Consider the following 57,671-nt stretch of genomic DNA (forward strand, 5'->3'; position numbering starts at 1 on the left):
AATTACCTCCCCAGGTATTGAAAGAATGTCTTAAAAGGTATACTTTATACCACACTGAATGAGAGACAAAAAACAACTGTGAAAGTGCATAAAAAAGCTTGCGAGCCTTTACAAACAACTCAAATATGCCTATAATGAAGGAGAAATATAGTGTCTCAAAAAGTATACTTTATAAGACACTTATCATTTTGTTATTACAATACTGATATTATTAAGCATATTAAACTGCCAAAAAAATAGAGATGATAACCCCATCAGGGTTATTACCTCTATTTTTCGTTTAGCTCAATATTATATTGCTCTTGTATAATGCTTCAGCATTGCTTTTTCGCCTTCGTTTAAGAATGGTGAAATTTTAGTATATACTTGGGCATGATAAGCATTTAAGAAATTCCGTTCCGAATCTGATAATTGATCCGCCAATACGGCATCTAAGTCAATCGGTGCCATTGTGATTGTTTCAAATGCTAAGAAGGTTCCATATTCATTCGTCTCTGAAATTTTGGTAATCAATTCATTTTCGATGCGGATGCCATGACTGCCTTCAATGTAAACACCGGGTTCATTCGTGACAATCATGCCTGGTTCAAAAACAGCGCTGATTGTATTAGGTCTTGCGCGCCAGCGAATATCATGCGGTCCCTCATGCACATTAAGGATATGTCCAACTCCATGGCCCGTACCGCAGCGATAATCAATCCCCATCTCCCAAAGTGGTCCGCGGGCGAGAATATCAAGATTGATACCAATGCAGCCATGCAAAAATTTTGCCATTGATAACCGCAGCATGCCTTTCAGCACTGCCGTATAATGACGTTTGATTTCATCACTTACCGGGCCAAGAACAAAAGTACGGGTAATGTCTGTTGTACCGTCAAGATACGTACCGCCGGAATCAACCAAAAGCATGCCTTCTGGTTTTAACTCTACATCACTGTCAGCCGTAGCACTGTAATGCATTAATGCCGCATGCTCTTTATAGCCTGCAATGGTTGTGAAGCTCAGCTCAAGAAAATCCTTTTGTTCCCGGCGCAGGGCTTCCAGCTTATCAGCCGCTGATATTTCAGTGATGGTTTCATGCTGTACAGCTTCCTTCAGCCAGATCATGAATTTACTTACTGCGACACCATCCTTGATATGCGCATTGCGGGTATTGGTTAGTTCAGTTTCATTTTTAATGGCTTTCATCAATGTAGTTGGATTGTCAAGATCAATAATTTCATGACACAGCTGTACCAGTCTTGAATTTACACGTTTGCCATTCAGCATAATTTTTCCGCTGATCGTTTCAATTTTAGAATAAACCTCAAAATATGGCAGCAGCTTGACATGATTTTCCTTAAAGAATGCTTTTGCTGCCTCATCAAATTTAGTTTCATCAACAAACAGCATAACCTCATCCATGGAGATCAAAGCATAGGATAAAACCACCGGTGAATAACTCACATCATCACCGCGCATATTAAACAGCCATGCCAGATCATCAAGAGTAGTCAGCAAATGCCATTCAGCCTGATGCTGCTTCATACTTTCACGCACATCAGCAAGCTTGTCAGTCATTGCTTTTCCGCTAAGCTCATCACTGAGTAAAAAAGCTTTTGCGCTTGGCAGTGCCGGCCGATCCGGCCATATCTGATCAAAAACATCTAAATCAGTTTTAATGACAACCTCAGGCATTATCTGCTGCCATTCTTTCATCGCTTCATAGCTGACGCAGCGGCCATCAAAAGCCAGAACATCGTTTGCCTGCAGGTGCTGCTTCAAATATTCACTGACCGTTGGCACTCCCGGTTCCATCATTTTCATCAGTTGAATACTGGTGCCGGCCAATTGTTCCTCAGCCTGTATAAAATAGCGGCCGTCAGTCCATAAACAAGCTTCAGACAGTGTCACAACCATAACTCCCGCAGAGCCGCTGAAGCCAGACAGCCAAGCCCGGCCCTTGAAATAATCACCTACATACTCAGAATCGTGAAAATCTGAGGTAGGTATATAATAAGCGCTTATCTTCTCGGCTTGCATCAGCGAGCGAAGTTCATTTAATTTATCCAATGTGTTCATAAAGTACCTCTCATTCTAAAAGCTATTTTACACCACATTGATTAATTATGAAAGACTATTCGATCTCACTGACCAGCGCAAAGCGATATCCCTGCCGCTGGGCTTCGGTAATGAAGTCCTCCATGGCCAGATAATTTCCCTTATTCGAAGGGTGAAGCAGATAAATCGCGCCATTATGGAGATGCTCCACCAAGGTGTTATACGCTTCTTCTTTGCTTATATCCGGGCCGTAATCATAATAGGCATGGCTCCAGAAATAGGAACGGTAGCCTAGATCTGAAACGATTTTCATTGCCCGCTCACTGGTAGCTCCCTTTGGAAAACGGAACACTTTTACTGGTTTCGTGCCGGTTACCTGCTGAATAGCCTTCTCACAATCCAGCACCTCCAGAACAAACTGATCGATCTGCGCCTCATTCGCCAGTGTCGGCATATCATAATGATGGCGGGTATGATTGCCAATCAGATGGCCCTGATCAACTAATGAGCGCATGAATTCTTCATTATCTATCACGTAATTTCTCGTTAAAAAGAAGGTAGCTTTAATATTGTGGGCATTTAAAACATCGGCAATCTCATGGATGTAAGTAATGTCATTGCCGCCCTCATCAAAGGTCAGATAGATGACCTTGTCATCAGGTCCCAGATAATATGCCGCATATTTATCAAGAATCTCCTGCGCAATCGCACCCTCCATCCGCTGATGATTCTCTGATTTATTGAACCACCATTCAAAGGCTGTATTATCATAGACATCATAGGCATAATGCAGCTTTACCAAGGCGGGATCAGCTTCTACGATGATTTTTCTGCTTACTGAGGATGTATTGCCGCTGGCATCGACTGCTTTATAAATCAATTCATATTCCCCGCATGTCAGCATATCTACATTGCCTTCAATCTGCAGCAGCGACTGCCCGTCATCACAAGAGGCATCGATTATTTCAACACCTGGATCATTAAAGGTCTCCCGTTCAAACACATGCATTTCACTGTTGCCAAGCAGGGTGATCTGCGGCGGTGTTGTATCCTGTACCGTTACCTTCCGGGTTTTAGTTGTTCCTTTGATCTCATAGACAATCGTATATACACCTGTTTTAGTTGGATCTACATCGCCGCTGACCGTTACCTGATCACTGACATCATGAAACATGCTGCGGGCTTTAAAGCCTGGCTCTTCATAAGCTTCGTTCAATTCAAGGGTTATATTGCCGCCCTTCAGATTTACAGTCGGATGAAAGACACCGCCTAAGGTAAGCAGATAACCGCCGCTTAGGATAATGACTAGGACCACTGCCGCAAGAAAAGCAAATACTCCGATTTTACATTTTCTAGACATAAAAAACCTCCCCTACCAATGTATGAGGAGGTTTGCGACTTTAGGCCTCTTTCTTCTTTAATTCTTCAAGGATTTCCATCAAAAGCTGATCAGTAGAAGAAATTTTAGGAGCAGCTGGTTCCTGCGGCTTTTCAGCTTCGCGTTTCTTCGTCAGAATATTAATGGTTTTCACTAAAACAAATACTGAGAACGCGGTAATCAAAAAGCTGAAAATAGCCTGAATGAAATTACCAATCGTAATTTGTGTTTCACCAATCACCCAAACAATATCTGTAAATGTTGCCTTTCCCATCGGGATGGCAATCAGCGGCGTAATCACATCATTAACTAAAGATGTCACGATGCTGTTGAAGGCACCGCCGACAATCACGCCGACTGCCATATCCAGCACATTGCCGCGCATTGCAAACTGTTTAAATTCCTCTATAAATTTTTTCATTTTAATTCCTCCGGATCATATTTTTCAATAATTTTTTCAGCACATCGTAAGCCGTCAATCGCTGCTGATACAATGCCGCCCGCAAATCCTGCTCCTTCACCGCATGGATAAAGACCTTCTGTATTTAAGCTGACACAGCTGTCTTTATCTCTTAAAATCCTCAGCGGGGCTGAAGATCGGGTTTCAACCCCGGTCATAATCGCGTCATCCATCGCAAAGCCCTTCAGCTTGCGGTCAAATGCACAGATTCCCTCCGCTAATGATTCACAGATAAAGGCTGGCAGCAGGGTATGAAAATCAATCCCCTTTACACCGCATGGATAGCTGGGCTGAACGCTGCCGATTTTTTGGGTTGGCTGATGCTTGAGAAAATCTTCCACCCTCTGTATCGGTGCCTGATAATTGCTGCCGCCGGCAATGAAAGCATCCTTTTCAAGCTGCTCCTGAAATTTAATACCGGCATCAAGGGAATGCCCAAAATCATCAGGACTGACTTGAACAAGCAAAGCGCTGTTGGCATTAACACCGTCGCGGGCATGGTAAGACATCCCATTGGTCACTACATGTTCAGCCAGTGAAGTTGATGCGACAACATTGCCGCCGGGACACATACAAAACGTATAAACGCCGCGTCCTTTACTGGTGGTCATGGCCAGCCGGTATTCTGCCGCTTTCAGCCGCGGATGATTCGCATACTGCTTGTATTGCGCCTGATTGATCAGCGCCTGCGGATGCTCAATACGCACCCCGACAGCAAATGCCTTGGCTTCCATCGCAATTTGTTTATCAATCAGCATCTGATATGTATCTCGAGCTGAATGACCGCATGCCAATAGTACCGTCTCACAGTCAATCAGCTCATCGCCGCAGCGAACCGCCTTCACAGCTCCCTTTGATACGATGATTTCATCGACCGTTGTATTAAACCGCACCTCACCGCCCATTGAGCGGATTTCCTCACGCATTTGTTTAACGATGCCTCGCAGCAAATCCGTTCCAATGTGCGGATGTGCCTGATACAAAATTTCTTTCGGCGCGCCAAAACGCACAAATTCTTCAAGTACCTTATGTGAGCGCAGATCCTTAGATCTGGAAGTCAGCTTACCATCAGAAAAAGTACCGGCACCGCCTTCGCCAAACTGCACATTGCTGGCTTCGTTTAAAATGCCTGACTGCCAAAACTTTTCAACCGAGCGTACACGCTCATCAACCGCCTCACCGCGCTCCAGAATCAACGGTTTAAAACCGGCCTGCGCCAGCAGCAGTCCCGCAAAAATGCCGGCCGGGCCAAAGCCGATGATCACCGGCCGCTGCTTAAGATACAGATAGCCGTGGGCAGGAAGCTGATAAGCGTTTTTTACGCATAGCTGGATATCAGGATTCTTATGTTTAAGATAACGCTGTTCATCCTTTATTTCCACATCGGCCGTATAGCTGAAGATAAAATCATTCCCCCGCTGTCTTGCATCAATGCTCTCTTTATAGATCGTATAAGTAAAATCATCAGAATCACAATTCAGTTTTTTCCTGATAACTTCTCTCAATGCTTCGATTGGCTGATCAATCGTTAATTTTAATTGCGTTATTCTCAGCATTGAATCAACTCCCATCTGCATTTATAACGCTATGATTATATCAAAAACCATGCTTCATATAAAGCAAAAGAAAGCATTTCTGCTTTCTAGTTGCCTAATGACTCCAATTGTGCAAGATTCTCATACATCAAAGTCAGATAATCCTTATTATTTTGAATCGCATCACCGCTGATTGATGATATATTATTCAGATTTATACGCGTCAGCCCTAACTCTGCAACCAGCTCATTATACAATGCCTCAACATCCTCAGGCAGATTCTCTTCATGCGCGATGTATTTAACACCGTCATTCTTAATTCTGGCTTTAATCGCTGCCAGCTGTGATGCTGTAGGCAACGCCCCATAACGAGATAAAATTACCGGATACACCCTAAAGCCGTAAGATTTCTGCCATGTACCAAAATTAGGTGTCATCGTCACAAAAGCAATATCCCTTTTTTCATCCTTTAAATTCTGAAAAGAAGCATCAAGCTGCGCAAACTCAACTTCCAGCTTACTGTAATTATCTTCAAAAACCGCCGCATTTTCCGGATAAGTAGAAACAAAAGTATCACGGATCGTCATTGCCATACTCATCATCGCATTAGAGTCCATCCAAATAGCTAAATCCTTATCATACGTGTCAATATATTTAAATTCTTCACCCTCATAATAAGGTGATTCCACCGTAATTTCCTGTGTATCCACAACCATTGAAGTAGTGCGGGCAAACTTATAAATAGCGCTTGCCTTTGCCAAGTCTACCTTAGTAATCGACGATTTATTAAAATCATCCTGATAAACGCTGAAATAAGGCTCAAGACCGCTGATGTAAAACAGCAGATCCGCGTCATTGAGATCATCTAAAAAGGTATCCGAGACTTGTGCCCGCTGAATCAGTTCATTTTTTGACAGATTGCAGGTTTCTATGTAACTGCCGCCAATTTTACTGATTAAATAATAAACAGGATAATTCGTCGCACAAGCAACCGGTGTTTCTACCTTGCATCCTGATAATGTCGCTAAAAACAAACAACAAATTAGAAATATCTTTTTCATAGCATACCTCACTTATGATTATTATACCATGAAACTGATTTTGTGAAACAGTTGGTTAAATATTTTAATGCTGATTAAAGATTTGATGCAGCCATTCACGCTCACTGATTAACTTGCCGCCTTTTTGAAATACAGAAATATAATTACGGTATAATTCTAAAGACTGATGCAGCTTAATCTCTCTTTCCTTGGGATACAGATAGCGGTACAGCATAAAATCATGATAATCCTTCTTTTTATCTAAACCGCAAAGCAGCAGCTGTATAAACAGAAAACTGAAAGCCATAAGGGCGCCGATATTGCGCATCTCAGCCACTGCCAACAGCAATACCGCCATAGATACGATCAGCGTCATTGTTCTGCCTTTTCGATAGGAGCCATAGGACTGCATGATACAATCCAATAAACGGCCGCCGTCAAGCGGATAGACAGGCAACAGGTTAAACAGCATCACAGACGCGTTTAAATGTGTCAGATAATTCTGATAAGCGCTTGAAATCAGTCCTGCCCTATGCATCAAAGCAAAGCATGCCGGATAAAAAAGATGCATGCCGATGCCGCAGAGGATAATGATCACTTCTTCTAATGTAGAACCATGGTCAATATGTTCGATTTCTGCTCCGCAGCCAAATGGATAAATCGTCAGTTTCGAAATCTGATAGCCCAGTTTTTTAGCTGCCGCTATATGTCCTGCTTCATGAATCAGCAGCATGACAAAAAGCATCAGCCAAGTCTTGAGATTATCCGCCAGCATCGACAAGATAAAAAAGACATACCACCAGATAGAAACTTTGAAACTCATTGGATAGCCATGGCTTGCAGATAATCAATGGCTGCACCATTATAAAGAAAATCCATTTTTACTGATTCATTAAAGCTGCCTAAAGCGGCCCCCTGATTCACTCTCTCACCAGCTATAACATCAATGCTTTCAAGATTGCCATAAGTAGCCAGCACACCGTTATCATGCTGAACTAAAATATTCTTTTCATCATCATTAATACTTAAAACAACACCATTTAAAATACTGCTGCAGGTTGTAGAACCATTGACATAATAATTATCCGCCAGCTTTTGATAGCCAGCGGCACTGACTGATGTATCTTTCAGATTAAACCAGCTTTCAAATGGAAACCATGCGGTTAGATTTTTAACACTCAAACGAATTGCCTCCGGAATCTTGACAAATTGTTTAACCTCATTGATTCTGTAACCCAGTGTGAGTGCAACCAAAAGCATGATAATCATTGTCAGCTTAAAAAAGAAGCCGAAGCCCTTTGAATGGTCTTCATCAAAACGGCTTCCATAACGTGAATGCATACGACTTCGACTGCGATTTTCTCGAATCATAACTTCCCTCCTACCTCATATATATGAAAGCAGAACGGCAAACATGAAAAAAACATGCTGATTTAAGCATGTTCTTCTTGTTCTTCACTATAAACCTCAAAAACTGAACGAATACTCAAAGCAACCGGCACCGCCAGCGTAATACCCCAGACACCCGCTATAATTCCTCCGGCAAAAACCGCAAATAATGAAATCAACGGACCCAGCGCCGAACGTTTCTGATGAACAAGCGGCCCGATCACATAACCATCAACCGCGGATAATACCACGATGCCAAGGCACAGGCAGATAAAACGAATCGGTGAGAGCGTCAAACCGGTAAGAATGCCAATACAGTTCGCTACCGTTGAACCGAAATAAGGAATTATCAAGCCGATGGAAGTCAGCAAGGCGACAATCAGCCAGTCATTATGTCCAACCAAGAAATACAGCAGGCCATATTCAAAGAATTTAATAATCATCAAAATGACCAAGCTTTTTAAATATACCGTAAGGTTTAAATCAATTTCGGTTATGTATTTCTCTGAACGCGGCATCAGCATCAGCGCACCTTTGCGGATACAGTTTTTAATGCGGTCAAAATCAAACAGCATATAGATACCGATAATCAATGAGAATGCGACGGTTGAGAAAACACTGAGCAGTGAATTAAAGACCGAAGGCAATGCATTTGTTATCTGCGGCAGCCAAGACTGCCATTGTTTAATGAAATTAGTAACATAATCCCCCACTGTATTTACAATCGAAAGCTCCTCGGTTTCAATGTTTGTCGTAATGAAATCAATGATCCATTGTACGGCATAGATCAGTGAGTTGCCGAATTCAAGAATCTTATCATAAAGCAATGGAATCAGCACCAGCATCAGCAGGATAATCACTACAATAAAGCCAAGCAGCACAAGCACTACAGCCAGACTGCCTTTTACTTTATGCTCTTTGAGAAAATCAATCAGAGGATGGAGTACATAGGCTACCACAAAACCGATTAAAAAGGGCTTGAGAATCGAGATCAGCGTTGTGACCCAGGTTCCCCAGACACGGTCCGTTTCCTGAAGCAGATACAAAATCAAAAGCAGAAGCATGATTTTCACAAGTAATTTCACATTGACTTTTTCATCTACTTTATCAATAAGCCGCCGTAACATTGAACCACCTCCTTTTGGAGATATTTTATCACTTTTGCCACCGCTTGACTATCTTTTTTAAGCGGCAGTGATAATTAATTAAACAGTTTTCTTAAGATATTCTTTTCACGATATTTAGGCAAGGCTACATTTTCTCCAAATAATCTTGCCCGTATATTTTCAAAACATTCACTGGTAAGACTTTTTTCATCCAGTACATGCGGATTGCCCCGATTATTGCCTCTGGCAATGTTTTCATCTTCATAAACAATCCCCAATAATTCTACTGAAAGCCAAGATAAGGCATCTTCCATGCGGACACTGATTCCCTTTTCAATAAAACGGGGATTAACACGATTCATAATTACCTGAATCGTTTCAATATTTTCCTTCATCAACAGTCCGATGATTCGATCCGCATCCTGAATGGCCGTTATATCCAATGTGGTTACGAGAATTACCCGATCTGCGCAATGCAGTGAATGCATAAAGCCGCTTTCAATGCCGGCCGGTGAGTCCAAAAGCACATAATCAAAACTGCGTTTGAGTTCTTCAACGACCAGTTTAAGATCATTGCCATTAAAATCCTTTACATTGATGGATTTGCAGGCCGGCAGCAGATACAGATTTTCTTCCCGCTTATCACGCAGAATGGCTTTATTTAAAGAGCATTTTCCATTCATAGCATCATAAAGATCATAAAACACCCGATTTTCAAGCCCCATCATAACATCCAGATTTTTTAGTCCCAGATCAACATCAATCAAGCAGACCCGATAGCCGGCTCTTGCTAAAACCATTCCCAATGATATACAGACTGTACTTTTCCCTACACCGCCCTTGCCGGATGTAATCGCGATACTAGTTCCCATAAAAACCCTCCTTAAGTTTACTAATTAATACTTGATGGTTTTTATAATACAGGCGAGAAGCAGTGAAAAATGTCAGATTTTGGAAGCTGCTATCAAAAATTCTGATTTTTGCATCATTGCTTGAGGAGCAGCAGCATTCACAATCCTCATGCATCAGATCAATGCAGCCCTCTAATTCACCCACCACATAAAGATTATGATGGGCGGTAATGTAAGTGTCATTAGGAATATCGCCTAAAATTAAGATATCCTCCTCAAAGTCATAGGACTGCCCGGCATAGAGCGGCTGATCCCATATTTTCATTGAGCTCAGCATATTTCTTTCACCGATGCCCTGCACCACCACATGCTGCTTCCATACGGTGTCAAAAAAGCGGATCAGTTCTTCACCGCTCAATTCGCGGTTAAACAAAAAAAAGGCTTTAAACGGCGTATCGCTTTTTGCAGCACACAGTTTAAGCTTTTTTTCACATTCATCAATAAAAGCATCAAAATCCTCAATCGAGGCGATGCAAGTGTATTGTTGGTTTAATGCTTTGATAGTAAGTCCAGCCATGATATCGATTCCTCTTTCCGTATACGTTTTTCACGCAGCAGAATATAATCCTCGATAGTACGGCTTGCGAATATGATGACGACAACCAGAACGCCATTGATCAGCAAGGTCAAAAATAATCGATTCGTCAGCCATAAGGCAATTCTCATCTGCGTTACTTGACTCATTAACATATACAAGTATACGATAAGTTCTTTAACGAAAATTGTCGAAATAGCGAGAAGCAGGCATTCTAATACCGATTCCATCATATGATTCGACCAGATTCGCACGATAAAGCTCAGCAGTACGAAAATTAAGGCATAAATCAGATATTCCCGTGTAACAAAGAAATCATAAAACATACCAAACATCAGAAACATCAGCAGTGAGTCAGTTTTATCCATGTGGCGGCTGGCCAGCACAAGCGCTGACAACCCCAGACATGGCACAAAGGTCATCGCATAAGGGTCAAATGAATTGGGAAACAGAATCATGATCAAACCGTCCAACAAGAAGCAGGCTAGAATAAAAAGACTATGAAAAAGCATCTCAGTCACCTGCCTTATTGATAACCGCTACATAATTGAACGCGTTGAAGTCAACAGCTGGTGTCACATAAACAATTTTACCAATCTCATTTTGAAGCTCTACGATTTCATTGACCTTGCCGACCAATACTCCCTTAGGAAAAACACCGCCGCTGCCGGAAGTAACTACATCCATATCGACACCGATTTCATCAGTTTCACTGAACAATCTGACAACATAGGAATTCTTCTCAAGGTTATATTCTTCTAGGATGGCTTCAACTGCTTTGTTTTCGTCAATGCTTATTTTAACTGATACTTTACTTAATTGATCCTGCGAAGTCAGCAAACGCACCTTGCTGGTCAATTGACCAACATCGATAACCTTGCCGATCAAGCCATTGCCGCTGATCACAGCCATATCTTTAAGAATGCCGTCCGTGGCTCCCACATCAACAGTAATAACATTATTCCATGTTTCTGGATTGCGGTTGATGACATTCGCATAAACTTTTTCAAAGTTCTGATAAACGTTAAGCTGTGTTTCCAGCTCATTCAATGCCCGCGTTTTTTCATCAAGCATGGCTGAATACTGTTCCTGCATTGATAATTCATAGCGCAGCCGATCATTTTCTTCTTTGACGCTCCATAAGGAGTTAAAATCCTTATACCAGTTGCTGATGGTTTCAATCGGTGCATCAATCAAACTGTATTTAAGCATGATTAAAGGATCGTATACAAGATCTAATACAATATTAGACCTGCCGCTAGTAGCTATCGCAAATGCCAGACACACGGTAATCAGGGCCAGCATGATTTTTTGAAATCTTGTAAATCTAGACATAACATCACCTTTGATTATTATAACACAGAGGTTCTGTTTTCAATATCATTTTATGATTTTATTCAATTTGCGGCAGCAAACCTTGTTCCCGAAAGCTTAAATAAGCATTGTTGCCAACAATCAAATGATCAAGCAATGGGATACCGACCGTCCTCCCTGCCTCGCTGATTGCCTGCGTAGCCGTAATATCATTGGGGCTTGGCGTTACATCGCCGCTGGGATGATTATGTACGCAAATGATTTTACTGGCATTCAATTTAACCGCTTCTTTATAGATTTCCCGGGGATGGACGATTGTACGGTCAAGCGAGCCGATAAAAATTGTCTTATCCTTGAGAATCTGATTTTTAGTACCAAGAAAAACCACGATGAAATGCTCCTGATCCATGAAACCGATCTTTTTATTTAGCCAGTCGGTAAGACAGGCAGGATTGTCAATCCTAAATGTAGGGGCAACAGATTCACAGGAAATTCTTTTAGATAATTCAAAGCATGCCAAAAGGCCAATCGCTTTCGCTTTTTTAATACCGCGGATCTGAATCAGCTCTTCGTAAGTCAATTGCGTAAGCATTGCCAGATTTTGCTGCATCGATAATACTTGATCAGCAAGTTCTAAAACTGACTGCCCCTTGACACCGCTGCGCAGAATGATGGCCAGTAAATCCCGATTGCTGCACTGTTCAATACCATAGCGAAGCACCTTCTCCCGGGGCCGCTCCCGCTCATTAATTTCCTTTACCTTGATTTTGCATCAACTCCATAACTTTTTCAAAATCCTGATTTTTTACTGCTTCTTTGAAGGCACTGTCCTTTGATTCAATCTCTTTGTATATGTATGCGTAACCGGCACCGGCCAAAATTGTCTGATCCGCTTTAGTCTTTACGCCATCTTCTGACAATGAACAAACAACAATGGTTAGTGAATCCTGCTGATAGCTGTATGGTTTAAGATTCATCGCCGTCAGTGATTCCATGACTTTATTGGCGTTGTCCTGATTCTGATAAATACCGATTTGATTCATCGACAGCCGGGTAATGGTACTTTGGGGAGTGATCATCATAAAGCCTATCACATAGATTGCGGAAAACAGACAGCTTAGCAACAGGGCGAAAAAAATAACTGAGCGTTTTTTATTCATAGCTTCACCTCAATAAAGCATATGAAATTACAAAATCAGGTAGACCTAATCACCCCATTGAATGTTGATGCCTGGGATGGATATTTTACCACGTGATGATGTGATAATTTTAATTATTGCAGCAACACCGGCAGCTACCGCGACATAACCAAGCAAAGCCGTAGCAGTGACGAGACCTCCCTTCAACTGCTTCATTTCTTTTTCATTTAAAGGGATCATCGATTCACCTCCTCTACTTCTATATACGCAAAACAAATTGAAGTGATTAAAAAAAGATGCAGCTTACTGCACCTTGACCTTAAAACGCTGAAGTAGTTCATGTTCCGATAATATAATAAAAGGATGATCGCTGAGTTCCATGGATCGCTGATAAGGCTTCTCCATACCACCCAATACAAGGATATCTGTATCCGTGCTCATTTTCTCATCAAGTACAGCATTAACCGCCGAAAGCTGAAGCACTAAATTTTTACTGTCAATCAAGCTTAGGGGACCGGCAATTACAATATGACAATTGGCAAGTGTTTCAAAATTCTTACAGCTCTGCAGCAAACGCTTCTTTTCTTTCAATTCATTCAGCTTGCGAAGCTCATCATAAACACCTTTCGTTGACATACAATCAGCCAGCGCGCGATGGGCACCGTTTGAAGTGACACGGAAATATTGAACCAGATCCTGAAGTCGGTGATGAGGCAGCTGCGGCAGCAGATGCCGGCTTAATTTCAATGTATCAACACTTGTATTATTCAATTCAATAATACCGAATTCACTGCATTTTTTTCTGAGAAAGGATAAATCAAAATTAATATTATGACCTAAGATTTTATCATCCTCTACAAAATCCAAAAACTGCGGCAGTATCATTTCGATTGATTCACACATTTCTACCATTTCATCATCAATACCTGTTAGGTTGGTAATAAATCTTGAAATAGGCCGCAGCGGATTGATCAATTCACTGAAAGTATTAACTATCTCATGATTTTTTACCTTAATTGCCGCGATTTCTATAATCGCATCATTGGCCGCATTTAAGCCTGTTGTTTCAATATCGACAACCGTATAATCAGATGGGAATTCTAAAATTGACTTACGCATGCCTACCACCTCCTTTTTCTGCTGTTTATCATTATACTATAAGTACACATAAATCTCATCAAATATATAAAAAATCGGGATATATTCTCTGTTCCCAGATGATATCCCGATATTTATTTAAATGGTGACCTGTCAGGGAATCGAACCCTGGACCCACTGATTAAGAGTCAGTTGCTCTGCCAGCTGAGCTAACAAGTCATCTTGCTTGATTATGATACGATAAATAATAATATTTGTCAACAACATTTTATAAAAAAAGATTTAATTTTCTTCTTTATCTGTATCAACATTTTTGAAGTCCGGATCATTCTTATTCAGATAAATGGAAACTACTGGTCAGATAAGCCGATCTTCATTTTACATTGAGCAGAAATAGACAAGCAGTATTCCTATAAATCAGTTAAAATGTAAGTATAGGAGGACTAATTATGGATTTAGAAAATATAATACGAAATAGGCGCAGCATCCGCCGCTATTTATCTGATGATATTGATGCTGAAACTATCGGCCGGCTGATTGAGTGCGGCAGGCTTTGTCAGTCAGCGAAAAATCGGCAGCCATGGAAAATCATGGTGCTTAAGGGAGAAACTAAAAATCAAATCGCGGATATCATGCTAACCTGCTATAAGCCATCATTTAATGATCGTTCGAACAGCGCCGCTGCTTCAGCTGCAGTTATTAAAAATGCCCCGCTTTTATTTTTGATTTTTCAGGAAGTTGATGAAGCATGGCAGACCAGCGATTTAGTATCAATCGGTGCTATGATTGAGCATATTTGTCTTGAGGCTGTCCATCTTGGTTTAGGTTCGCTTTGGATCAGAGATACGGTATATACAGAAGCTAAAATAGCTCAGGCTGTCGGTTATCCGGATTTAAGACTGATATCCGCTATTGCGATCGGCAAACCAGCAGAAACACCAGCACCAAGACCACGCAAGACAACAGCGCAGATTCTTCTTAAAGAAAAAACTACATTCTTAACCACTCAGCGATGTCAGCTCGCTCATGCCATGCCTGCTGATTTTGAAAATTTGATGCCGTTTTACACGGATTCACTGCTTAGAACTTTTTTGGGCGGCAGTCTCAGTGATAATCAGGCGCAGCAAAACATACGAGCTATAATTGCTGACACTCAAGGAATTCATCTTACGGTAAAACTAAATGACGGCACTTTAATAGGTTTAATTGAAATTACACCTCACCACAATATGATAGATAAAGAGATTTCTTATATTTTTTTAAAAGAATATTGGAGTCAGGGCTATGCTTTTGAATGTCTGCAGGCTGTACTCGAATATTGCCGTACTCAATTAAAACTGACACATATTCTTATTGAAACACAAAGCAAGAACATCGCTTCACGCAAATTGGCAGAAAAGCTAAACGGTGAATTAAAGCAGAAATTAATAAGATTTAACGAAGAACAATGTATTTATGTCATTAACCTGTAAGCTACAGCTTTCCATTCATTGTGATTTTCACTAGCAAATTTTCGAAGTTTATTGACAAAAATCAAAAATCAGATAAAATAGAGAGCGGAGAGTTGGCCGAGCGGTTTAAGGCACCATCTTGGAAAGGTGGCGTAGTGCAAGCTACCGCGAGTTCGAATCTCGTGCTCTCCGCCAGATAAAAGATAAGCGCCTGATTATGGGCGCTTTTAATATATCATTAAATAATATGGTGTAAATTTGGTGTATGACAAATGCTTAAATGTATATGCTCTGTAACAATATATGAAGTAAGCGCCCGTTGTTCAGGCGCTTTTCTTATCCATATAAAATTACCAATTAAACATTTTCTCCATAATGAACAGCGGCATAGAGTTCCATCATTCTTGCCAATTCAGCAATTACTTGTTTAGAATTTATGATATCTTTAGTAAACACGCCCAATAAAATGGGTTCCTCTGTATACAAGATTCCCATATCATGTTCGACATTACCATACAAACCATATTTATGAGCAATTTCAATATCATCAATCAGCTGTTTAAAATAGGCATCGGGTTCTGCCTCTTTCATATCCCGAATGATTTTTGCATAATCATCTGCGTTTTGATAAAGCGAACGTATAACATTCAGCATTAATTCTGCAGTAATCAAATTCTCTGAATAAAAAGCAGCAGGATATCGTTTAGGATAAAAAGCGGCATAGTCCATGCGGAATAAATCTTTAGTAAACCGATTGTAATTTCTAAGCAGAATATTGGTCGCTGTATTATCTGAATTCATGATACTTTGCTGAAGCAGATAGTCAACGCTGAGTGCTGAATTAACCGCGTTGTCAAGGGCAGTTCGACCGCCGCCGGCTTCTATATCCTCTTCAATAAACTGCAGCACTGTCGTATAGCTGAGCTTGTCCGCATGAATCATATCGGTGTAAAGCATAGCCAGCGGTACTTTTATCGTACTTGCGCCAGTGAACAATTCACTGCCGTTATATAGATAGGCCGCACCGCTTACCGTATTCTGATAGAAAAAGCCAATACTATCGCTATCCAGATCATGATGATCCAGATATTGCTCCACAAGCTCATCCGGGGTATTATTCTGCAGATCATACATCATAAATTCATCATCCCTTATCAACGCATAGGTCTTGCACAGCGTACTGCTGTTTTGATATTCATCTTCTGCTTCAACACAAACCTCGATATGATTTTCGTCGGCTGATTCAGCCTTGGTTTCCACCGTAAAGTTACTGATATCAGTCACAATAGCGAGCTTATTCAAGTCATACTGTCCTTCAACCAGATAGGGCTTTTCGACAAAAGTAATCACTGGCGCTGTCTGATCCATCGCAAAGATCTGAATCAGATTATTTTCACTGCTGCAGCCGCTCAGTAAAGCGGCCAGCAGCAGCAGTAAAGCTTTTTTCATTTTATCACCTTCAATTGTTAAGTGTTCAAAGCCTTTAACCAAACCTCAAACAGCTCACGCTCTTTGATTGTGCGGTTCGCATTGCTGGTTGACGGCAGATAGATGATTTCACAGTCAACCTGAGCTTTAAAATGGCGGTCAAAAAGCTCGGCGGCTTTTTTTCCATTACAGATGATTCTGCAAATGGCCGGTGCTTTTTCCAAAAGGCCTAAAATATCACTGCAGATCGGATTTTTAATCTTGCTGTCAAGACTTCCCTCACGTTCACAGCCTTGGATGACATCCCACAAAGCAAAATCATAATCAAGGATCATTTGCTTTTTGGCATCATAATCAGGAAACTGGCGGCCGCTGTATACACTCATTATTTTCCAGAAACGATTCAGATGAAAGCCATAGTATTCCTGCTTCTCTAATGATACCACCGATGGCATAGAACCTAGTATTAATGTTTTAGAATGATCGCTGTAAATCGGTTCAAAGCCTTTAAGCATAGACTTCTTCACCAATTAAATCATGGACGCGGGCTTCTGTGATTTTAACCTGCACAAAGCTGCCAAATTCAATCACGCGATCTGATTTGAAAATGATCCAGCCGTCGATTTCATCCGGTGCACTGTTTTTTCCTCGGCCGCGGTAATTACCCACTAAGCCATCCTGTGCTTCAACAAGTACCTCCATCACTTCACCGATATGCTGCTGATTATTAGCTAAAGAGATTGCCTCTTGGGTTTCCATCAGTGCTGCAAGTCGGGCTTCTTTGATTTCCTCATCCACTGTTTCATCCATATCATAAGCAACGGTATCCTCTTCCGGTGAATAGGTAAAAGCCCCCATCCGATCCCAGCGTACCGCTTTAGTAAATGCCATTAAATCGTTAAATTCAGCTTCACCCTCATGAGGAAAACCGACAATATTAGTTGTCCTTAATGTTGGGCTTGGGAAAAGCTCACGAATCCGTTCTATCAGTTTTAAAGCATCTTCTACACTGCCCCGGCGATTCATCAGCTTTAGCATTTTGTCATTGCCATGCTGCATCGGGATATCAAAATAAGGCAGAACCTTAGGCAGCTTCGTCATGCCAACCAGCAATTCATCGGTAATTTCATCCGGATACATATATAAAATGCGAATCCAATGAAAACCTTCAATTTCATGAAGCTGCTGAAGCAATGTCAAAAGACTTAACTTGCCATAACGATCCAATCCATATTTAGTTGTATCCTGTGCAATCAGCACCAATTCTTTTACTCCGTTTGCTGCCAGCTGTTTCGCTTCTGCCACAATATCTTCCATCTTAAAGCTGACATTGCCGCCGCGAATCAGCGGAATAGCACAATAGGTACAATTATTGCTGCAGCCTTCAGCAATCTTCAGATAAGCTGTCCAAGGCTTGCTGGATACCAAACGCTCACTTTTCCCATAGGAAACCAGCTGCTCAATTTCCAAGACTTCCGATAAAATCTCATTCAATTTCGGATATTCTGAAATTGATACAACCCGATCAATTTCAGGAATCTCATCGATTAAATCTTGCTTATAGCGCTGAGCCAAACAGCCAAGCACAATCAGTTTCTTACAATGACCATTTTTATACTCTGCCATTTCCAAAATTGTATTGATGCCTTCCTCTTTTGCCGGATTAATAAATCCGCATGTATTAATTAATATGGCTTCTGCTTCCTTAGGATCGGCAACAAATTCGTGACCGCCCTGTCTCAGCATCCCCATGATTCGCTCACTATCGACTAAATTCTTACTGCATCCAAGTGATATAAATCCGATTTTCATGCTTTAACACCTCACACTTTCCTTAACTTCTGTACTAATATATCATGAAACATTTTTAATTGAAAGAGAAAGGATATGTTTTTCCATGAAAGTCAGATATTACCGGTTTATAGCGATTTTTTAAGCATTTTAATCAGCACAAACAAGAACGCGGATAAGCAAAGTACCAAGAGAGGTTCATTGACAGACTTGTCAGATGCCGCGGTGCCAGTTTCCGGATAGGTTTTCATTATTTCACCGGGCTGATTAATGAATATCATCTCGGGATCATCATAAAGCTCCACTGTTTTTAACACATCATCAATAATGAAGCCAGCCGGTGCTTTCGTTTCTTTAAGATAATAAGTTCCTGCTTTAATTCCTGAAAATTCCGCATAGCCCAAATCATCGGTAACCGCCTTCGCATAGCTTTCAAACTGTGCATCATATAGGGTAAATTCCGCGCCTTTCAGCGGCATATCATGATCATCAGTCTTGAATAGCTTTAATGTATGACGCTCTAAGCGGTTGACTACTGCCTCTCCTTCGTTGATTACGATGACATCATTTCCCTTTTCACCAACTTGGAAATTAAAACTGCGTGTATCGACCAAATAGCCTTCGGCGGTCTTGATTTCTTTAACGGTATAACTTCCCGGCGCTAAGTTTCCCTGCCAAATACCGGCTCCGCTGGCATCGGTAGTAAAGGTATCTAGCCGTTTTCCGCCAGCCTCTACAATTTCAAATTCGGCGGATAATTCACGCTGTGGATGATTCAAATCAAGCTCAAATGCTTTGTATAAAATCAATTTTACCGCATGCTTCTTAGAGGCTGGGGAAGGTGTATCAGGCAGCGATTCAGCCTTGTTTATCAGCGGCTGCGCAAACAAATTCAGCATTCCCTCATCATCAATTTTAACTTCAAATTCATAAGTGTGATATGCCTTAATATAGCCTGCCGGTGCTGATAATTCTTTCAGATAATATTTGCCCGGCGGCAGCTGCGACTCAATGATTCCCTTACCGTTGCTGATCTTTATCCTTTCAATCAGCGTGTGCTCAGGAATCTCTGTCACAAAGTCTTTTCCCAGTATTTCTTCATGCGGCGGTAAGGTGAATTCATCATCAAGTCCACCCTCATTATCATGGCTGTAGATTGTTATTGGCAGCAAACAGAAGCTTGGCAGGCTGCTTTCATCAAATTCATCCATTGTTTTTAATTCACCATTATCATAAATAAATAATTGATTACGAAGAATTGCCGCGCTGGAAGCTTCGGCTTCAATAACCGCGAGATTAGGACTGTTATCAAAGCTATTCAGATGAATAATCATCGCTTCAGCCGCATTCTCTGAAGCTTTGAATTGAATACCTTTCAGATTCGGCAGATTTGCCAAGGCATTTTCACCAAAATATTGATAGCTGTCAGGGATTGACAAGCTTTCAATGCTGGCATTACCAAGACTTAATATTCCATCAATAGCAACACCATCAATCATTTCCGGCAATAGGATTGAGGATGCACCGCTGTCCACCCTGATGATAACATTTAATTCGCTGCCCATCAGCGTCAGACTAGTCAGCTGAATCAAGGCAGGGTCAATGGCTTCATTAAAAACTAAACTTTCAGACGCTGGTTCATAGGCAAAATCATCAAGTACATCATCGCTAGCATCATGCAGGCGTAAAGCAAAGCCTAGACAGCGGCCATCAAGCGGATCGAAAGAAGCCGTTATACCAAAACCAATTTTGACTTGATCATAGGCTGGTAAATCATATACCTCCAATGTTTTCAATGGGTTATCCGCAAATACATCAGCTGCCTCAAAGGTTACGCTCATCGGCTGTAAAATCACCAATTCCAGCTGATTGTCCGCAAAGGCATGGCTGCCGATCATTTGCACATTACCGGGAATCAAAACTGACTCTAAATCACAGCCGCGGAATGCATCAGCGGCAATTTGAATGACCGCCTGCGCGTTAATTTCATTAGGGATCTCTATTCGCTTAGCATCACCGATATATGCATCAATTGTAATTCCCTGCTCATTTTCCGTATAGATCAAATCAGCCGCACTGATTGCACTCATATCGTAAAGCGATGCTCTTTTAACCGGTTTACTTACTGATAATGATTCACCGGCAAATAAACCAAATTCAACATCATTGGCGGGTATCCGTCCTGATGATGTCTGGAATAGCTTCTCAAAGCTGTATATTGCCCGCTGACGTTCATTTTCTACCGTAAAAAACTGCGGAAAAACCCGTTTAAGATAATGATTGGCATCAAGGGTTACCTCATAGCATGTCTGATCTGTCAGATAACCTTCTGCACTTGCGGTTTCACAAACCTGATAAGTACCTAAAGGCAGATCATGGGTAGAAGCATTTCCATATATATCACTTACAATGGTTTCAACCCACTCTCCCTTGGCATAAACCAACTGATTATTTACGATGACATCGTCTGCTGCACTGATTTCAAAGACTGCCCCATAAGGAAGTCTGGCAGTTACCCATACCGGTTTAAACTGCTGATTTTCATTTTGAAAGCCAATCAGCTGACTGCCGGTTTTTTCAATCACAATTCTGCCTTTTTGAGGCTTATCTGCCATATCGATAAACAGATGAATGTTTTTAGGTACCGCTACCTGCACGATATTACCGATTGAATCCAATACCGGCTGTCCGTTTTCATCAAGCTTAGGTACCATGATGTAGCCTGGATCATCAGCATCAACAGCATGTTTTACCCCCTCGACCACAAAAGATAATGGCTGGTTGTGCAGCTGATAGCCCTGCGGCGATTTGATTTCACACAGCATGTATTTACCAACCGCTAACGGCTGCGGCAGCTGTATAGAGCCATCAGATGTTTTATATTCCGTCAATATCTGCATGCCGGTAAGTGTCTGGTAACGCTGATAAATCCAATGTCCGCATGTCTCATCAAGCCATACTTGCTGATTGGAACCAGAAAGCAGCTGATCCTTTCTTTTGATAAGCCCAATATGCCATTTCTGCTCTTCATCATCCCACCAAGAGCGGATCTGATCATCGCTGAAAAGCTCATCGTAATTCCACTGCCAAATTTTAAATACCGTATCATCGCTGACAATCAGACTGCCGGTTTCCGCATCCCGTTTGCTTAAGGTGATTTTCTGCATCGACGGCTGGTTTTCTAAAAGCTGCCGCTTAGCTACTATGGCATACTTATTAATCGGATCTGCTGCCTGTTCGCCGCTGACCTTCGCTACTTCAAACTGAAAGCTAAGCGGTTTATAACCTTCCGGTGTATTCAGTTCAATAACCGTATATTTTCCATACGGCAGCGGCAGCGGCTTGGTAATGGTTTCATCCTTCTGCATCGCACCATGGGTAGCCGCATAGACGATTGATTCCGGACGCTGTGTTGATGCTTCACCATTCACATCACTCTTGATAACCATATAGACATCACATAATGCCAATTCATGATCCTTTGCAATCTGTAAGGCTGTGCCTTTATTATTTTTATATGTGCCATCCAGCTGCTTCGCCATAAAGAAGGCATCATCAAGATCCGCCGTCAAATTATTGACTGCCTTACTGTTCAGATAAATACCAAAATAGATGTCAGCCGCCGGTTTTTTAGCCGCCGGCATACCGGCACTCTCATTTCCCACTTCACCCTCATAAAACTTCGTAATCATCAAATGCCCTTTTTGTACAGAATTCCGGTAAATCAGCGACTGCTGCGGGTCATCACTGCTGAGTTCATGAATATCGACTGCTTCAAACGGACTCGTATCACCAAGCTCGTTTTTATCATAGGTATAAATCTGCAAGGAGTGTTCCTGACCAGTATAACGGATATCCACAGTGACACGCTGAGCTTCATCCGCATATTGATAATACCAATAACCCTCAGGCAGGCTTATTTCCTTCAGCGTGTAGCGCCCCAGCTCAAGCTCAGCGGATTCACCAACCCCAAACGCATCACAGCGGATTGTATCGACAAGATCACCGCGCTCATAAAGAATCGTGCCATCCAGCAAGGTAATATCCATATCTGCTCTTAACTCAAATACCGCATTGGCAAAACTCGCGTCTCCCTGCGGCAGCAGCTTATCATTATGATTCAGATACAAATCATCAGCATCCGCTTTATGCAAAATAAGCTTAGCTTTCTGACGGGTATTGACCGCTGTTATTTTGCGTTGATCCGCATTGGCATCAATGGTGAAGCTAATTCTTTTGCCGTCATTGTAATATCCAATATAACTCCCTGTTTGACCAAATGCCTGCTTTTCGCTTAAATAAAACTTACCGCCGTTAAAGCCCTCATAATCATCAGCAGGCGCGTAAGATTCATAACCGCCATTCGCTAAATCACGATCATAGGATTGATCCATTACGCGTTGTTCAAACAAGCTGCCAATCAGACTTAAATCCAGCTGTCCCTGCTGATCGGTAACCATTTCAAGAAGCATCTCATTGGTTTTAAAAATCGTTTCCTGCTGATGGGTGATTCTTTCATCAGAACAGTTTGTCTCTCCCTCAGCATTTACACTGCAAGTCATTGTCCGCCGTTCAAAAGGCACCTTGATGCTTTGACTGCTGAAAAGCTGATAAAGGCTGCCTGGCAGCGGCATAATTTTATGTTCAGCATCCACCTTGACAAATTCCGGATATGTAATCGGTGACTGCCAATCTGCCGCAGACCCCTCACTGCCAATTAAAAATTCGATTCGGCCGCTGTTTTGCTTGCTGACATAAGGCTGAACCAGCTTTTGGCACGACAGATCATTTTTAGGTTTCAATAAATACGCATGACCGATAACCTGCGGATCTACCCTTGTATAACCTAACGCTGTCGTTTTAAAGCTGCTCAGTGCGGTAAAGCGAATACCGTTTTTTCCCACTCTTTCAGTCTTAATACCGGCAGGTATGGTCAGCCAATCGGTATAATACTTTTCAAATACACCGTTAAGATCATCCAACACGATACTGTCGCCGGGTTTCAATGTAAATGAAGGCTTCTCACCCAGCTGCAGATTGATTTTAACTGCATCCTCTCTCTCATCATCCGCATAATTGTCCGGATTCAGCTGAATGCTCTTCACTTCCCACTGCGGTGTTTGTTGATGCGCGTTAAGATTTGCTTCAATTTCATCACGAATGGTTTGATAATTGTCAAAGCCACGGATCAGCTCAGCATGCCAGCCATATAATTCCCAAATCATAAGCTGGGTAACAGCAACATAATCCATGTAATTAGCGTCATGAGCATGCTGCTGATTGCCGTAATACCAGATTAAACCCATCGCATCCGCAAGTTCATTTTCATAAGGCTCTACTGAATAGCTGTCAGCCGGCGCATCACCAACACTGCCGCACGCGCCGGTAGTTGGATCAATGCAGTATACGCTGCCTTGAGCAGTGTTCAGATAAGCTATCCCCCGTAAGTGATTGCCTCCCATATCGACGCGTTGTTCACCATTATCCAAGGTAAACTCATACTGCATCTGCGCCTTTCCATAAATCGGCCCGCTCGGCACATCCTCTACACCGAACAGATTTTGATCAATGACACCGATGATACCGCCCTGCTCCATCGATTGAAGCGGCATCAGCTGCGTCAAGCACATAAACATAACCATTAAAGCTTTAACTACTTTTTTCATGATTCTCCCTCTCATTCCTCCACCGCAAATACCAAGACCCGCTCATTACTGTCTAACGTTAAGCAGGTACTCAGCAATAAAACTTGTTTTCCTTCAGCAGCCGAAAATGACTGACCGCTCAGCGAACCCAGATAACGCAGATAGGCTTTAAAATGATCCGCATTGACAAAATCTATCGTCCATGGATCAAACAAGTCATTAGCGGATGCGATACTGGTCTGCATGACCGCCTTTACCAACCAGCTTTTATCAAGAAAAGTGATTGAAATTTCATCTATCGGCTGATTGATCAAATCAACCAGCGGACTGAAACGCAGATTGGTTCCGATCACATGATGTCCATAAACAATCAGCAGCGGATCATTTAACCGATTGTCCGCATCTAAAAACACACAGCCATATGCGTCAGGCTCACCCTTTGCGTCATGGCTTAAATAAAATTCATTATCCACCCCCCAAACAACCGGCTCATGGATTGCCAAGGCAGGAATCGACAATACGGATAAAATCATTTCATCCCTGACCAGCGGCTCTGCTGCCTCCTTTCCCATTTCTTTTACAGGTGCCTGCTGATGCATTGATGACTGCCAGTAAGCAATATGACGGCTGCCCTTCATCGCTGATTGATCTAAACGGTAAACCATTAAACAGCCTAAAACAATTAGTATTAACAAGAAGCTGACGCTGCGCATACTGATCCCCCCACTTACTATATAAGCAGCAATAATTAAAAAGCCTAAAAAAAAAATACTTTATTTTTCAAAAGTATTTTTTCGATAACAGCATCGTCCTTCTTTAATTGTTGCTAAAACTTCAATATCACGGATTTCCATCGGATCAACCTGTCTTGGATCTTGGCTTAAAATTACAAAATCCGCCAATTTGCCCATTTCAATCGAACCGCGTTCATTTTCTTCAAAATACTGATAAGCAGCATTAATTGTTACTGCCTTTAATGCTTCTTCGATACTGATTGCTTCATCACTGCCAAGCCGGCGCCCGCTTTTCGTCACTCGATTCACCGCACACCACAATGTTTCCAGCATATCGGGCTGAATCACTGGTGTATCCTGATGGAATGTATAAACAACATTCTCAAGGATTGCTGAATGCACCGGTGAAATCTCAGAAGCTCTCGCAATACCGAAATTCTCACAATGGATATCGCCCCAATGATAAACGTGAGCAACAAAGAAACTCGCGATCATTTGCATCACACTCATAGCATGCAGCTGATCCCGGTTTACCAATTGCGCATGAATCATGACTGGCCGCAGCATACTTTGTTTATCCCCTAAAACACTCTGATATGCATCAATCAGCTGCTGAGCCGCCGCATCGCCATTACAGTGAACTAACAGCTGCACCCCCTCAGCCTGACTCTTTTTCACATACTCTCTCACCTGCTCATCATCATATACCGGATAGCCGCAATAATTATCACTGTGCAAATAAGGCTTAAGCATCCAAGCCGTTCTGCCCTGCGGCGAGCCATCGAGGAACAGCTTATAGCCCGCGATCCGCAATCGCTTCTGCGCATGCCGATACCGCTTCTCATCACTTAGAATATGAGCGCATTGCTTCACATCCACATAAGCTGCCACATCAACGATCAGCTGATTCTCCTCTGCCGCCCTTTTCAGCAGCCGCCATTCCTTCTCTCTGGCAATTCCCTCCTGAACAAAAGTAATACCATTTTTCAAATAAATATCCTGAGCCATCTTCAGCTGTTTCAGCAGTGCTTCAATAGCAGGCTGAGGAATCCCTGCACTTGCGTTAATAAATGCATTCTCCTCCATATAACCATTCAATTCACCGGCATCATCCCGGCCAAAACGGCCGCCTTTAGGATCAACAGTCTTTGCATCTAAACCTAAAGCCTTCAATCCGACACTATTTGTAACCCCCATATGGCCGCTGGCATGAGTCAGCATGATAGGATTCTCAAGAGAAGGAAGATCAAGATCAAAACGACTCGGATGCCGTTTCTCACGCAGATAATTATGATCATAATTAAAACCGATGATCCACTCCTCTGCTTTCAGCTTTCTTGTCTGTTTAAAATTTATAAGCAGCGCTGCGATCTCTTCAAAGCTTGCCGCATTAGATAAATCCACATAACCCAGCGCACTGGCCAAAGCCGTAATATGTGAATGGGCATCAATAAAAGCCGGCATCAGCGTACAGCCATGCAAATCAATCCATTCTGCCTCTTCATTATCAAATGCTTCAAAACCGATGATCCTGCCATGCTCACAAACAACCATCTCGGCGCATTGCCCGCTCATCGTTATGATCACACCATTAGTATATATTTTTTTCATTGTGCCATCTCCTCAGCATTATTATAAGCATCTATGCCAACCCTACTCACAAAGCTTGATTCTGATAATAAATCCCTGCGAAAGCATCAAGACTTACCGGTTTATAAAAATAATAACCCTGAACCATACTGCAGCCATTCACTTTCAAAAAATCAACCTGCTCCCGCTCCTCAATACCCTCCGCAACCGTTTTGATATTCAGCTCTTCAGCCATATGCAGGATATTTTTCACAATAATCTGACCGCGTTCAAGCCCAGCACTCTTTTTGAAAAACACAAGATCAAGCTTTACCTCATCAATCTGTAAATCCTTTAAAAGATTCAATGATGAATAACCGCTGCCAAAATCATCCAGTGAACAGATAAAACCAGCCGCCTTTAAATTCAATACATCCTTGGCAAATACATCATCATTATCAAGCACGATACTCTCAGTAAATTCTAAGATCAGCAGCTGATCCGGAATCTGATACTCAGCCTTCACACCTGCATAAAAAGCCAGAAAATCATCACATAACAAACTTAAACGTGATACATTAATTGAAATCATCAATGGCGGATTACCCGCATCCAGCCATTGTCTGAGCCAGCTGCAGACAGCTGTAAACATATACCGGTCAAGCTTGACAATAAAACCATTCTTCTCAAATAAAGGGATAAACAAATCCGGATTTGTCAATGAACCCAACGCTGCCTCCCATCTCACCAATGCCTCCGCAGAAATTATTTTCTCCTGATGCTGAATGTCCACCTTAGGCTGCAGATATACCTTAAATTGATGTTCCTTAAGGGCTGTATGCATATGGGCTTCCATCGCATTCTCAATCAATACCCGCTGATGGTCATCTTCTGAATAAAACGCATAATTCTCTCGGCCGCTCATACCTGATTTATGAGCCATATTGGCTCGATTAATCAAGGTTTGTAAAGGCAGCTGACTGCCATCATTTGCAGGCATATAAAAGCCAGCCGTCAGGCGCATGAAATTGCCATGCCTTTCCATATGTTCAAGTTTATCAAACTGCCCGCAGAGATGGGCAAACCATAAGCTTACCGCAGTCTTATCCAGATCACACAGCAAACCGGCAAAATCATCAGCCCCAACACGGCAATATAAGCTGCATTGCGGATCCTTTGCGAAAAGATCGGATAATTTTTGAAGCAGTGCATCACCGGCATCATATCCATAGATATCATTATAATATTTGAATTTAGTGATATCGATATACCAGACAGTATAGTTATGATGTGATTCTTGAAGCAGCTTTTCACCGGTTTCAATGAATTTTGTCAGATTCGCGCAGCCCAGCAACGGGTCCGTATAAGCCAAATACTTCAAATGATTCACATTTTGGCGGTTGATTCGATAAAGCTGATAACCAAAGAAGATAAAAATCAAAAGCGCTAATAAGACAATTCCGCAGATACCATATAGAATCCGATAATTATTTTCTGTCAGATTTACTGATGGGACAAAGCTTACCAGCATCCAGTCATTGATACCAATCGGTGTATACATTAAAAGCATCTCGCCCGCATCGTCATTATAACTGTACAAGCCTGTGCCAAATGCCTTCAAATCAGCCATAAAAGCATCATATCCCTGATTCTTATACTTAATCTTCTCATCAATAGTAACCATTTCCTGATCAAGATAGTCAGTATTTGAGCGTATCAGATAGCGGCCGTCAGAGCGTATCAGATGTGAATATCCTGCCTCAAAGAATGACGCATCATCAATGATATCACGCAGAATCACACCATAATTAGTTGCTGTCAGCGCACCGATTACAGCCTCCTCCTGCATAATCGGTACCGCATAAATATAAATGATATGATCACTAAACCGATCTGCCATTGTATTTGAAACACCGCCAGTTCCCATAAGCGCCTCAGCAATCACCAGCTCATCAGCAAAATCATCATAATACACTGTACCGTCTACATCAGCAAGATACCCTGAGCCATCAGGCTGTATCAAGCCAAGGCGAATAAAACTATTGCGGCTGTTGACATCCTTGATCAGCGACATCAGCAGATCGACATTCGCTTCATCCATGGCACTGATAAATGTTGCCAAGGCATCTAATATTTCAAGATCACCTTTAATTTTCAAATTAACCGCATTCTTTGTCTGAAGCTGTGAAGATTGCATCGAGGCTATGCCCTGCTGCCGGCTCTCATTCAGCGTATCAGCAATCAGCCATGCGGAAAGCATAATAAAAAGCATACAGACGGCTAGTGCAGAAGTAATAAGAACTGAAACAGATTTTTTGTTTTTCGTCATAAAGATACCCTATAGTTTTTATTTATCATAGCATAGTTTTAATACTTAGGATAGTCCAGCCGTACTTATTAGCCAATAAATCCAGCCGCTGCTTCATAAATAAAAGATCCTGTTTATTTTACTTGCCCACAAGCTAAGAAAAGGCTTACAATAAAAACAATAGGAGGTATATTTTATGATCTATAAATGTGGGATATGCGGATATCTTTATGATGAGGAAACAGAAGGTAAACGCTGGGATCAGCTTGATGAAGAATGGGTCTGTCCTTTCTGTACAGCAAGTAAAAGTATTTTTTCATGTGCTGATGAACCATCAGTGCCAGCTAATAATGATAATGCGTCAGCCCGGTTAAGAAGGAATGATGAAATTGAAACCGCGATGGATTTAATACATGAAATGGCGGCTGAGGGAAAAAGCAGAATTGATGCTATGAGGACGCAAAAACCAATTATTAATTTTGATGATGTTTTAATTATGGGCGGTCAGCTTGCCAATCCGCCGCTTTTAGATGATGAAGAGGTTTGTACACAAACAATCATCGGCAGTCATGCATTAAAACCGATGGTGCTTGATCATGCGGTGTATATTTCACATATGTCCTTTGGCGCCCTTTCCAAAGAAGCAAAAACAGCTTTAGCTATTGGCAGTTCAGCAGTGAAAACAGCAGAATGCGGCGGTGAAGGCGGTGTGCTTAAGGAAGAAAAAGCACATGCTTATCAATACATCTTTGAATACATTCCTAATAAATACAGCCTTACTGATGAAAATCTGCAGACCAGCGGCGCGATTGAAATAAAAATCGGTCAGGGCTGCAAGCCGGGCATGGGCGGTCATTTGCCGGCGGATAAGGTTACTGAAGAAATCGCGGCAGTACGCGGCAAACCAATGGGCATGGACATCCATTCCCCTTCCCGTTTCAGTGAAATCAATACAAAAGAGGATTTGAAGCATTTAGTTGATGAACTGCGTCAGCGCTCTTTAGGCAGACCGATCGGCATTAAAATCGCGGCAGGTCACATCGAAGAAGATCTTGAATGGATCAAAGCAGCCAATCCTGACTTTATTACCATTGACGGACGCGGCGGTGCTACCGGCGCTTCACCCAAATATCTGAAAGATAATACTTCTGTACCAACCCTCTTTGCATTAGCCAGAGCCCGTGCCTATATGGATGCACACGATATGCCTCAAGAGCTGATAATCACCGGCGGCTTTAGAACCAGCGGCGATATTGTCAAGGCCTTGGCGATGGGAGCTGATGCGGTAGCAATTGCGACAGCGGCAATGATGGCCTTAGGCTGTCAGCAATACCGAATCTGTCATAACGGCAAATGTCCGATGGGAATTGCCACCCAAGACGAACAGCTGCGGAAACGATTGGATGTTGACAAGAGTGCTAAACAAGTAGAAAACTTCCTTACCGCTTTGCGTGAAGAATTAAAATCCTTTGCCCGTATCTGCGGTCATCGCAGCATTCATGAATTTTCAATTAAAGATTTAGCTACAACCAATTCAGAAATATCAGCACATACAAAAATCAAACACGTATAAAATTAAAAAGCTTATGCCACATTCTCATAACATGGTATAAGCTTATTTTATTATTCCTCAGCAAGATCCTTAGTCTGTTTGCCGCTGATCGCTTCAATATCAATTTGAAGCATGGTGAGTCCATTCCAGAAGGCATCGATTTCCTTCTGACCTTCCGCAATTAAATCGGGTGCGTATTTTTCACAAAGCATGGAGATAGCATGGCGCTTTGCCGTTTCATCATCGATTGTTGAAGCACGGCCAAACACAATCACACTCTTATAAAATGTTGTAAACAGCTCTGGCTTCAAATCATCTTGACCAATTACACAGAAGGATACCTTGTCACATTGTCTGATTGCATCAAGCTTATGGCCGGTTTTTGCACAGTGAATATAAATTTTATTTCCTTCAAGACAATAATTAAGCGGCACCGCATACGGATATCCCTCATCCCCAAGCACAGCTAAAACGCCGGTAGTTGCTTGGCTCAGAATTTCTCGGCAGCTTTCTTCACTTAATGCCTGTGCCTTGCGCCGTAAGGCTCTAAATTCAGTCGGACAGCGCAGCGGCTCTGCATAAATCACATTAAACTCCTCGAAAATCACCGGCATATCCCAGCTGAATTCATATCCGCGCCGCTTGCCGTCAGCCGTAAAGTAACGCTCATGATTCTGCCGCCATGTTTCAAGACATGTATCTTCACCTTCAAGACTGCATAAAGCAAAATCAATTTCAGAAAAAGGCAGTGTCTGCAGGCGAGTTGTCTCAATAACACAGGCAGGATTGCCCAGCCAGTCAGTGACAATACTCAAACTGCCGACTTCAGGCAAATTATCCGCCAGCTCATAGTAACTGCTTGAGGTGGCTTTTTTCTTGCCCATCAGCACTAATTCAAGCAATTCATCGGCACTTCTTTGATTTAGGTCAAAATGAAATGCCTCTAAATATCGAGTGTCCGCAGGCCGTTTGCTGTCCGCTAAAAACTGCTGCCAGTAGCGTTCAATCCGCGCTTCCCTATTCAGCGTATTTTCAAACCAATCGACACTCATCGCCATTAATTCATTAAAGGCGCTGTGATCACCGGTTAAAATATTAAAGCAATGGTCAGCTCCTGATATTAGCTTCGATGTTGATAGTTCATGATGACTGACAGCCGCAATTTTTGACGCGCATTCAGGATCGACAACATCATCACGAGTACCGGCAATTGCCAGCACGCTTGCATCACTTTTCGCAAACACCGACAGCACATCACAATTCCGCGCGTCGTTCATCCATTCAAGACTCAGCCGCAAGGGGGCTCTGAATCCCAGCTCCAACATCGCATATCCTTGTTTCTGCGCAAGCGCATAATCGGCCTCATCATAGAGCTGCTGAATTTCACATGAGCCTGCCCAAGTAACAATTGATTTAAACCGCGGATTTTGACCAGCCGCCAGCATTGCCATTGTACCGCCCTGACTCCAGCCTAAAATACCGATAGCATGCTTGCTGATGGTTGGACAAGTATCAAGATAAGCCAGCACATCATTAATATCCCGCTGTGCTGATGTAAAGGTATATTCAATATAATCAACACGGCTCTCACCGGTTCCGATAAAATCAAAACGCAAAGAAGCAATACCTTTCGCCGCCAGCCGGTTTGCCAAGTAAACATACCCATTGCCCGCCTCATCTTTATCACTGCCGGTACCGTGACAGAGAATCACAACCGGACAATCATGCTGCTGCGGAAGTGTCAAAACAGCTGGAATCTGATACTGATGAGTAGAACTTTCAATTTTTATTTTATTGATTGTAAATGACATAACCACTCCTAATCCATAATCGCATGGATAAATGCAAATAACTTATCATAATTATCTGCAGTTTCAAAAAGCATCGAGCCGTGAATCGCATCCGGAACAATCTCACAGATAACTCTTTCCTCACCGCACAGCTCATTAGCTTTTAAAGCAAAGTCAATGGATTGCTGCATCGGCACGATTTCATCACCGCTGCCATGCTGAATATAAATTCTCGGCATATCTGATTTAATATAATAAATCGGGCTGGCTTTACGGGTTAGTTCATTATCAACACAGCAATTTTCACCAAGCAGAATAGAGCCTGCTGAATCCAAAGAAGCATGATACGGGAACGCATTTTCTTCACTTTCCGGCATCGCGTTGACATAGCATTCATGCTGATCCTTAATTTCCTTGCGCAAATACTTATTAATCAAACTATTCGTTTGCAGCTGATGATCCAAAGTTGCAAATTCAGTAATTGGATACCAGGCGATAGCCCCATCAATTTTGAATTGCACATCCACATTTTCATCATCCGGATTATCGAAATAGGCTTCATTATTAAACAAAGCTGCCATTAAAGTTAAATAACCGCCGGCACTGCCGCCCCATACCATCATTTTTTCCGTATCCAGCTGATATTCAGCACCATGTTTTTTTATAAAACGAATCGCTTGCTTGATATCTCTGATTGGTTCCGGAAATTTTACTTCCTGAGTCATGCGGTAATTCAAGCTCACGGCCGCAAAACCGCGCTTAATTGTTTCCTTAATTGCGTGTGCCATTTCACAGTCACGCTTATCCAGCGCCATAAAACCACCGCCATGAATAATAAAAATAAACGGTACCTTTTCCTGCTCAGTATCAGGCAGCCAAATATCAAGCTTCTGTAATTCTGAAGCATTGCCATAGGCAATATCAAATGAACCTCTTTTACCTTCAATCTCTAATTTGCCATCGGCTGCCGCCCACATTCTTTTTGTCATATGCTTTCCTCCTATTGTTTAATTATTGAACGCTGGTTAGCGCTGCTTATTTAAAATATTTCTCTTCAAAATCTGCGGCGGACATCGGCTTACCGAAATAATAGCCTTGAATCAGTTCAATGCCGCTGTATTTAACAACATTATATTCCTCAGCCGACTCAACGCCTTCCAGACATACCGTCTTGCCAACCTCATGACACAGCTGAGTAATTGTACGAATAAATGTTGCATTAAACATATCCGTCGTAATTTCCTTCACAAAACCGCGGTCGATTTTCACAACATTGACCGGCATATTCTTTAATGAAAACAGCGATGAATAACCAGTGCCAAAATCATCCATTGCCAGCTGAATGCCAATACGCTTTAATTCGCTGATTGCTTCCTGTATTGAACCATCTTCCTGAGCTAAATAAGTCTCCGTCAACTCCATGATCACATTATCCGGACTGAGCTTCAGCTTCTTTAGCGTTTCTTTCATAAAAGGAAGAATATCTCCCTCAATCAGCTGCCGATAAGACAAATTAATACTGACTTTAAAATCCGGCTGATAGGCACACCACTTTTTACACTGCTGCGCTGCCTGATAAGCAATCCAATTACCAAACTGCACAATCAAACCGCTTTGTTCCAACAAGGGGATAAACTCCACTGGTGATATATTGCCATATTTAGGACAGCTCCATCTAGCTAATGCCTCCGCGCCATGCAGCTTCTGATCCTTAGAATTTACCTGCGGCTGATAAGCAACAGAAAAACCGACAAAACCTCGGTCAACACTTTCTCTAAGCATTTCCATCAGTTCCAGCTTTCGCTCCTTCTGTTTTAATATATCACTTGAAAAAAGGGTGAGACGATTTTTACCAATATGCTTTGAATGCTCCAGTGAATAATTGGCATACTTTAATAAATTCTGATAATTCTCTGCATCCTGCGGATAAAGCGCATAACCTGCCGATAATGTACAATAATATTTTCTGCCGTCATATTCCTGCTGACGATTGAAAACCGTCTGAATCTGCTGATAAAAAGATAAAACCTCATTCAGTCTTGGATTAAATAATACGACACCAAACTCATCGCCGTCCAATCGATACAGCTTAGCCTGCTCAGGCAATAATGAATTCAGCTTGGAAGCGGTCAGACGCAAAATTTCATCACCAAAAGAACGATTATATAAATCATTGATATTTTTAAATGAATCAATATTTAATACCATGATACCCAATTGTTTTACCTGATCCTTATTCATCAAGCTTTTCTTAACTAAGTCTTCAAACGCAAATTTATTATCCAAACCCGTCATCGGATCAATCTGGCGCTGTTTGCCAAGGTTTGAAATGATTCCCGCAAATAGATTTGGGCTGCCCTGTTCATCGCGAATCATATTGCCGCGGCAGCGCAGCCAGATCCACTCACCGCGAACATTTTTTGCCCGATACTCAATATTATGCGATTCAGCACGGCCATCGGCTATTTCTTGATTGCTTGCCAAAAAATCCTCAATATCTTCAGGATAAATCAGCTCAGACCAGAAAGCTGCAGCATTCTCTACAATCTGACCTGGCAGCCCAAATTCCTGTACCATTGTTTCCGGATATCTGAATACGCCGGTTTTCATATTGCCGACAAACAGATAATCATCACTGCTGGCAGCCAACGCCTCATACAAATGTTCCTTATCGTATTCAAAATCAACGACGGTTGTGGCACCGGCATGCTTTAAATATTGATTTTTAGACTTCATGATATGATAAGCCCGCTGCTGTTGATACAGCCGTTCATCCGCTCTGGCAATGATATCCTCAGCACTGTAATGATCACTGGGATAAACCTCATACAAACCAAAGCTAAATGTAAATTCATAAGGTAATTGACCATTATCCTTATCAAAAGCCATCGTTTTTTGAATTTGCTGGACACGTTTCTCAGCACTTTGATAATTCTCACCATAGAACACAGCCATAAACTGATCGCTTTTCAGAGAAAAGAACAGCTCTTGTTCATGAAGCTGACGGCGAAAATAATCAGCAAAGGCACTAAGCAGACGATCACCCGCCGACCAGCCATATTGTTCATTAATCAGCTTCATATCATTAATATCACACATGACCACCGTCACACTTTTATTTTCATTTTTACCTAAGCGAATCAGCTGCATAAAAGAGCCGTCATTCGCGTTCAGATTAAAGGCAGCTGAATTAGTTTCACTAATTGACATTAAATCCGTAATATCGATTGAATTTTCAATAAAATACTGCTTCCCCTGCCATTCAAAAAGCTGATCATAATTTTTATACAAACGATGATTGATTGTATTTACTTCATTCCATACGCAGTCTTTCATTTGCCGGTTCGTCAGTAATTCACGCCGGTTACAAAAAGCACAGCGTTCGTTCATATCCTTTTGAAGCACCTTATAACATGGCTTTCCCTCAGGATCTACAAGCTGAAACCGCTGTTTCATCGTTTCGTTCATGTAAACGATCCGATCTGTATCAGCTTCTGTTATAAATACATCTGTGTCCAATTGATTCAAGACCACAGAATGAAATTCACTGCTCATGTCTTTTTCTGATTTCATAGCTGGCTCACCCTTACTCACTCTATCACTTTTAATTGTAAACTTTTAACAGCATTGAAACAAGCGATATTTTAAATCATTTGTATTTATTCATTGAAAAACGATCGCGTGTAAACACATAATGCTCATGATTTGAAAGGGTTGGCTGAAAATGATAGCCAAGCCGATCAAAGCTTTGTGCAGCTTCTGGCTCTTCAGCTTTTATTTCGGCCAGATAACGCACCATTTCACCCCGAGCTTTTTTCACATAGACGCCCTTCTCTTTATATCCATCATCACATTGTTCCATGAAATAGCATTTGATCATACGAACTTGGCTCTTTTTGTATCTTCTGATTATTTTACTGTATTGAACACTTGATAAATCAAGAATGCACGATGATTCATCAAGACCTTCATAGAGCTTATTTCCCCAAAACGCATACAAGCTGTCCCATGGTCCATATTTAAAGCGATTGTTTAATTCCAGCCGATAAGGAAGCACACCGTCAAATGGCCGCAAAAGGCCATAAAAACCAGATAAGATACGCACATGTGCCTCACAATAAGCGAGCTGCTCATCGGTAAATACGTGCGGTGCCATTGATGTGTACTGAATGCCTTGATAGCTGAGCAGAGCCGCTGTTCCGCATTCATTCAAATCCATATGCTGATACTGTTTATATGCCTCATGAGCAATCACTTCATTGCACTCAAGAATATATTGAAGCTGCGGCTGAGTGAATGAGCGAACGATTTTCAAAAGCTCGGCACTCTCTTTTAAGAAAAGCGGCTGATTCACTTCAAAATAATTATTATCAGTATTCATCCGTTTAGCCGGAGAAATGATTATTTTCATACTATCACCAGCATTAAAATACCATAAATCAGCGGTTTTCTAAAGCCGAAAGCACTTATTTAACAAGATTTTAATGTAAGAACCAATTCGTAATAATAGATGCAATGCATTAAAAAAAGATGCAAGTCAACATGGACGTACATCTTTTGTTAATAATTTAATATCATTGGGGACAATATCCTTCAATTCATGTCTGAATCAGAAATTCATTATAGAATCGCTATCTCACTAACTACTTCAAGGATCTGTATTTCATAAAATCAGCACCCAATTTAATATCAATTAAATTTACTTTCTTACAAGCAGAGTAATAGATTCGACGTGTAAAAAGTCATTCATACTGATTTTCGAAACCTTCTTTCTCATCGTATTACAAAGCACTTTCGTATAGTAACATATACTTTATTCAATAGTTGAACTAATTAGATCATGATTTATTAATCTTCAAACGCAATAATCGCTTTTCTAATTTTTAGAATGATACCAAATCCCCATACAAAACTACCAAAAATAAGTGTTATTATCAATTACGCTGTAGTAACTGCTAATATCTTTGTAAGGGTAATTGTGATAATTATTCCAATAATGATTAGAATTTCAGCAAAAGTTCCAAATGTTTCAAGTTGTGATTTTGTTTTAATAAGATTTAAGGCAGATATTTCACCTATTAGATAACGGGAGCTTATAAAGTTCACTCCAGCAGTTTATGAGATTTTCAGCTTGTTTCCTATATAGATTAGAAGTTATATCTTTTACTTTAAAAAATTCATTACTTCTTCCATAGAACCTTTTCCTAAGGTAAATTGTTCTAGTGTTATATATCTTTTCTCCGCAATAGTGTATTCTCTTTCACACAATTCCTTTACTATATTCACTTCATTGTCTAATGGCTCGATGATATTAGATTTGGTCTGATAAGCTTCAAAATATCTAATGCCAAATCTTCTTTGAGACTCCGCATTAATATGGATACCATCTGGATTAGAGTATAGTTTTTCCCCTGTTACAAAATAACAATTCTTATTATTTTCAGCATATTCATGTAATTCTTTGTTTATTAAATCATACTCTACACAACTTTTTCCAAATCCAGATTTACCTAAATAATCTCCCAAACCGCCAACAATGAACGGAATTTCCAAAGTTCCCAGTTCTTTTCTGAATGAATTAACTAAAACATTAAGTTTTTGATAATAATTTTTGTATTTTTCGCTTCGACCGTCACTTTCTCCTTGATGCCACAAAATGGCAATCAATTCACTGTTTTCCATAGCGAATTTTGCTTCACTAACAGCATGACGAAATAAAGCCCCTTCTTTATTCCATTCATCAATGGAACTTCCTCCTTCCGCACAAGGGATAAGTCCAATTTGTTCATCCTTATTTGCGTTACACCATGCCTGTGCAAAGGAAGCCGCTGGTCCAACACCAGCAACCGACCTGTCAAAGTGTATAGGTTCTGTCATCATTTGCCATCTGCCGTTTCTTAGCATAAAAATATTTTCATTATAAATCGGCGTAACCTCATTCAAAAAACCACGTCCTGCCATATTTGATTGTCCTATAAGTAAAACTGATTTCATCACTATTTTCCTTTCGTTTTCATTTTTTTGTCATTACATCATTTCTCTTAAATATTAGGGTGTCTCTATCACTACTATACTTTCTCTCATTTCTTATGCACCACTTTTAGCTCTTTTTCAAACAAAATATTAAAAAGATCCAGTGTGTCTATAATCTGTTCCATTCGTTCATCACCTATTTTTTTTGTAATACGTTCTTCTGTTTCCAATAATGGCCGTACGATATTTTCCGCATACTTTTTTCCGTCTTCTGTAAAAACAACCAGTTTTTCTCTTCTATCTTCTTTGCTTGCTTCAAGAACAATAAGCCCTCTCTTCTTCAAATCACGTATTACTGTACTTACTGTCGCTTTTATCAGCCCGAATTCTTCTGTGATTGTCTTTTGAGTAAGTCTGTGCTTTGCGTTCAAGGCATAAAGAATTATGAGTTCTGGATATCCTATTTCACACTGATTTGCCCAACGGGCATAAAGAGATGTTCCCTTTGACCCCACAGACAATAACTCATACGCTTTTGTAATTTGATACATAACAGCCTCCTAACAATATTTTTAAACCCTTATTTAATATTTACAAATACTATTATAAGATTTTGAAATTCTTTGTCAAGCGTTTTAACTACTTTTCCATATCTGAAAAGATAAAAAAAGCCCAGATAAGTGTCGCTATGTCACAATGCGTTCTCTTAATCCGAGTTCATAATTCTCTGTCTTCTTATTATCTTTCATAAAGTTACAAGATGGAACGGTGATGTAGATATGCCAAGTAAAAAACAAATTAAAGTTACAATTGCCCTTGCTGGCACTTCGTAAAGGAAATTAGCCATACGCATTGGGACAACACCAGCAAATTTTAATCAGAAATTAAAACGCGGGACATTTACAGATGAGGAACTAAGCCAAATAGTAGAGGCTTTAGGAGCAAAATCTCATTCCTACTTTGAGTTTGAAGACGGTACTAAAATTTAATAGCACAACAAAAACAGTGAATTCACTGTTTCATGCACAATTTAATCAAACTGAAAAAGGTTTGTCGCTTTGTCCTCCATCTAGGATTGCTATAGAAGATAGCTTCAATTTTTTCAATTTCCGCTATATAAGCCTTAATAAATGTTTGATCATATTTAGAATTGGCATCTCCCGCCAATTGATGATTATCCTCATCCAAATTATCGAAAGCCACAAAAAGATATAAATTTTTATCATATCATCATATTCGTTATCATCATGCGTTCGAAAAACATCAGCAAAACCATCTTTTAACCAGCACCTTACTTTCATTCCATTGCACTTTGCGATTGCATCATCACTCAGTTCTTCTCGATCCTTTATTTCCCCTTTTAAACTATAAAACACAATATCACGTAAATTAGTTTTTTACCAAGCCCCTGATATCTTAAGAAATCTGGTAAAAATATGTTACTTATCTGAATTTGCCTATATTCAAAATTTATAAAAAATCTCAGCAATAGAAAAGCTGTTTGTTGTTCAGTATCATAGTTATCTTTATGGTATCCATTTATTTCGACTTGATAGATATTATCACTTAACCAAAAGTCTGTTATCTTGAACTCAAAATATTGTTCGGTATATTCAACCTTGTATGTATACAGTTATTAGAAAATTCTATCAATGATATCATAACCATATCAAAAATTTGTTTACACTTATTATCAAGTGCTGATTCATTTATTTTTATAAACCTATGATAAAATAAAAAAACTAGAGAAGCTATTTTAGCCTCTCTGGCATTAGTAGTATAAATCTACATCTATTTTAAAGGTAACTTCAGTTTTAACCAGCTCTTCTCCATCATTGTATACATATAAATTTCTATCTGCAATCGTAAATGAGTTTACTGCTTTGCCGTTCAAATTTTTATTATTTGCATTCTGCATAAGCACTTTTACGATATTGATATTATCTCGACTAGGATCCCCTATAACGATTTTATAAATAAAGTTATCAAAAAATATATATTCATTTATTTCAGGCTTTTTCTTTTTATCTACAAGATATGATCTTAATTTCTGAATGTATTCTTTTTGTCTTTTTTTTCAAGACTACAAAAAAAAACATAACATAATGTGATAAAAATGGTATTTTTAATATTTATCAGGATTTTTTAAATTATTTTCTACATAGCAATACGATTGACTCCACATGCGCCGTATTTGGGAACATATCGACAGGCTGCACCACCTTTACCTCATAACGATCCAGCAGAATATCCAGATTTTTTCCCAACGTCGCCGGATTGCATGAAATATATACAATCTCCCTGATTTTACTTCGCAAGATCGTTTCCAGCATTGCATCATCAAGACCACTGCGCGGCGGATCGACCACGAGCAGATCAATCTCCCTTTTCTTTGATAAATAAGTCAGCTTATCAGCGGCATCCGCACAAATAAAGGATACATTATCAGCATGATTCAACTTAGCATTCGCATTCGCGTTAACCACCGCATCCTTGATACTTTCAATACCGATAATTTCATCAGCTTTATCTTTTAAATATAATGAAATACCGCCTACCCCGCTGTATGCTTCTACAATCAAGCCATAGTGTTCCTTAAGAAGTCCCTTGGCGGTTGAATAGAGCCGCTTAGCCTGCAGAGTATTCAGCTGAAAGAAAGAACGCGGTGAAAGCTGAAGCTTTAAATCATCCATACGGATATCCAAAGTACGCTCGCCTGCCAGAAGCACCAGCTTAGGCCCGAATATTTCCGGTGTCTTTTTGATCGTATTCACACTCTGCCACAACGAAACTACACCCTTAATCTGCATGATAGCCTCAATCATTGACGCTGGCAGTTCCTCCTCACCCGTTACCAAGGTAATCTGTGAGCGGCCGTCAATCATACGAATAATTAAAGAACGGAAGCCCTTTTTCTGATGATAATCATAACTCCTGCACCGATAATCATTCAGTACGTTTAAAACAGCCTTGCGCGTCTGTTCCAGATCCTGATCATGAATTACACAGTGATCGATCTCATTAAAATAATTTGAATTTGGCTGATACATCCCTGTCACTAATTCGCGTTCCTCATTCATTGAAAACGGCAGTTTCAGCTGATTACGGTAATTAAACACGTTCTCTGAAGGAATAATCTTCTTAATCAGCCGCGGGTTTACATGAGCATACTTAATCAGCGCCTGCTTCAGATTAGCTTCTTTGACAGCACATTGATCCTCATAATCAGTAATCATCAGCGGACAAGCACCGCAGCGCCCCTGTATCTTACATTTCGGCTTAACGCGATGCTCGGAGGTCTTCACGATCTTCTTTACTTTCCCAACCGCATAAGTCTTATTGTTAGCAGTTATCTCAATATCTGCCTCTTCTTTAATCAATACCCCCTCAACAAACACCGGCTTGCGGTTGATATAACCAATCCCCTCACCGTTTATTCCCATTTTTTCTATTACTACACGCATACGCTTCTCCTATTTCTTCATGAATTTATTTTCTAAAAAGCCTTGTACGCCTTCATGAACTGACGTACAGAAATTAAATAAACCAGCAGCCTTCATTCTCGGATGCTCGGTTTTATCTTCAAAAACCACATTCAATAAATAACCAAAATAAATAATACTCGAAATCACATAAATCGACAACAGCAAGACGACTAACGATGCCAATGGCCCATAAACCAGCGAATAACTGGTAAAACGATTTACGATATAGAAAAACAAATAGCCGACACCACTGATACTGATTGTCGCGAATAAACCGCCGACTGCCCCATAAGACAATTCCTTTTTTTCAAAAGATATCGTTCGATAAAACAAAATAAAGGCAATCAGCAAGATCGCGCAGACCCCTGCCGGCATCAAATACGGCAGCCATGTGCCAAGCAGAATCAACGCATAAATTGACGCAATCACATATCCGCATAATACCAACGACACAATTAATGATTTGATTCTGATCGACCATTTCGGATAGGTGATTTCTTCATGCTGAGCACTGACTAAAAGAAATGAATAAATACTTCTTGAAGCCAGCCACATAGAAATTGCCAGCGTTGTAATCAATGGCACTAATCCGCTGACTTCTTTGCTTAAGATAAAATCTACATAGGGAGTTATATAATCAGCTGGCAGAAATTTTGTACCAAACTCAATGATTATCTGAGGATCAAGGTAAAAAATGACAAAGAGCATGACAAAGATTGTCAGCGCCGGTGCCAGTGCCAGCAAAAACGAAAAAGATAATGAATAACAAAACAGACTGCCTTCAAATGAAGTAAACTGTTCAATCAGCTTTCTAATTTTATCCACCTTTACCACCTTTACTATTATACCTTATTCTTTGCTTAAAAAGCAAAAAAGAGGAAAGTTCCTCTATTTTAAGAAAGTAAAATTCACATCACTCATAAAATTCTTGCCGCTGTACAGAATCAATACCCGATCAATTTCATGCTCATCGATATATTCAGAAATTGAATATTTGTAATAGCGTAGATCAAGCAGATCAATTTCACTAAAGGCCTGAAGCAGATACGGGGTAAATATATTAGCATATGAATCACGCAGAATCAGTAATTTTTCATGCCGATCAGCATTCGTTTTGATCTGTACCAGAGAATGATTGCCATTCAAATAATAAGTATATTTATCCTTAACATTCAAATTATCTTCAAGATATACATTATTATCTATCAATCCTGTATCCGGATAAGTCACAGTAATTTGTTCATCATTAACCAATTTGATAATAACATCGGGTTTAATGCCATAGGCACCTGATTGTGAAGCAAGTGTACCAAGAAAATCATCGGCCACAACCTCATACACATAGCTCTCGCTGATTGGCAGATCAAGGGCCTCTGCATAACATTGATAAGCCAGACCCGCGCCATAGATTGAATAATGATGATCAGTTCTAAAATATAAATCCTCATTTGCATGTGCCAGAAAAGTTTCATTCACATTAACAAAATTAATCCGTGAAGTTAATTTACTTTGAATATCATCAATCAATGCCAGCTGATCAATATCATCACTGATCCATGGCAGCTTGGCCTTTTGAATCGCGGCGGCACCTGGTATCAGCATCATATCAATCTTTACCTGCTGATCCAACGCGTCAGCGAATTGATTCACATAACGTATATTCTTATCAACAAGCGCTGCATCAACAGCAGACAGTTTTTCAATCAGCGTATCATCCTTACCGAAATAAACGCCATTATTTTCAACCTTGCCGAGCAGCAGACGCTCCATTGAAGTTTTTGCCGCAACCCATTGATCACGGCCGGCAAATTGATCAGTGATAAAGGTTTCATAATTACTTGTGAATTCATGATTCAGCAGCTTTTTCACTGAAAATTCCGGAAACTGAGCAAGTATACGATTTTCATTCGGTGAGAAAGAGCGAACCGGACGCAGAATATTCATGATAAATAAACCGCTTAGAATGAATGCAAACATACCGATGGTGATACGGTCAATCATTTTTTTCATAATTCTGCCTCCTTCCTAAAACCGAAAATATAAAAATGGGTTATAGCTGGCATCGACAATATAAGCTGTACTTGCAAGCAGCAGGAACATCAATACAAGCGGAACCAGCACATAACCAGGCTGATTTTCAATAAATCGATGATACAGCTTTTTACCAAGCGGCAATGATGCAATCGTCAGGATTACCAGCATGATTGCATAATTAGCTAATAAATAAATCGATGAGCTATCAAAAAGGCCATTGCCATTCAGGGCAAACATCGCCCGCAGATAAGTGAATATCGAAGGTCCGTCACTCAGGGCAAACAATACCCAAGAAATCAAAACCAATATCAACGTATATAAATGCGTGATAACTGCCGGGCAAGCATCAAGCAGCCGCTTCAAAAAGAGTTTTTCAATGATCAGCAGAACACCAAAGTAGCAGCCCCACCAAAGAAAATTCCAGCTTGCGCCATGCCAAAAACCGGTCAGCATCCAAACCACTGCAAGATTCAATATCATTCTAAATGTTCCCTTGCGGTTGCCGCCAAGCGGGATATAGACATATTCTTTAAACCATACGGATAAAGAAATATGCCAGCGGCGCCAGAATTCAGTGATACTTTTAGAAATATAGGGATAATTAAAGTTTTCTAAGAAGGTAAAACCAAACATTTTACCAAGGCCAATAGCCATATCGCTGTATCCTGAAAAATCAAAGTATATCTGGAAAGCAAAAGCGATAATTCCCAGCCAGGCTGCTAATACGCTCATGCTGCCAAAATCCATTTTCTGAACAGTTTCCCATAATAATCCAATGTTATTAGCAAGCAGCACTTTTTTAGCGAGACCTAATATAAAACGCTGCACACCATAAGCAAATTGATCTGCCGAGGATTCACGATGTTCCAATTGATCCGCCACATCATTATATCGAACGATGGGACCGGCAATCAGCTGCGGGAATAAGGTAACATAGGTGCCGAAATTGATAATGTTCTTCTGGGCATCCGCCTGATGACGGTAAATATCAATCGTATAGGACATTGTCTGAAAAGTATAAAACGAAATACCGATTGGCAATGCTAAACCTAACGGATGCAATACCTGTGCGTTCAGCAGACTATTCAGACTGCCAGCCAGAAAATCATAATACTTAAAGAAACCAAGCAATGAAAGATTCATTACTACCGATATGATTACAAACCTTTTTGCTCTTTGCCGATCAATGTCCCGATACTTGGCAACATAATAACCATTGACATAATCAATGCCGATCGATAGGAACATCAAGAGTATATAGACCGGTTCTCCCCAGCCATAGAATATCAAATTGACGATCAATAATAATAGATTACGATATTTTAAAGGTGTCAGCTGATAAATCAGCAGCACTAAAGGCAAATATATATAAAGGAATAATACACTGCTGAAAATCATATTTTCCCAACTTTCTATTTTAAATTCGTTTCAACAATTGATGCCACCTCATCCACATTTCTGGCAGCAATATACACAATTATATCACCGATTTCAATAATTTTTGAATTATTAAACATTTCTTGTTCCATTTCGTAAAAACTGCCTTCATTCTTACCATAAGTATCACGCGCATTGATACCGGCTTTCACCGCATCCATCTGATTAGCCTTTACTTTAAAGATGGCTGCTTCATCACCGCCCGGTGACATTAAATTCTTTAACACAATGGCTGTCTCATAGTGATCCGTACCAATTCCGCCGTATAGATCAGCAATCTGCTGATTGTCCATCATCATACTCATAGAGAAAAGATCCGTTGCCTGAATGGCAGTTGCCAATGCGTCAAGATCCGCAGTTAAAGTTTCCTCAGGCTCATCTTTAGGCGCTTCCGGCTCTGAAGGTGCAGGAGCTGCCGGTTTAGAAGGTACAATCGGTTCCGCGCTTTCCTGATCATTTTGATCTAACTCTTCATCCTTTTCTTCTTCATCATTGATTTCTTTATTTTCTTCCTTTTCATCCTCTTTATCAGAAGCAATGTCATTATTAGTTGCAGGTTCTACAACCTTATTCTGGTCATCTTTTGGTTCCTCATTCTTAGGTGCACAGCCGGCTAATAAAATCAGCATGCAGCATAATAGTGTTTTTGTGTTTTTCATCTCTTATTCTCCTTCATAAAATGCTATCCTATTAAATCATGATTCAATAAAAGATACCAGTCATTTTCCATAAGTTGCGAAATTCTAAGGCAACCTGCATGATTCCATAAAACGTAAAGAGCACCTAAGTGCTCTGATTGATTAATTCACTGACTGCATCAATTAATGTCTGATTCTCTTCCAATACGCTGTAAATGATCCAATCATTAATCCGTATGATCGATGCCTGATTGACATTCAAAGCGGACGGATACTGTGCCAGCAGAAAGGCCTGACGCTGAATCACTTTTTGATAGACCTGATCGCTCATTCCCGCTCTGGCTTTAAATACTGCTGCTTCATAAATACCCTGCTCTATAATTCGATTGCCGCCTACAAATTCTTCTACCAAAAGCTCATTCACACCATAAATTTCATAGATTGAAATGGGTGTAAAATAATTCAGTTCATAAAGTGCCGCGGCATCTTTAAAGCGAGCCACAATATCCAAAAATGAAACTTCTTTATTTACCGGTGCCTCTTCTTCTGGTTCAATTGGCAGTACAGGTCTTACAACCTGCTGAATAATAATTGGCGGTACAACCTCATTATTTTCCTTTTTTTCTTCATTGTTTTCTTGATTTACTTCATCATCTGAAGGTGTCACTTCCTCTTTGACACCTTCAGAATTAACTGTAAAATGATAATGATTCACATTTACACAGCCGGTTAAAAATAAAAGCAATATACATACAATTTTCATTTCCTCACCCTTGGCTATTAAATCATATTTTATACAAAATTGTTAGCGGAAATAAATGGGACTTAAAAAAGGAAAATCTGAAGCTAAAGGTTTAATTCAGCCAAGACTATTATTTTTATTAATTATTCACTATAAGCTGCCGCATATTCAGGGTCAGTATACAGCGGACTCCAATAAATGCCGTAACTGTTGATCCAGCAGCCATCAACTTCTTGATTCCGAACCATTCTGCCCTCACCGTCGAAGTAATACCAGCGTCCCTCACTGCTTGGCAGCCAATAATTTTTCACATATGTATAATTTTGGAAATAGTACCAATCAAGGTTATGTGCCTGCCATTGTGAAGCCCTAGCCGTATAATCTGTATTAAAATAATACCAATTGCCACCTAAAAGCCGCCATGAATCAGCAAGTACACCCGCTTCATCCGCCCAGTAAATACGATAGCTTTCATCATATTGCTGATCAAAAGAAACAGCAGTTGATGTTTCCACAAGATTTCCTTCTTGATCTAAAATGATCCAAGTCTTTTTTACCGGCTTACCATCTTTACCTAGATATGAAAGCTGATAATTCAGTCCATACTGTCCTAAACTTTTAACTGGCGTCTTGATGTATTCTACAACACGGCTGTCAGCTTTTACGGCAAAACAGTTCTTATGCGGATTATAAGTGCTGCCGGTACTGCTGCTTTCGGAAGCTGCTTTGCCTTTGATAGTGAAAGAGATAGATTTTTCGAGTGATTTGCCAGTTTTAATCCATTCATCGGTTTGAATATACTGTTCCTCATCAAAGATGACTCTCAATGTATAATCACCTTCATTATCAATTTTAAAAGCTGCCGTATAAGGTTCCTTATCCCATGTACCATTGGGATTAACACTCCATGAAGCCGGAACATATCGTAAATCATTTAATCCGGGCTTAGAATGATTAAGATTTGCTCCGATTGCCGTAAAGGTAATCGATTCACCTGTCTTGAATTCCGCATCAATTTCAATGCCGCTAATTTCATTGTCGGTTTTATTCAGATCTAAGATTGCATCCTTTTTTCTTAACTCAATACGGATTGATCGTTTAGGCTGAGTAAACGTGATTTTAGTATCACTTATTAGCGTATAGCTTAAATCCAAAGGTTCATACGGACCATTTTCCTTACTCCAATTACGTGCGGAGAAAATAATTTCATCCTCATCAGTAATACTGCGCGGAAAGATTACCTCAACCGTATCCGGACTGTATACCAAGGCTGTTCCTTCAGCTGTTTCATTTACCTTACCAAATTTACTATAAATATTACTTACATTTTGCTGATTATCATACACCGTGATATTTTCACCATCACAGATTACTTCATCAGCAAATAATTGATATCCCGCACCGCTAAATATTGAATCTTGCCATTGTACAGACTTGTCTTCTTTTCGATATGTCCAGTAATTTGTGTTTTTTTCATTCCAAAGTCCTACCGATACAGTTTCTGTTATAGCACCATTTACTTCCGTGTTGATATATCCGATGCTGCCGCCGCTGATCTGAAGCATTGCCGGAACATTATATAACAATACAGAAGCAAGGTTAAGATCATCTGGCTGTGCTTCAAAATGTGAGCTGCTGTTAAGAACTAAACCGCCTTTCATATAAAGACTGCCAACAACACAGGCTGCATAACCTCCGGATCCCGGTTTTAATTCACCATCATTCATGATTAATTTGTCAACCGAATAAACCGCTGATCCGGCCCGCTGAAAACCATTCCCATCAGCATCACCCGGCTGATAAGCAGGGCCATTGCCACCGCTGAGAGTAGCACCGTTGACCGTAATCTTACTGGCATTATAGACAGCATGGCCGCCCAGTACAGAACCAGTACCGCCGCTGATTTGTCCATTTGTGTTAAACACACTGTCTGACCAGCAGCGTGAAACACCATAGCCGCCATAGGTGCCATTGCCACCCCTAACAATACCGTTTACATTCACCTGAGCACCTGTAATACCATTACCGCCATAACCATTCTCAAAAGTTGTACTGCCGCCGATTATTTCTGCGGAAGCAGCAACATTCACAATTACCGGCAGGTAATTAGCATCTGCAATAATTGCCGCACCGCCGTTTGAACCACTTGAATTCAACCCTTGCAGCGTCACATTTTCACCAATATTCACAATAGGTGAAACATCATCATAAGGAGAAATATTAAAATCGCTCAAAGTTGAAATCTTCAATACATAACCGGCTATCTTGTCACAGCTGCCGGCATCATACATATCACTATCCATCTCCACAATCTCTTCGTAAGCTGAATCCGGAATGATAATTGATGTATCACTGATTGAAAAACCGATTGCACAATCTCTTTCATACATATGTGAATTAAAAGAATCGGTACTTTCAATATCAATGACACCATAAGGAAATGATGCCTCAGCAGGAATGACCGTACTATTTTCGATAATTGCATTATAGGTTGCTGAAATCAAACTGCCGCCAGAAGAATCTTTATCTTTATCCACACAGCCAATGATTGACGCATTTTTAATTTCCAATTTATTTACATAAGATATTAAAGGATTATCAGCTGCCCCTCTCAAAGTAACTTTTTCATCAATCACGCCGCCTTTTACACTGCCGCCATCAATTACAACATGATAACAGTTATGAATAGCACCGCCTTCAATCTTTTTAACACCCTGGCCGCTTTCAACTTCACCATAAATCAAGACTTCCTTGAAACCTCGAATTGCGACCCCGGACATATAACTAAAAAAAGAACTCGCATAAGAACTGCCAATCAGTTTTGCATCATGCTCTACAATTAGATTAGCGCCTTTTTCACCTTCGACAGTTGTCCCCTTCGCTCTTGAATTAGCATAATGTCCAACAATCGTAACATTGCTTAGCGTTAATGTTTTATCTGCCTTAACGTATAAATACAAACCCTCTATCGTATTATTTGATCCCATTAATGTCAGACTTTTGTCTATCGTATAGCTATGATTATTGTTATCACTGCTTAAATCAGATAAATCTATTACCGCATTCTCATTTGCCGACTGAATAGCATTTTGTAATTCCGTGAAGCTTGCAGGCTTAAAATCAGCCGCAAGGTTCTGGCTTACAGTTGTATCTATTTCCATTTCATTTGTGATATTATCTGCCTCATCCGCCAATAATAGCTTTGAGTCTGACCATAATACATTCATACATGTCATCATTGCCAATCCGATTTTTATAATTTTCTTATCCATATCGCTGCTCCCTTGCCATTTTATCTGCTGCATATTAACAATCTTTTTAAGCAGTGCCCATCAATTCATACCATTAATATCAAAGTTGCTCACTCATGATTCAACAATATGTTTGATTAGTGTCATAAAGTATACTTTACGAGACATTTGTTTAAGAGCATAAAACGGGCCTAAAAGGTAACAAATCACAGTGAATATCTTTACAAAACGGCTAAAAAAGCATAAAATGTAACTGTCTTATAAAGTATACTTTATGAGACAGTTTTTATATACATACTAAGAAAATGCTGGGTTATAGCGTATTTTAAAGCTTTATATCCAGCTAAAAAACTTTATAAAGCTGATAAATTAAAGCGATAAGGATATAAAGAAGGTGTTATAGTCATGAGTTCTTTATTACAATCAACAAGAAATACACGTGCGTTACCAACGGGCAGCCTGCGATTTATCAGAAGTGATCTTCCGGAAAAATTGAGTAATGAGGAAGTTTTGTGGTTATTAGACAATAATATAACGACAATTATTGATTTGCGCTCAGACGAAGAATTAGCTGAAAAAACATGTACTCTTAAAAATTGCGAGGGATTTACATATATCCATCTGCCAGTTACAGGCGGTGGTGGTACCCCCAAGTCACTTGCTCATCTGTATACCATTTATCAACAGATGCTCGATGCGAAGATGGATACCATTATTGATACAATTCTGAATGCAGAATCCAATGTGCTGTATTTCTGTACGGCAGGCAAAGACCGTACTGGCGTAGTTTCAGCAATTATTTTAAAACGGCTTGGATTCAGTGATGAAGTAATTATTGAGGATTATATGAAATCTAAAGATAATTTAATGGACTTGCTTACAGCCCATGTAAGTGCTCATCCCGAGGTCGATATCGAAATTATTGTTCCGCATCCTGAAAACATAGCACAATTACTAAAATATCTGCCATAAAAATTACTCCATAGCATATCACGGAAATAAATAAAGATACATTTATTCTCTCCTGTAAACAGGAAATGATAGAGAATATATGTATCTTTTTACTTTAACTAATTATTTTGGTTATCATTGCTTTTCCTTATCAAGAATAAACTCTTTCAGCTGATTTATTATGTATTCAGCATATTTTTCTCCTTCCCCTTTAGGAAATTTAGTCAGCATCGATTCAAAATTATCTCCATATTCATCTTCAGCCACTATATACCCAGCATTAGCATCAGTCAATCCCCATATTAATACTTTATGCTCAGGGAATGCTGCTTTGATTTGAATCGAAAATTGGGTAAACATCGCCGCACCAACCATTACCAGATAAAGATTACCAATACTCAAAAGCCGTGTACTGATGATTTCATAAGGTGCTTTCATTTGCCTTTGATTCATTTCTAAATAATTTAGTCCAAATTTCAAGGAAGCTTTTTCCTTTTCATCAGCGTTATTCATTAACTGAATGATTCGATCACGCTTCTTTGCTAATTCAATAAGACTTTTTTGATTATCAACCTTATAAGAAATATCTTTTACGCATATACCCGATTTTTCTATCGGTTTGAAATGAAGATCACTTAATTGTGAGCAAATTCCATCATTCATTCTTTGCAGCTCTTGTTCATCACGACTTTTCCGATATAAACGATTTGAAACATTGCCTTGAGCGCCATTCATCATAAATACCTCTACCTGATAAAGCTCCTGCATCGAATCACGGATTGCGCCAAATAAATCGGCACTGATTTTTACGTTCTCTGAACCTAGTACAGTTGGATAACAGCCAATATTCACAATCATATAAATAGGCTTTTTCAAATAATCAAAACGGATGCAAGAGACATCTTTATCACAAGGCAGCTCCATACCATTACGATTCCCATAACAGCCGTCTATCTTTTGCACTGCATAGCTGACTTCAACTTCAACACCTTCACCGCAGCCAAGCCATGCCGCTTCCATTTGATTAACTAAAAATTCACGATAACCTGGTGAGGCGCCATGATTAGGATCATCAAATATACCATTTACCATTGTTTCAGGAGCACTATGAGTACAAGTTGTTGATATTAAAATGTGGTCATAGTTGACACCATGTTTTACGATACGCCTTTTCATTTGTTCCAAAAGCTCTGGATCAAGGCTCAGCAAATCAAGACTGTAAAGAACATAAACTTCATTCTTTTCAATTATTTTTAAACAGGATGCATAAAGATCATCAAGAACTTCGCTGCATAATTGATTCCTTCCTTCATAACCGCATAGATAAGCAGGCTGATTAGGCGTGATTTTAACTTTATGAAATGATATTTTCATCGCTTCTCTCCCTTAAATCACGCACCTAAAAGGCCAAGGAAATAACCGATAAAAGAAATAATCAAAATCAAGAAAACTGCTTTTGTACTTGTAAAGCCTTTTTTGCCAAGCAGCCAATAAACTAAGAAAACTAATAGAATCGGCAGTAAATTAGGCATAATCATATTCAAAGTATCCTGAATTGCAACCTCTACTCCGCCTTGACTTATAACTAGAGGCACATTTGCATGAACTGAACTGGCAATCAGCGCACCGATAACCATTAAACCCAGAATGGTTGCTGCGTGCGTGATGCTTTTTAATTGTTTAGATAATGTAGTAACAAACTTATTTCCTTGCTTATATCCCATAAACAAGAACCAATGGCGCAAAAACATACTTACAACCCAATAAGCAACCCCCAGCAAGATTCCTAACGCGCTGCCTTCTAATGCCATATTGCCAGCCATAACGCCAAAAATTGTCATTGGCAGTAAAACTAAAACAGCGTCACCGACACCGGCAAGCGGTCCCATAAGTCCGGTTTTAATTGAGGTTACCGCCGCTCTTGTTTCCTGAAAACCACTAATTTCATGTGATTCTTCAATGGCGATTACAGCCCCAATCAAAATATTGCCAATCCATGTATTAGTGTTAAAAAAAGCAAAATGAGAAGCAATCGCCTGTTTATATTCTTCATCATCAGGATAAATTTTACGCAAAACTGGTCCAAGTGTTACAACTACACCACCAGCCTGAGCAACTTCATAATTTCCTGACATTTGTGCGCCTATGGTCCATCTGGCAAACACTTTATTTAAATCCTTTTTAGTTACAACTTGCCGGAATTCTTGATTAGAGCTCATCTTCATCGCCTCCTACTTGTAATACTGCATGATCATTGTTCGTTTGATATGCCATTTTTTCATTTTCGCGTTTATATTCCAATAAACCGAGACCTACCCCAAAGATAGCGATACCGATCATTGGTACATTTAAAAAGCTGACTAAAGCAAAACCAAATAACAAATAGGCAAGGTCATTTTTAGCATTCATAAAGCGCATGAGAATTGCGATACCAACAACTGGCAGTAAACCGCCGGCAACCCTAAAACCACCGATCAGCCATTCCGGGATTGCATTAGTGAAAGCTGTCATTCGTTCTGGCCCAATTATAAATAAGGCAATGACCGGCAGCGCATATTTCAAAAATGATAATGTATACGCATTCCAAAGCCATGTATAGCACTTTTTCATCTGCAGCTTTTCAGCAGCTTTCTGTGCCTGCCGAACAAAGAAAATATTAGCTGTGCGAACCATGACATCTGCCTGTATTGCGATTAACGAAATTGGCAGGGCAACCATCAAACCGTATTCGGCTCCCTTTCCTGCCATAATGGCTACAATTGTACCTAAAATGGCACCTAGCGGATATTCCGGAACACTGGCGCCACCAAATGCGACAACCCCTAAAGACATCAATTCCAACGTGCCGCCTATCTGAAGGCCAACAAGAGGATCACCTAAAATCAGACCAACAGCATATCCGCAGATTACCTTTTGACAACATACGAAGATAGATGGATTAACATAATCCCAGATAAAAAAACAGGAAAATAATACGACTAGAATCATTTGAATAATTGAAACTTCCATTCTGCTTCCTCCTACTTAGTGGCTTGCTCCACTACTTTCATAAAATCCTCTCTTTGATTATTCGGTGTAAGCTGTAGCGATACTTCAACCCCTGCTGCTTTCAGCTTATAGAAATCTTTCACTTCTTCATCAGTTACCGAAACTTGATTTGAAATTTTAATCTTACCTTCTGTATGAGTCAGATTACCGACATTTACCTCTTTTATTTTTACCCCTAATTCAACAAGGCGAAGCAATGTATTGGGTGCCCTTACGATCATAAACACCCGCTGCCCTTCATAAGCGTTTGCGATGATGCGGCTGGCCGCCTTTTCAATTGGCAGTACCGAAAGCGCTACACCATAAGGCGTTGCCAGTTTTAATGAAGTCTTAACCATATCATCAAAAGCCGCTTTATCATCAACAACCATGATGCGTGTCGCTCCTAATTGGTTAGTCCACATACTTGCTACCTGACCGTGAATCAAACGATCATCAATGCGTGTATGAATGATTGCCATAACAATCTCTCCTTTCTATATCTTCACTATAACGCTGAGTAAATTTAACTTGAAGTTTTAAATTTACCGCATAATTAAGGTATTATTCATCAATATCATGAATATCAACCGTATAATCATTCATATAAACAATACCCTTCTTTGTCTTTTTAAGTGCTGCCTGAATCTCCTCTTTAGTTAGATAGCTACCCTCTTTAAAAATCAACTCTAAAATTATACTTAAAAATACGCCAGTAATTACATGCACATGACTGCGGTTTAAATATGATAGCATCGCTTGATTGACACTGCCCCCTAAAAGATCAGTGAAAATCAGCACCTCATCTTCATCAGATACTTTTTCAAAGAAGGCATCCAATTTAGACTGCAGACTTTCTTCATCTACATAAGCACAAATAGCACTGACATCAATTTGATTGCCGGCAAAAAACTTCAATGTCTGCTTCATGCCTTCTGCCAATTCTGAATGACTCGCGATTAATATTTTTCTCATAGCTCATATCTCCTCTTCACAACTTTCATTTTAAAGCATTCAATATAAAACTAAAGCAGTGAAATTTCCGGTATATTCATGAAATTCAGCGATAGAAAACGCGCATCACGGCGTAAAAAAAACTGTATGAACAGTTTTTTACTTAACTTCTTTCTAAAACCAAATATTGATAAATGATTTTTTTAAGCTGAGCCAATGATTTAATCTTCAATAATTCATGAATAGCAAAGATATTACTAGTTAATAAATGAATTAATGATGAGCTCATGAAAACATAATTTTCATTGCTGCCAATGGCAATGACAAATATCAGCTGTACCATTTCATTTTGCCAAAGGATCGGTTTTTTCAAGATTCCCACGGCAATTGTCGTCTGCTCACAAACCGGAAAGAGTGAATGCATGATTGCCACATTATTCCCGCGTTCACCTGATGAAATACTTTCCTCAGCAAGCACTGCCTGATACAAAGCATTGGAGACATGATGCTTCTCTGTAATTTGCTGGCATAAATATTTAATAACCTCTTCTTTCGTCGAAAAATTAAGTTCACACAGAACTAAATTATCATGAAAGCCCTGCATAAAGAGCGCATATTCATCTTCAAGATGCAGCAAAAAGCGTTTTACCTTCAGAATATCATCGCTGTTAAAATCATTTAAAACCTGATAAACAGGAATTGAGCAATTAAAATTTATACGCGGCATATCAGTAATGATTAAATCATATTCCTGATCGATTGCACGGGTAAGTTCATGAAATTCGCAAAATTTTATTGTCTCAATGTATTCGCCTAGATTTTTACGTAGGCTGTGATCAATACTGTAACTTGATAATTTCCCATGATGAAATACTAAACAAACACGCTGTTTTGGATAAAATAAATTATCCTTAAAGATAGAATGCTGAAACAATAAGGTTAGCTGGGCAATTTCTTGTTCTGATATTTTATAATTATACTTCTTATTTAAATAATCAGCCGCTAAAAGCGCATAATCAAAAATAGGACTCATTGCTTTCAATTCCATAACCGGCAGTCCGCGGTTTTCAATCTTATAATTAATCCTCAGCAATAAGCCTCTAAATTCACGCGACATCAGCAAGCGTACATCTTCATCCAATAGAAAATTAATATCAGTATAAATAAACAAGAATTTCAAAACTTCATCACATAAGAAGAATAATGATTTATTCTCTTGCAATGAAAATTCATCATTAATCTCATATATTCTTCTGGAAGCAATGTATAAAGCTAAATAGGCTATCTCACTCTGCGTTGTATTAATATTTAATTCACTGTAAATCCATGAAGCAATTGAATATTCTTCCAAATTCATTAACTCTTCCAGCTGCAATTCATTAAACAAGACAAAATGATGATGTCGCCTGCGATATTCACTGACTGAAATTAAATCAGCTAATTCTCTTAAGGATTGATAACTTACATGAATCTTAGATTTCATTAACGTATACTGCATAACATCAAGACAGCCTTTGGTATCTAGTTTAAGAACCATCGGCATAAATTCTGCAGCAGCTAATTCTTCATCTAAAAACAAATAATTGATTAAAGCTATACGCAAATGCTGTTCCTCACCGTCAACTGCCAGACCATGATTAGGTTTTTGCTTTAAGGATAAATGATAATCGGCTAATATTCCCCTTACATACCGCAAATCTTGAGTCAAGGTTGTTCTGCTGATATAGAGATTATCTAAAAAAACTTCACTTTTAATATAATCTTCACTGACTAATAAATAATGCATGATATAGCGAATTCTTTCTTCATTATAAACCGGCGGTGAAGCACTGTGATTATATTTCTCATTGAATCGATCAAGAAAAATATTAAATTCATTTTTATCCACCACTTCAATCAGATAACCGCTGCCTGATTTAGAACTGACTTTAGCGCCCACACTGCTTAAAATCAAATCAATAGTTTCTATATCAGCACGGATGGTTTTGGATGTAGTGCCAAGAATTGAAGCAAGTATTTCTGAACTGATGGGTTGTGAGCTATTTAATAAGTATTTCATTATTGATATTATTCTGCGATTTAAATTAGACATCAGGTACCTCCGCTTTCTTAATATACTAACCAGAGATCCCCACCACCAGTATCTGTATCATACTAAATTGAAGATTAGATTTCAATAGAAGTAAGAAATTCGATGCTTGCTATCTTTTTAAGCTTGCATATAATGCTTTAATTTCGGTGTTTAATTATATGATTCTATTAAAAGGAAATAATTGGTTTCGCGCATAATAAAAATCCCAATCAGAGAAATGAAATCAGATACTTTCATTTATCTATTGGGATTTTATATTTATGATTAAAAATTAGCTTTAATCAATTCTAATATTTTCTCTGCATCCTGACCAACAATAAAGAAATAGTAATTACCATTTTCATAGGTTACACTATTCTTTACTAGCTCATACTGATCTGGTAAATATTGACTCCATAATTCCTTTAAATTCTCCAGACGTTTTTCTACACCTTTTTTTACTGTGTCAAGCTTGCCTTCCTTTGCTTCAAACATAGCAATCTCATTTGCCTGAACATTGATCAAAGCCATTCGTACGTCATAGCTTTCTAAATCTTTAATATCTAAACCATATAAATCCATCAATGCTGAAGCATCAAGATTCTCACTCATCATACCCATTTCGATCTCGCCGCTCTCAACCTTTTCATAGACTGATTCTGATACCTTGCTCAAATCAACCTCGGTTGCTGATGGTTTTGATGTACAGCCAGCCACTACCATTAATAATGATGCGGCGCATAATAATTTTTTTAATTTCATGTTAACCCTCCTAATACAACTATATTATGCATCAAATTCGAAAAAAAAAGCAGAATCAATGATGACTTGCCGCTTTTTTATAATAAGTTGCTTAATCGTTGCTTGCCCATTCAGGCACTTCATCGCCGCGATG

At 39.9% G+C, this 57,671-nt stretch carries 47 protein-coding genes, 2 tRNA genes and 1 pseudogene (1 of these 50 running past the window's edge); 4 read left to right on the plus strand and 46 right to left on the minus strand.

The window, feature by feature from the left end:
• Positions 1-291: 291 nt before the first annotated feature.
• From DWZ33_RS14555 to DWZ33_RS14630, 17 genes are all read right to left on the minus strand, one after another.
• Positions 292-2,061, minus strand: a complete 1,770-nt coding sequence (locus DWZ33_RS14555) for an aminopeptidase P family protein (RefSeq protein ID WP_118455533.1) — start codon at positions 2,059-2,061, stop codon at positions 292-294.
• 55 nt (positions 2,062-2,116) lie between these two features.
• Positions 2,117-3,400: a polysaccharide deacetylase family protein gene (locus tag DWZ33_RS14560; protein WP_118455535.1), complete on the minus strand. Its 1,284-nt coding sequence runs from the start codon at positions 3,398-3,400 to the stop codon at positions 2,117-2,119.
• Positions 3,401-3,440: 40 nt separating this feature from the next.
• Positions 3,441-3,839: a large conductance mechanosensitive channel protein MscL gene (gene mscL, locus DWZ33_RS14565; protein WP_029473582.1), complete on the minus strand. Its 399-nt coding sequence runs from the start codon at positions 3,837-3,839 to the stop codon at positions 3,441-3,443.
• Complete coding sequence (locus DWZ33_RS14570; RefSeq protein WP_118455537.1) at positions 3,836-5,434, minus strand: NAD(P)/FAD-dependent oxidoreductase; 1,599 nt, start codon at positions 5,432-5,434, stop codon at positions 3,836-3,838. The genes mscL and DWZ33_RS14570 overlap by 4 nt, the downstream gene beginning before the upstream one ends.
• An 86-nt stretch (positions 5,435-5,520) precedes the next feature.
• Positions 5,521-6,474 (minus strand): metal ABC transporter substrate-binding protein, encoded by a 954-nt coding sequence (locus tag DWZ33_RS14575; RefSeq protein WP_118455539.1) that lies wholly within the window; start codon positions 6,472-6,474, stop codon positions 5,521-5,523.
• 64 nt (positions 6,475-6,538) lie between these two features.
• Complete coding sequence (locus DWZ33_RS14580; RefSeq protein WP_118455541.1) at positions 6,539-7,276, minus strand: site-2 protease family protein; 738 nt, start codon at positions 7,274-7,276, stop codon at positions 6,539-6,541.
• Complete coding sequence (locus DWZ33_RS14585; protein WP_118455543.1) at positions 7,273-7,824, minus strand: M23 family metallopeptidase; 552 nt, start codon at positions 7,822-7,824, stop codon at positions 7,273-7,275. Before DWZ33_RS14585 ends, DWZ33_RS14580 begins: the two co-directional genes overlap by 4 nt.
• Positions 7,825-7,886: 62 nt before the next feature.
• Positions 7,887-8,969, minus strand: coding sequence for an AI-2E family transporter (locus DWZ33_RS14590; RefSeq protein WP_022939058.1), 1,083 nt, complete (start codon positions 8,967-8,969; stop codon positions 7,887-7,889).
• A gap of 74 nt (positions 8,970-9,043) precedes the next feature.
• Positions 9,044-9,820: a septum site-determining protein MinD gene (minD, locus tag DWZ33_RS14595; protein ID WP_022939057.1), complete on the minus strand. Its 777-nt coding sequence runs from the start codon at positions 9,818-9,820 to the stop codon at positions 9,044-9,046.
• Positions 9,810-10,376, minus strand: coding sequence for a hypothetical protein (locus DWZ33_RS14600; protein ID WP_118455545.1), 567 nt, complete (start codon positions 10,374-10,376; stop codon positions 9,810-9,812). Before DWZ33_RS14600 ends, minD begins: the two co-directional genes overlap by 11 nt.
• On the minus strand, positions 10,349-10,906 hold the full coding sequence (locus tag DWZ33_RS14605) for a hypothetical protein (protein ID WP_022939055.1): 558 nt from the start codon (positions 10,904-10,906) through the stop codon (positions 10,349-10,351). The genes DWZ33_RS14600 and DWZ33_RS14605 overlap by 28 nt, the downstream gene beginning before the upstream one ends.
• A gap of 1 nt (position 10,907) precedes the next feature.
• A complete protein-coding gene (mreC, locus tag DWZ33_RS14610; protein WP_022939054.1) occupies positions 10,908-11,729 on the minus strand; it encodes a rod shape-determining protein MreC in 822 nt (273 codons plus the stop codon).
• A gap of 58 nt (positions 11,730-11,787) precedes the next feature.
• On the minus strand, positions 11,788-12,474 hold the full coding sequence (gene radC / locus DWZ33_RS14615; protein ID WP_026881003.1) for a RadC family protein: 687 nt from the start codon (positions 12,472-12,474) through the stop codon (positions 11,788-11,790).
• Positions 12,455-12,868, minus strand: a complete 414-nt coding sequence (locus DWZ33_RS14620) for a hypothetical protein (protein WP_022939052.1) — start codon at positions 12,866-12,868, stop codon at positions 12,455-12,457. Before DWZ33_RS14620 ends, radC begins: the two co-directional genes overlap by 20 nt.
• A gap of 45 nt (positions 12,869-12,913) precedes the next feature.
• Positions 12,914-13,087 (minus strand): hypothetical protein, encoded by a 174-nt coding sequence (locus DWZ33_RS18030; protein WP_022939051.1) that lies wholly within the window; start codon positions 13,085-13,087, stop codon positions 12,914-12,916.
• A 63-nt stretch (positions 13,088-13,150) separates the two neighbouring features.
• Positions 13,151-13,966 (minus strand): 3'-5' exonuclease, encoded by an 816-nt coding sequence (locus tag DWZ33_RS14625; protein WP_118455547.1) that lies wholly within the window; start codon positions 13,964-13,966, stop codon positions 13,151-13,153.
• A gap of 122 nt (positions 13,967-14,088) precedes the next feature.
• A tRNA-Lys gene (locus tag DWZ33_RS14630) sits at positions 14,089-14,164 on the minus strand.
• A gap of 230 nt (positions 14,165-14,394) precedes the next feature.
• Between DWZ33_RS14630 and DWZ33_RS14635 the strand changes: the two genes are divergently transcribed.
• Together DWZ33_RS14635 and DWZ33_RS14640 are read left to right on the plus strand one after the other, a co-directional pair.
• Complete coding sequence (locus DWZ33_RS14635) at positions 14,395-15,417, plus strand: GNAT family N-acetyltransferase (protein ID WP_118455549.1); 1,023 nt, start codon at positions 14,395-14,397, stop codon at positions 15,415-15,417.
• A gap of 86 nt (positions 15,418-15,503) precedes the next feature.
• Positions 15,504-15,591, plus strand: a tRNA-Ser gene (locus DWZ33_RS14640).
• 162 nt (positions 15,592-15,753) lie between these two features.
• On the opposite strand, the gene DWZ33_RS14645 is transcribed toward DWZ33_RS14640, so the two are convergent.
• From DWZ33_RS14645 to DWZ33_RS14675, 7 genes are all read right to left on the minus strand, one after another.
• Positions 15,754-16,845 (minus strand): serine hydrolase, encoded by a 1,092-nt coding sequence (locus tag DWZ33_RS14645; RefSeq protein ID WP_147352900.1) that lies wholly within the window; start codon positions 16,843-16,845, stop codon positions 15,754-15,756.
• Between the two features lie 17 nt (positions 16,846-16,862).
• On the minus strand, positions 16,863-17,339 hold the full coding sequence (locus tag DWZ33_RS14650; protein WP_118455553.1) for a DNA-deoxyinosine glycosylase: 477 nt from the start codon (positions 17,337-17,339) through the stop codon (positions 16,863-16,865).
• Complete coding sequence (rimO, locus tag DWZ33_RS14655) at positions 17,332-18,636, minus strand: 30S ribosomal protein S12 methylthiotransferase RimO (protein ID WP_118455554.1); 1,305 nt, start codon at positions 18,634-18,636, stop codon at positions 17,332-17,334. Before rimO ends, DWZ33_RS14650 begins: the two co-directional genes overlap by 8 nt.
• Before the next feature lie 107 nt (positions 18,637-18,743).
• Positions 18,744-24,281, minus strand: a complete 5,538-nt coding sequence (locus DWZ33_RS14660; protein WP_182425754.1) for a SpaA isopeptide-forming pilin-related protein — start codon at positions 24,279-24,281, stop codon at positions 18,744-18,746.
• A gap of 11 nt (positions 24,282-24,292) precedes the next feature.
• A complete protein-coding gene (locus DWZ33_RS14665; RefSeq protein ID WP_118455558.1) occupies positions 24,293-24,973 on the minus strand; it encodes a class B sortase in 681 nt (226 codons plus the stop codon).
• A gap of 60 nt (positions 24,974-25,033) precedes the next feature.
• Complete coding sequence (locus DWZ33_RS14670) at positions 25,034-26,605, minus strand: amidohydrolase (protein ID WP_118455560.1); 1,572 nt, start codon at positions 26,603-26,605, stop codon at positions 25,034-25,036.
• A gap of 46 nt (positions 26,606-26,651) precedes the next feature.
• Positions 26,652-28,892, minus strand: coding sequence for a putative bifunctional diguanylate cyclase/phosphodiesterase (locus DWZ33_RS14675; RefSeq protein ID WP_118455561.1), 2,241 nt, complete (start codon positions 28,890-28,892; stop codon positions 26,652-26,654).
• A 175-nt stretch (positions 28,893-29,067) separates the two neighbouring features.
• Here DWZ33_RS14675 and DWZ33_RS14680 point away from each other — a divergent pair, with 175 nt between their 5' ends.
• Complete coding sequence (locus tag DWZ33_RS14680) at positions 29,068-30,444, plus strand: glutamate synthase-related protein (RefSeq protein WP_118455563.1); 1,377 nt, start codon at positions 29,068-29,070, stop codon at positions 30,442-30,444.
• A gap of 50 nt (positions 30,445-30,494) precedes the next feature.
• On the opposite strand, the gene DWZ33_RS18535 is transcribed toward DWZ33_RS14680, so the two are convergent.
• The 14 genes and pseudogenes from DWZ33_RS18535 to DWZ33_RS14755 all read right to left on the minus strand — a co-directional run bounded on the left by DWZ33_RS18535 (position 30,495) and on the right by DWZ33_RS14755 (position 49,794).
• On the minus strand, positions 30,495-30,992 hold the full coding sequence (locus tag DWZ33_RS18535) for a pyridoxamine 5'-phosphate oxidase family protein (RefSeq protein ID WP_420841419.1): 498 nt from the start codon (positions 30,990-30,992) through the stop codon (positions 30,495-30,497).
• Positions 30,993-31,013: 21 nt separating this feature from the next.
• Positions 31,014-32,234, minus strand: a pseudogene (locus tag DWZ33_RS14685) (alpha/beta fold hydrolase); the annotation flags it as partial.
• Positions 32,235-32,242: 8 nt separating this feature from the next.
• On the minus strand, positions 32,243-33,202 hold the full coding sequence (locus DWZ33_RS14690) for an alpha/beta hydrolase (protein WP_118455567.1): 960 nt from the start codon (positions 33,200-33,202) through the stop codon (positions 32,243-32,245).
• 46 nt (positions 33,203-33,248) lie between these two features.
• Positions 33,249-35,786: a bifunctional diguanylate cyclase/phosphodiesterase gene (locus DWZ33_RS14695; RefSeq protein ID WP_118455569.1), complete on the minus strand. Its 2,538-nt coding sequence runs from the start codon at positions 35,784-35,786 to the stop codon at positions 33,249-33,251.
• 76 nt (positions 35,787-35,862) lie between these two features.
• The gene (gene yaaA / locus DWZ33_RS14700) at positions 35,863-36,624 is read right to left on the minus strand and encodes a peroxide stress protein YaaA (protein ID WP_118455571.1); all 762 of its coding nucleotides are present in this window, start codon (positions 36,622-36,624) and stop codon (positions 35,863-35,865) included.
• Between the two features lie 752 nt (positions 36,625-37,376).
• Positions 37,377-38,207 (minus strand): sialate O-acetylesterase, encoded by an 831-nt coding sequence (locus DWZ33_RS14705; RefSeq protein WP_118455572.1) that lies wholly within the window; start codon positions 38,205-38,207, stop codon positions 37,377-37,379.
• Between the two features lie 86 nt (positions 38,208-38,293).
• A complete protein-coding gene (locus tag DWZ33_RS14710; RefSeq protein WP_118455574.1) occupies positions 38,294-38,737 on the minus strand; it encodes a MarR family winged helix-turn-helix transcriptional regulator in 444 nt (147 codons plus the stop codon).
• Positions 38,738-40,336: 1,599 nt separating this feature from the next.
• Positions 40,337-41,650 (minus strand): 23S rRNA (uracil(1939)-C(5))-methyltransferase RlmD, encoded by a 1,314-nt coding sequence (gene rlmD, locus DWZ33_RS14725; protein WP_118455578.1) that lies wholly within the window; start codon positions 41,648-41,650, stop codon positions 40,337-40,339.
• Positions 41,651-41,659: 9 nt separating this feature from the next.
• Positions 41,660-42,496 (minus strand): YihY/virulence factor BrkB family protein, encoded by an 837-nt coding sequence (locus DWZ33_RS14730; RefSeq protein ID WP_182425756.1) that lies wholly within the window; start codon positions 42,494-42,496, stop codon positions 41,660-41,662.
• Positions 42,497-42,559: 63 nt separating this feature from the next.
• Entirely contained in the window at positions 42,560-43,681 is a 1,122-nt protein-coding gene (locus DWZ33_RS14735) for a DHHW family protein (RefSeq protein ID WP_118455582.1), read from the minus strand.
• A gap of 15 nt (positions 43,682-43,696) precedes the next feature.
• On the minus strand, positions 43,697-45,103 hold the full coding sequence (locus DWZ33_RS14740) for an MBOAT family O-acyltransferase (protein ID WP_022939033.1): 1,407 nt from the start codon (positions 45,101-45,103) through the stop codon (positions 43,697-43,699).
• A 14-nt stretch (positions 45,104-45,117) separates the two neighbouring features.
• The gene (locus DWZ33_RS14745) at positions 45,118-45,801 is read right to left on the minus strand and encodes a DUF4358 domain-containing protein (protein WP_118455583.1); all 684 of its coding nucleotides are present in this window, start codon (positions 45,799-45,801) and stop codon (positions 45,118-45,120) included.
• Between the two features lie 124 nt (positions 45,802-45,925).
• Positions 45,926-46,543: a hypothetical protein gene (locus DWZ33_RS14750; RefSeq protein ID WP_118455585.1), complete on the minus strand. Its 618-nt coding sequence runs from the start codon at positions 46,541-46,543 to the stop codon at positions 45,926-45,928.
• Between the two features lie 122 nt (positions 46,544-46,665).
• The gene (locus tag DWZ33_RS14755) at positions 46,666-49,794 is read right to left on the minus strand and encodes a hypothetical protein (RefSeq protein ID WP_118455587.1); all 3,129 of its coding nucleotides are present in this window, start codon (positions 49,792-49,794) and stop codon (positions 46,666-46,668) included.
• A 384-nt stretch (positions 49,795-50,178) separates the two neighbouring features.
• On the opposite strand from DWZ33_RS14755, the gene DWZ33_RS14760 reads away from it, so the two are divergent.
• Positions 50,179-50,745, plus strand: coding sequence for a tyrosine-protein phosphatase (locus tag DWZ33_RS14760; RefSeq protein WP_118455589.1), 567 nt, complete (start codon positions 50,179-50,181; stop codon positions 50,743-50,745).
• A gap of 114 nt (positions 50,746-50,859) precedes the next feature.
• On the opposite strand, the gene DWZ33_RS14765 is transcribed toward DWZ33_RS14760, so the two are convergent.
• The 8 genes from DWZ33_RS14765 to DWZ33_RS14800 all read right to left on the minus strand — a co-directional run.
• Positions 50,860-52,098 (minus strand): hypothetical protein, encoded by a 1,239-nt coding sequence (locus DWZ33_RS14765; RefSeq protein WP_118455590.1) that lies wholly within the window; start codon positions 52,096-52,098, stop codon positions 50,860-50,862.
• Positions 52,099-52,115: 17 nt separating this feature from the next.
• Positions 52,116-52,943 carry a PTS system mannose/fructose/sorbose family transporter subunit IID gene (locus DWZ33_RS14770; RefSeq protein WP_022939028.1) on the minus strand — a complete coding sequence of 276 codons (828 nt, stop codon included), beginning with the start codon at positions 52,941-52,943 and terminating at the stop codon, positions 52,116-52,118.
• Positions 52,933-53,733: a PTS mannose/fructose/sorbose/N-acetylgalactosamine transporter subunit IIC gene (locus DWZ33_RS14775; RefSeq protein ID WP_118455592.1), complete on the minus strand. Its 801-nt coding sequence runs from the start codon at positions 53,731-53,733 to the stop codon at positions 52,933-52,935. The genes DWZ33_RS14770 and DWZ33_RS14775 overlap by 11 nt, the downstream gene beginning before the upstream one ends.
• An 11-nt stretch (positions 53,734-53,744) precedes the next feature.
• The gene (locus tag DWZ33_RS14780; protein ID WP_022939026.1) at positions 53,745-54,233 is read right to left on the minus strand and encodes a PTS sugar transporter subunit IIB; all 489 of its coding nucleotides are present in this window, start codon (positions 54,231-54,233) and stop codon (positions 53,745-53,747) included.
• Positions 54,234-54,315: 82 nt separating this feature from the next.
• A complete protein-coding gene (locus DWZ33_RS14785) occupies positions 54,316-54,726 on the minus strand; it encodes a PTS sugar transporter subunit IIA (RefSeq protein WP_118455594.1) in 411 nt (136 codons plus the stop codon).
• A gap of 142 nt (positions 54,727-54,868) precedes the next feature.
• On the minus strand, positions 54,869-56,797 hold the full coding sequence (locus tag DWZ33_RS14790; protein ID WP_118455595.1) for a BglG family transcription antiterminator: 1,929 nt from the start codon (positions 56,795-56,797) through the stop codon (positions 54,869-54,871).
• Positions 56,798-57,061: 264 nt separating this feature from the next.
• Positions 57,062-57,538, minus strand: a complete 477-nt coding sequence (locus DWZ33_RS14795; RefSeq protein WP_118455597.1) for a DUF4358 domain-containing protein — start codon at positions 57,536-57,538, stop codon at positions 57,062-57,064.
• A 91-nt stretch (positions 57,539-57,629) separates the two neighbouring features.
• On the minus strand, positions 57,630-57,671 hold the 3' end of the coding sequence (locus DWZ33_RS14800) for an inorganic diphosphatase (protein WP_022939022.1). 348 nt of this gene lie beyond the right edge of the window; 42 of the gene's 390 nt are visible here — the last part of the coding sequence; the start codon falls outside the window, past its right edge; it ends in the stop codon at positions 57,630-57,632.

The sequence above is a fragment of the Dielma fastidiosa genome, from assembly GCF_003475485.1.
Taxonomy (GTDB): domain Bacteria; phylum Bacillota_I; class Bacilli_A; order Erysipelotrichales; family Erysipelotrichaceae; genus Dielma; species Dielma fastidiosa.

Excerpts from the sequence above, each read along its gene's own strand:
- DWZ33_RS14555 (WP_118455533.1), bottom strand. The coding sequence starts at position 2,061 with ATGAACACATTGGATAAATTAAATGAACTTCGCTCGCTGATGCAAGCC.
- DWZ33_RS14560 (WP_118455535.1), bottom strand. The coding sequence starts at position 3,400 with ATGTCTAGAAAATGTAAAATCGGAGTATTTGCTTTTCTTGCGGCAGTG.
- mscL (WP_029473582.1), bottom strand. The coding sequence starts at position 3,839 with ATGAAAAAATTTATAGAGGAATTTAAACAGTTTGCAATGCGCGGCAAT.
- DWZ33_RS14570 (WP_118455537.1), bottom strand. The coding sequence starts at position 5,434 with ATGCTGAGAATAACGCAATTAAAATTAACGATTGATCAGCCAATCGAA.
- DWZ33_RS14575 (WP_118455539.1), bottom strand. The coding sequence starts at position 6,474 with ATGAAAAAGATATTTCTAATTTGTTGTTTGTTTTTAGCGACATTATCA.
- DWZ33_RS14580 (WP_118455541.1), bottom strand. The coding sequence starts at position 7,276 with ATGAGTTTCAAAGTTTCTATCTGGTGGTATGTCTTTTTTATCTTGTCG.
- DWZ33_RS14585 (WP_118455543.1), bottom strand. The coding sequence starts at position 7,824 with ATGATTCGAGAAAATCGCAGTCGAAGTCGTATGCATTCACGTTATGGA.
- DWZ33_RS14590 (WP_022939058.1), bottom strand. The coding sequence starts at position 8,969 with ATGTTACGGCGGCTTATTGATAAAGTAGATGAAAAAGTCAATGTGAAA.
- minD (WP_022939057.1), bottom strand. The coding sequence starts at position 9,820 with ATGGGAACTAGTATCGCGATTACATCCGGCAAGGGCGGTGTAGGGAAA.
- DWZ33_RS14600 (WP_118455545.1), bottom strand. The coding sequence starts at position 10,376 with ATGGCTGGACTTACTATCAAAGCATTAAACCAACAATACACTTGCATC.
- DWZ33_RS14605 (WP_022939055.1), bottom strand. The coding sequence starts at position 10,906 with ATGCTTTTTCATAGTCTTTTTATTCTAGCCTGCTTCTTGTTGGACGGT.
- mreC (WP_022939054.1), bottom strand. The coding sequence starts at position 11,729 with ATGTCTAGATTTACAAGATTTCAAAAAATCATGCTGGCCCTGATTACC.
- DWZ33_RS14620 (WP_022939052.1), bottom strand. The coding sequence starts at position 12,868 with ATGAATAAAAAACGCTCAGTTATTTTTTTCGCCCTGTTGCTAAGCTGT.
- DWZ33_RS18030 (WP_022939051.1), bottom strand. The coding sequence starts at position 13,087 with ATGATCCCTTTAAATGAAAAAGAAATGAAGCAGTTGAAGGGAGGTCTC.
- DWZ33_RS14625 (WP_118455547.1), bottom strand. The coding sequence starts at position 13,966 with ATGCGTAAGTCAATTTTAGAATTCCCATCTGATTATACGGTTGTCGAT.
- DWZ33_RS14635 (WP_118455549.1), top strand. The coding sequence starts at position 14,395 with ATGGATTTAGAAAATATAATACGAAATAGGCGCAGCATCCGCCGCTAT.
- DWZ33_RS14645 (WP_147352900.1), bottom strand. The coding sequence starts at position 16,845 with ATGAAAAAAGCTTTACTGCTGCTGCTGGCCGCTTTACTGAGCGGCTGC.
- DWZ33_RS14650 (WP_118455553.1), bottom strand. The coding sequence starts at position 17,339 with ATGCTTAAAGGCTTTGAACCGATTTACAGCGATCATTCTAAAACATTA.
- rimO (WP_118455554.1), bottom strand. The coding sequence starts at position 18,636 with ATGAAAATCGGATTTATATCACTTGGATGCAGTAAGAATTTAGTCGAT.
- DWZ33_RS14660 (WP_182425754.1), bottom strand. The coding sequence starts at position 24,281 with ATGAAAAAAGTAGTTAAAGCTTTAATGGTTATGTTTATGTGCTTGACG.
- DWZ33_RS14665 (WP_118455558.1), bottom strand. The coding sequence starts at position 24,973 with ATGCGCAGCGTCAGCTTCTTGTTAATACTAATTGTTTTAGGCTGTTTA.
- DWZ33_RS14670 (WP_118455560.1), bottom strand. The coding sequence starts at position 26,605 with ATGAAAAAAATATATACTAATGGTGTGATCATAACGATGAGCGGGCAA.
- DWZ33_RS14675 (WP_118455561.1), bottom strand. The coding sequence starts at position 28,892 with ATGACGAAAAACAAAAAATCTGTTTCAGTTCTTATTACTTCTGCACTA.
- DWZ33_RS14680 (WP_118455563.1), top strand. The coding sequence starts at position 29,068 with ATGATCTATAAATGTGGGATATGCGGATATCTTTATGATGAGGAAACA.
- DWZ33_RS14690 (WP_118455567.1), bottom strand. The coding sequence starts at position 33,202 with ATGACAAAAAGAATGTGGGCGGCAGCCGATGGCAAATTAGAGATTGAA.
- DWZ33_RS14695 (WP_118455569.1), bottom strand. The coding sequence starts at position 35,786 with ATGAAATCAGAAAAAGACATGAGCAGTGAATTTCATTCTGTGGTCTTG.
- yaaA (WP_118455571.1), bottom strand. The coding sequence starts at position 36,624 with ATGAAAATAATCATTTCTCCGGCTAAACGGATGAATACTGATAATAAT.
- DWZ33_RS14705 (WP_118455572.1), bottom strand. The coding sequence starts at position 38,207 with ATGAAATCAGTTTTACTTATAGGACAATCAAATATGGCAGGACGTGGT.
- DWZ33_RS14710 (WP_118455574.1), bottom strand. The coding sequence starts at position 38,737 with ATGTATCAAATTACAAAAGCGTATGAGTTATTGTCTGTGGGGTCAAAG.
- rlmD (WP_118455578.1), bottom strand. The coding sequence starts at position 41,650 with ATGCGTGTAGTAATAGAAAAAATGGGAATAAACGGTGAGGGGATTGGT.
- DWZ33_RS14735 (WP_118455582.1), bottom strand. The coding sequence starts at position 43,681 with ATGAAAAAAATGATTGACCGTATCACCATCGGTATGTTTGCATTCATT.
- DWZ33_RS14740 (WP_022939033.1), bottom strand. The coding sequence starts at position 45,103 with ATGATTTTCAGCAGTGTATTATTCCTTTATATATATTTGCCTTTAGTG.
- DWZ33_RS14745 (WP_118455583.1), bottom strand. The coding sequence starts at position 45,801 with ATGAAAAACACAAAAACACTATTATGCTGCATGCTGATTTTATTAGCC.
- DWZ33_RS14750 (WP_118455585.1), bottom strand. The coding sequence starts at position 46,543 with ATGAAAATTGTATGTATATTGCTTTTATTTTTAACCGGCTGTGTAAAT.
- DWZ33_RS14755 (WP_118455587.1), bottom strand. The coding sequence starts at position 49,794 with ATGGATAAGAAAATTATAAAAATCGGATTGGCAATGATGACATGTATG.
- DWZ33_RS14760 (WP_118455589.1), top strand. The coding sequence starts at position 50,179 with ATGAGTTCTTTATTACAATCAACAAGAAATACACGTGCGTTACCAACG.
- DWZ33_RS14765 (WP_118455590.1), bottom strand. The coding sequence starts at position 52,098 with ATGAAAATATCATTTCATAAAGTTAAAATCACGCCTAATCAGCCTGCT.
- DWZ33_RS14770 (WP_022939028.1), bottom strand. The coding sequence starts at position 52,943 with ATGAGCTCTAATCAAGAATTCCGGCAAGTTGTAACTAAAAAGGATTTA.
- DWZ33_RS14775 (WP_118455592.1), bottom strand. The coding sequence starts at position 53,733 with ATGGAAGTTTCAATTATTCAAATGATTCTAGTCGTATTATTTTCCTGT.
- DWZ33_RS14780 (WP_022939026.1), bottom strand. The coding sequence starts at position 54,233 with ATGGCAATCATTCATACACGCATTGATGATCGTTTGATTCACGGTCAG.
- DWZ33_RS14785 (WP_118455594.1), bottom strand. The coding sequence starts at position 54,726 with ATGAGAAAAATATTAATCGCGAGTCATTCAGAATTGGCAGAAGGCATG.
- DWZ33_RS14790 (WP_118455595.1), bottom strand. The coding sequence starts at position 56,797 with ATGTCTAATTTAAATCGCAGAATAATATCAATAATGAAATACTTATTA.
- DWZ33_RS14795 (WP_118455597.1), bottom strand. The coding sequence starts at position 57,538 with ATGAAATTAAAAAAATTATTATGCGCCGCATCATTATTAATGGTAGTG.